The sequence below is a fragment of the Microvirga mediterraneensis genome (genome assembly GCF_013520865.1).
GTDB lineage: Bacteria > Pseudomonadota > Alphaproteobacteria > Rhizobiales > Beijerinckiaceae > Microvirga > Microvirga mediterraneensis.
Genome location: NZ_JACDXJ010000001.1, coordinates 4,071,742 through 4,128,486 on the forward strand (window position 1 = coordinate 4,071,742; position 56,745 = coordinate 4,128,486).

The following is a 56,745-nucleotide window of genomic DNA, read 5'->3' on the forward strand; positions in this document are numbered from 1 at the left end:
CCTGGCCTACCTGCTGCCTGCCCTCCTGGCCGCCGGATTGGCCCTCATCGAACGACGCGGGCGGCCGCCCTCCTACAGCCTGTTCTCGGCGGCTTTGAGCCTGCTCCTGTTCTCGGCCTATGTGGGGCTGGCGATCAGGCGGATCGCCGTGGGACCTCAAGTGGCGCTGTGGCTCGGCTTCTCCCAGGGCGAGCAATGGAGCTATTCGCTGGCCCTGCTCCTCATCGGAATCCTCCTGCTCGGCCTCGGATTCGCCTTCAACAGCCGCCCCGCCCGCCTGGTCTCGGCGGCCTATCTGGTTCTGGCGGTGCTGAAAGTCTTCGTCGTCGACCTCGCCAATCTGGAGGGCGTGATGCGCGCCCTGTCATTTATCGGGCTCGGGCTTGTTCTCATCGGCATCGGTCTCGTCTATCAGAGACTTCTCGCGCGCCGACCAAGCGATGCCGCAATTCCATCGTGAGATAGGCAGGAACAAAGATTTGACGGATATCCGCATGACCGACACCGCCTCCATCAAGACCCTCCCCTTCGAGAAGGCCCTGGCCGAGCTGGAGGAGATCGTCCGTCGTCTCGAGCGCGGCGATGTGCCCCTGGAGGATTCGATCGCGATCTACGAGCGCGGCGAGGCCCTGAAGAAGCATTGCGAGCAGCTCCTCAAGAAAGCCGAGGCCCGCATCGAGAAGATCACCATCGGGCCCGACGGCGCTGCCTCCGGCACGGCTCCGCTGGACGTGGCGGAATGAGCGTTTCGGCAAGAAAGCCTCGTGTCGCGTTTGACCAAGGCCCCGCCTGACCTTATCTCCTGGAGATGGCCTCCGGCTTAAAGCTTGGCGAGTAAAACGTTGTCCACACCCCTCCTCGACTCCATCAAGACCCCGGACGATCTGCGTCAATTGCCCGAAAACCAGCTCCGGCAGGTCGCGGACGAGCTGCGGACGGAGACGATCAGCGCCGTGTCCGTCACCGGTGGGCACCTGGGCGCGGGCCTGGGCGTCGTCGAGCTGACGGTGGCGCTGCATTACGTGTTCGATACGCCCCGCGACCGGCTGATCTGGGACGTGGGCCACCAGGCCTACCCGCACAAGATCCTCACCGGGCGCCGGGACCGGATCCGGACCCTGCGCCAGGCCGATGGGCTGTCGGGCTTCACCAAGCGGTCCGAGAGCGAATACGATCCCTTCGGGGCGGCCCATTCCTCCACGTCGATTTCCGCCGGCCTCGGCATGGCCGTGGCGCGGGACCTGGAGGGCAAGAAGAACAACGTCATCGCCGTGATCGGCGACGGGGCCATGTCGGCCGGCATGGCCTATGAGGCCATGAACAACGCGGGCGCCATGCATTCGCGCCTCATCGTCATCCTCAACGACAACGACATGTCCATCGCGCCCCCCACTGGCGCCATGTCGTCCTATCTCGCCCGTCTCGTGTCCGGCGGCACCTATCGGGGCATCCGCGAGACGGCCAAGCAGCTGGCCAAGAAGCTGCCGAAATTCATCTACGACAAGGCCGCCAAGGCCGAGGAATTCGCCCGCGGCTTCTGGACCGGCGGCACCCTGTTCGAGGAGCTCGGCTTCTACTATGTGGGCCCCATCGACGGCCACAACCTCGACCACCTGCTGCCGATCCTCAAGAACGTCCGCGACACCGGGACGGGGCCGATCCTCGTCCATGTGGTGACCAAGAAGGGCAAGGGCTACGCCCCCGCCGAGGCCGCCGCCGACAAGTATCACGGGGTCGTCACCTTCGACGTGGTGACGGGCGCGCAGACCAAGGCCAAGGCCAACGCGCCCTCCTACACCAAGGTGTTCGGCGAGAGCCTGATCAAGGAAGCGCAGGCCGACGACAAGATCGTGGCCGTCACGGCCGCCATGCCCTCGGGAACGGGGATCGACCTCTTCGGCAAGGAATTCCCCGCCCGCACCTTCGACGTGGGAATCGCCGAGCAGCACGCGGTGACCTTCGCGGCCGGCATGGCCACGGAGGGCTACAAGCCGTTCTGCGCCATCTATTCCACCTTCATGCAGCGCGCCTACGACCAGGTGGTGCACGACGTGGCGATCCAGAACCTGCCCGTGCGCTTCGCCCTCGACCGGGCGGGCCTCGTGGGCGCCGACGGGGCGACCCATGCGGGTTCCTTCGACGTCGCCTATCTCGGCTGCCTGCCCAACATGGTGGTGATGGCGGCCGCCGACGAGGCCGAGCTGGTCCACATGGTGGCGACCGCCGCGGCCCATGATTCCGGCCCCATCGCCTTCCGCTACCCGCGCGGCGAGGGCGTGGGCGTCGACATGCCCGAGAAAGGCATTCCGCTCACCATCGGCAAGGGCCGGATCGTCAAGGAAGGCAGCCGCATCGCTCTCCTGTCCCTCGGCACCCGCCTGTCGGAGGCCCTGAAGGCCGCCGAGGAGCTGGAGGCGCGCGGCCTGTCCACCACCGTGGCGGATGCCCGCTTCGCCAAGCCCCTGGACGAGGAGCTGATCCTAGCGCTCGCCCGCGACCACGAGGTCCTCGTGACCGTCGAGGAGGGCTCTATCGGCGGCTTCGGTTCCTATGTGCTGCAGCTTCTCGCCGACAAGGGCGCCCTCGACCGGGGCACCCTGAAGGTCCGCTCCATGGTCCTGCCGGACATCTACCAGGACCAGGACAAGCCCGAGCGCATGTACGCCAAGGCCGGCCTCGACGCCGCCGGCATCGTCACCCGCGTGTTCGAGGCCCTGGGCCAGGAAGAGGCGCGGAAGGTTCGGGCGTAACGGACGAGTTCTCACCCTCTCACGTCATCGCCGGCCTTGTGCCGGTGATCTCGCTTCCGTGAGGCGCCCTCCGTGTCATTCCCGGCCGGAGCAAAGCGGAGGGGAAGGGAATCCATCGCTCCACGCATGATCGTGGATCCCCTTCCCGGCCGACGGCCGCCGGGGATGACAGCAGGTGCTTAAACCGTCAGCGTCCCCGCCCTGGCGGCCGCATAGCGCTCGCCGATCCGGTTCCAGTCGAGCACGTTCCACCATGCCTTGAGATAGTCGGGCCGGCGGTTCTGGTATTTCAGGTAATAGGCGTGCTCCCACACGTCATTGCCCATCAGGACCCGCTGCCCATCCATCAGGGGCGTGTCCTGGTTGGGCCGCGTCGTCAGGGCGAGCTTGCCGTCGCGGGACACGGTGACGAAGACCCAACCGGAGCCGAACTGCTTCTCGCCGGCGGTGTTGAAATCCGTCTGGAACTTCTGGAAGCCGCCGAGATCCCGGTCGATGGCGGCTTTCAGGTCGCCCGAAGGCTCGCCGCCCTGGCCGCCCATGATCTGCCAGAACATGGTGTGGTTGGCATGTCCGCCGCCGTTGTTGCGCACGGCCGTGCGGATCGACTCGGGCACCTTGGTCAAATTCGCCAGCATGTCCTGCAGGGGCATCCTGGCCGCCTCGGCGTTCTGGGCGAGGGCCGCGTTGAGGTTGTTGACATAGGCCGCATGATGCTTGTCATGGTGGATCTCCATGGTCTGCGCATCGATATGCGGCTCGTTCTTGGAGGGCGCATAGGGCAGCGGATCGAGCTTGAACGGTCCCGTCGGGGCTTGCGCCCAGGCGCGGGGAATGGCAGCGCTGGCGGCCAGCAGGGTTGCACCGGTCAGAAGATGGCGACGGCTCAGCATGGGACCTCCGTTGGCCTGTTGGGATTGTGCACGGAAGATGTTGTAGGGCGGAACTTGGTTCCGGCACCTGAAGGGATCGTGATCCAGATGAGTTCGAGGCTTCCATGACCCGCAAGCGCGCCGACGTGGTTCTCGTCGAGCGCGGCTTCTTCGCGAGCCGCGCCCGGGCGCAGGAGGCCATCGCAGCCGGTCTCGTGACCGTGAACGGGCTGGTCATCCGCAAGGCGTCCGACGGGGTGCCCGAGGAGGCCGTCATCACGGCCGAGCAGCCGCACCCCTACGTGTCCCGCGGCGGCGTGAAGCTGGCGGCGGCGCTCGATGCCTTCCACATCGACCCGAGGGAAAAGATCTGCCTCGACATCGGGGCCTCCACGGGCGGCTTCACGGAAGTGCTGCTGAAGCGCGGCGCCGCCCATGTCTACGCGGTGGATGTGGGGCACGCCCAGCTCCATCCCACCATCGTGGGCAATGCGCGTGTGACCAATCTCGAAGGCACGGATGCCCGTTCGTTGAACGCGGACCTCGTCCCTCAGCCGGCCGATCTTCTCGTGTCCGACGTGAGCTTCATCTCGTTGAAGCTCGTCCTGCCTCCGGCGATCGCCTTCCTGAAGCCCCGGGCGGAACTCGCCGTTCTCGTGAAGCCGCAATTCGAGGCCGGGCGCGATCACGTGAAGAAGGGCATCGTGCGCGACGAGGCGGTGCATCGCACCGTCTGCGAGGACCTGTCATCCTTCGTGACATCCCTCGGCTTTGACGTTATCGGGCTCATCCCGTCCCCCATCGAGGGTGGCGACGGCAACCGTGAATTTTTGTTGGGAGCCCGCCGTGGCTGAACAGGTCATCATCAGGCGCCTCGGCGCGAAAGCCGACGGCATTGCCGAGACGTCGTCCGGTCCCGTCTTCGTGCCGAAGGTGCTGCCGGGCGAGACCGTCACCATCGAGCGCGATGGGTCGCATGCGCGCCTCGTCAGCGTCGACGTGGCGTCGCCCGAGCGCGAGACACCCTTCTGCCCCTATTTCGATGCATGCGGCGGCTGTGCCACGCAGCACATGAAGCACGGCTTCTATCAAGCCTGGAAGCAGGAGACGCTCGTCCATACCCTGCGCCAAGCGCGCATCGAAACCGCCGTCGCGCCGCTCATCGACGCCCATGGCGAGGGGCGGCGCCGCGTGACGCTGCATGTGCGCTTTCCCGACCGCGCCATGCATGTGGGCTTCATGGCCCCGCGCAGCCACCAGATCGTGGAGATCGACTTCTGCCCCGTCACGGAGCCCGCGCTGCGAGAGAAGGCACCCGCCATCGCGCGCGCCATCGGCGAGCACCTGAAAGGCCCGCGCAAGCCCCTCGACATCCAGATCACCGCGACGCAGACCGGCTTCGACGTGGACGTGCGCGGCTACGGCCCGCTGAAGGATCAGGACCGGATCCGCCTCATCGACCTTGCGGCAAGCCTCGACCTCTCGCGCCTGTCGATCCACGGTGACGTGATCGTGGAGCGGCGCCCGCCCGCGATCGCGATGGGCCGCGCTGCTGTCGTGCCGCCCGCGGGCTCGTTCCTGCAGGCGACGAAACTCGGCGAGGAGACGCTGGCCGGCCTCGTCGCCGAGGCTTGCTCCCGCGCCAAGCGCGTGGCCGATCTCTTCGCCGGAGCAGGCCCGTTCGCGTTGCGGCTCGCCGAGAACGCCGACGTTCACGCGGTGGAGTTCGACAAGGGCGCGATGGTGGCCCTCGACAAGGCCGCCCGTGCGACGCCCGGCCTGCGCCGCGTCACGACGGAAGCGCGCGACCTCTTCCGCCGTCCGCTGCTGACTCCGGAGCTCAACGCCTTCGACGCCGTGGTGCTCGACCCGCCGCGCGCGGGCGCGGAGGCACAGGCGAAGCAGCTCGCGGCATCGAAAGTCCCGCTCGTGATCAGCGTCTCCTGTGACGCGGCCACCTTCGCCCGCGACGCCGCGATCCTCATGAGCAGCGGCTACCGCCTGGAACGCGTCGTTCCGGTCGACCAGTTCAAGCACTCGCCGCATCTCGAGGTCGTGGGAGTTCTGCGGCGGGACGCGGCAAGGAAACCGCCTCGACGCGGGTGAGGCGTGGACCGGCTTCGGCTTCAGTGCAACATCGGATAATAGGTGAGCCGTTCGCTTGCCAGCGTGAGTCCCAGGCCCGGCAGAACCCTCTCGTAAAGGATGTGCGCGCCTACCTTACGGCCCGCCTCGAACTCGTCGTAGAGCGTCAGGCAAACACCGTGGGACAGCATCACGGTCGCGCGCGGCAGCTTGCCGATGGCAGCGGCAGCTTTGGTGGCGCGAACCAGCTTGTCCGACGGCACCTTGAACTTGTTGTCGCCGATCTCGGCCCGAACGGCTTCGTGAATCGCGGTGACGCTCTCGGGCTCGTCGTTCTGATAAAGGCGGGTCGCTTTGGCGGCCGCCCCTATGATGGCACGCGCGGCGTTCGGATCGGTCCTCGCGAATTCCTTATGCACTTCGAGCGCAAAGGAGTTGAGAGCCCAACTGATCGAGCCGAGAGTGAAGTTTTCCTGGAAATTCAGACTTGGAGAAGCGGTCGTGTCCGTGATGCTCGCGCTCATGTTCTTGCGGCCGAGGCTGACGAGCGTCACCGAGACCGATTGTCCCGACCAGAGCCCCTCCCACTCTTCGGGCTTCTTCGAAGTGTTGATCCGTGATGTACGAGGACCCGTTCCCTGAGGTCCGAAAAGTGGGCTGCTCACGTGCTGCGGCTTACGCCTGATCGCAAAGACCGCATTGGCATCGTTGGCGATCGGCGCATTGGCGATGATGTAGGGCGGGAACAGGATGGCATCGATCCAAGCCTCCACATCGCCATCCGTCATCTTCACCCAATTCGGCGGCGGCGCGCCATCGATCTGATTGGCTCCTTCGAAGACTTCGCTCGGATCCCCGCTGAAGTCCTCGACGATCTTGATCGACGACTCGTTGCCGCCAATGAAGGGATTGTCCCACCAGAGGTCGATGAACTCCGTCCCTGCTCCGGAGGAAATTCGATACCGGGCGCGTCCTTCCGTTCCGGTCATGAAGCCATCGGATTCGGTCCGCCACTCACCGACGGCCTTGGGCGCGACGGTTTGCGGCGGAAACCACGGATCCGTGTAGATGCCATGATCGAGATGCTCGCTCTCACGAACAAGCGTCTCGTCGGTCAAATTCTTGAAGAAGCAATGCACGGATCGGGCGGCCATGTTTCCCTCCTTTGACATCATGTCCACACAGGGCCGACGGACATCGGCCTGAGCATCAGAGACTCAACTGGACCAGGGATCGCTGTACCGTTTTAGCGCTCGCACGAAATTGCAATGCGGCCACGCCCGGAAAGAGGTACTACAGAGGAGATATGATTGTTCCGGGCAATACGTATGTTATGCGGCGCGATCTTTACTGCAACATACCATGCTTATTTTGCTACTTAACTTATATTTAGTCAATCTTCTGAAGACATGGTTCGTTTCTGAGATAAAGAATCCCGCCCGGCCTCGCATAAACTTTCACCTCAGGCGGCCGCACCGATCAGAACAAGCTCCCCTGCTCGTCCTCGTCGCTCGAAAGCGGCTTCTTCACCTTGGGCTTCTTCTCCTTCACCGGCGCGGGCTCCGGCCGGGCGAGCGGTTCCATGAGGCCCGGATCGTCGTTCTCGACCTTGTTCACGCGGCTGGAGACCGGCACGAGGTCGAGCCAGTCGTCGGGACAGGGACGCACGAGGCGCATTACGTCGGCGCGCTCGTCGCGCACATCGAGCCATGCGGCGATGTCGTCCTCGGAGAGGATCACGGGCATGCGGTCGTGCACGGCGGAGAGCGTTCCGTTGGCATCCGTGGTCACGATGGCGGCGGTATCGATCTCGGCCCCGTCCGGGCTCATATAGGTTTCCCACAGGCCCGCCATCGGCATGGGCTTGCGGCTGCGCGGGCGGATCAGGAACGGGGTCTTCTCCTTTCCCTCCCGCCGCCATTCATAGAAGCCGTCTGCGAGGAAGATGCAGCGCCGGCGCTTCAGGGCCGCCTTGAAGGTCGGCTTGGTCTCCAGCGTCTCGCCGCGCGCGTTGATGACGAGGGGAAAGTCCTTCGGGTCCTTTACCCAGGACGGCAGGAAGCCCCAGCGCACCAGCATGAAATGGCGCTCGCCGCGATCCTCCAGCACGATCGGGACCGGCTGCGTGGGAGCCACGTTGTAGCGCGGAGGAAAATTCGGCTGTTCGGGATAACCGAAGAAATCCCGATAGGTCTCGGGAGGAAGCGTGATCGCATAGCGTCCGCACATGGTCTTGTCCTCTCGTTCCGGCCCGTCATGGCCGGCCCTGTGCCGGTGATGACGACTGTGGGGCCTCTCTATCCCTCATCCTGAGGAGCCGCGCAGCGGCGTCTCGAAGGATCGTCCAGCGATCTCCGGATCCGCCCTCGTCCTTCGAGACGCTTCGCTCCTCAGGATGAGGGCTCAGGTCGAATGCATGTCAGTCTACAGCCACCGCTTCCAACGGAAGTAGAGATAAGGCAGCACGGCCGCCAAAACCATCAGCATGATGGCCCAGGGATAGCCGAACTCCCAGTCGAGTTCGGGCATGATCTTGAAGTTCATGCCGTAGAGCGACGAGACCAGGGTCGGCGGCAGGAAGATCACCGACATAACCGAGAAGATCTTGATGATGTCGTTCTGCTCGATGGTGACGAGCCCGAGGGTGGCGTCGAGCAGGAACTGAATCTTGTTGGACAGGAAGGTCGCATGCTCCTCGATGGATTGCACGTCGCGCAGGGCCGTGCGCCATTCCGTCTTGTAGCCTGCCGTCTTCTGCGGGCGCGGCATGCTGGCCGACAGGAACAGCAGCATGCGCTCCACGGACACCATGCTCTCGCGCACGTTGGAGATGACGTCGCCCTTGCGGCCGATGGACTTCAGCGCCACGCGGTAGGAGGCGGCGCGGCGGGCACCCTGCTTCTCGTTCTCGAAGATCGATTGCGACAGGCGGTCGATGCGCGTTCCCACCGTGCCCAGGATCTCGGCGGCGCGGTCGATGATGGTCTCGAGCAATCCGTCGAGCACCGCCTCGGGCTGGTGCCGGCAGCCGCCCGGCTTGACGGCGCGCGCCATGAACATGCTGAAGGAGCGCGGCTCGCCATAACGCACCGTCACGAGAGCCCGTTCGGTCAGGATGAAGGACACGTCGATCAGCTTCGGATTGTCCGTGTCGGAACTGCACAGGACCCGCGCCGTCATGTAGCGCGCGTTGTTCTCGTGGTAGAGGATCTCGGAGGGCTCGATATCAGCCATCTCCTCCTTGGTCGGGATCTCGATGCTGAGGTGGACCTCGACGAGCCTGTCCTCGTCCTTGGTCGGATCGATCAGATCGATCCACAGGGCGTCCTGGGGGATCGGATCACCCGGCGGGAGGACCTGTCGGTCGAGGGACTCGCCCATCGGGCCCTTCACCTGCGCCGGTCTATGGATCACAATCATACGCGTACTTGCCTTTTGGAAGCCATGTCATGTCCGATCGACGAGGGCTTTGTACTCCCGTGAGAACTTCCTGTCATTCCCAGGCGGAGCCTAGCCGGGGAGGACACCCTCTCACGTCATGGCCGACCTTGTGCCGGCCATCCCGATAAGGTGAAGCGTTGCGCTTTTCCGATCGAGATCACCGGGACAAGCCCGGTGATGACGTGGGAGGGTATAGTTCACGACCAGAGCGACGTGGACAGACCTAACCCAACGACGACAGCGGCGGCGTGTCGTCCGGCACGAAGAAATCGGGCGCGAGGGGCTGGCTTGGATCGACCCGGTACTTCTCGAAATCGGTCACGCCCTCCCCGTGGAGGAAGACATCGTCGATCAGGAAATGTCCCGAGAAGCTCCGCGCGGGTTTTTGGAAGATCGCATGGGCCGCATCGGCCAGGATCTCCGGGGTGCGGCTCGCCTGCGCGAGGGCCTCGCCGCCGAGCAGGTTACGGATGGCGCTCGTGGCGATGGTCGTGCGCGGCCAGAGCGCGTTGACGGCGATCCCCTTGGCCCGCAACTCTCCCGACAGCCCGAGCACGCACAGGCCCATGCCGTACTTGGCGAGCGAATAGGCTAGGTGCGGCGCGAACCATTTCTCGCTCATGTCGAGGGGCGGCGAGAGCATGAGGATGTGCGGGTTCTCGGCCTTTTCCAGATGCGGGATCGCGTATTTCGACACCATGTAGGTGCCGCGCGTGTTGATCTGGTGCATCAGATCGAAGCGCTTCATGTCGGTCTGGGGCGTCGGCGTGAGGCTGATGGCGCTCGCGTTGTTGACCACGATGTCGAGGCCGCCGAAGGTCTCGACCGTTTTGCCGATGGCGCCCTTCACGGCCTCTTCGTCGCGCACGTCGACCACGAGCGGCAGGGCCTTGCCGCCCGCCGCCTCGATTTCTTCCGCGGCCGTGTAGATGGTGCCGGGCAGCTTCGGATGCGGCTCGGCGGTCTTGGCCGCGATGACCACGTTCGCGCCGTCCCGGGCGGCGCGCAGGCCGATGGCAAGACCGATGCCGCGGGAAGCGCCGGTGATGAACAGGGTTTTTCCGTTGAGCTTCATGGGATCAGCCCGCCAGCGCGAGGTTAGCGTCCTGCAGGAAGCCCGCGCCGCCCATCACCGTCTCCTCCAGGCCCCTGGCCCCGACGGCGATGTTCTCGGCGAAGAACCGGCACAGCGCGATGCGGCCCGCATGGGCGGGATCCGTGTCGCCGGCCTTCGCCAGCGCCTGCGCGGCGAGAGCCATCTCGGCCAAAGCCGTGCCGCCCTGCGCCAGGGCGAAGAGGCGCAGGTACGGCGTCGCACCGGCCAATGCCTCGCCCTGCGCGTTGGAGGAAACCGCCTGCAGCAGATAGCCCGTGGCCCGGTCCAGGCTCTCGACCGCATCGCGCAGGCGCGGCGCGGTCGCACCGAAAGCGGGCGTTCCCTCCTTCAGGAGCCGTGCGACCGTGGCGCGCATGGACGCGATCTGCCCCCTGACCGTCTCGCCGCCGGCAAGCGGCAGCTTGCGGGTGACGAGATCGATGGCCTGGATGCCGTTGGTGCCCTCGTAGATCGGCGCGATGCGCGCATCGCGGAAATGCTGCGCGGCGCCCGTCTCCTCGATGAAGCCCATGCCGCCATGCACCTGCACGCCGAGAGAGGCGACCTCCATGCCGATATCGGTCGAGAATGCCTTCGCTACCGGCGTCAGCAGGGAGGCGCGCTCGTGCGCCTTCTTCCGGCGCGCGGGATCCTGTTCGAGATGCGCCCGGTCGATGGCCTCCGCCGTCATGTAGCAGATCGCCCGCGCGGCGGCCGTGAGCGCCTTCATGGTGAGCAGGTTGCGCTGCACGTCCGGATGCACGGCGATCGGGCTCATGCCCTCGGCGGCCCCGATGGCACGGCCCTGCCGGCGCTCGCGGGCGTAGGCCAGCGCCTGCTGATAGGCGCGCTCGGCGATGGCGACCCCCTGCAGGCCCACGGCGAGGCGCGCGTTGTTCATCATCGTGAACATGCAGGCGAGCCCCCGGTTCTCCTCGCCGACGAGCCAGCCGACCGCGCCGCCCTCGTCGCCGAAGATCATCGTGCAGGTGGGCGAGGCATGGATGCCGAGCTTGTGCTCGATCGAATGGCAGCGCACATCGTTGCGCGTGCCGTCGGGCAGGAACTTCGGCACCAGGAAGAGCGAGATGCCGCGCGTGCCGGCGGGTGCATCGGGCAGGCGCGCGAGCACGAGGTGGACGATGTTGTCGGTGAGATCGTGCTCGCCATAGGTGATGAAAATCTTCTGGCCGGTGATGCGATAGGTGCCGTCGCCCGCTGGCTCGGCGCGGGACCGCAAGGCCGCGAGATCGGAGCCCGCCTGCGGCTCGGTCAGGTTCATGGTCGCGGTCCATTCGCCGGAGACGAGCTTGTCGAGGTATCGGCTCTTCAGGTCATCCGAAGCATGGGTGGTGAGCGCCTCGATGGCCCCCATGGTCAGGACGGGGCCGATGCCGAACGCCATGGAGGCGGCGTTCCACATCTCCACGCAGGCGGAATTAAGGAGCGTCGGCAGGCCCTGCCCGCCATATTCCACCGGACCTGGCAGCGCGTTCCAACCGGCTTCCGCCCAGGCCCTGTAAGCCTGCTTCCAACCGGGCGCGGTGGTCACCTGGCCGTCCTTGAAGACGGCGCCGTGCCGGTCGCCCTCCCGATTGAGGGGCGCGATCACGTCGTTGGCGAAGCGACCAGCCTCGTCCAGGATGGTCTCGGCCAGATCGACGGACAGGTCGCCGTAGACGCCGTCGGCCACGGCCCGGTCGAGGCCCGCCACATGTCGCATAGTAAAGACGATGTCCGGAACAGGCGCGCGGTAGGTCATCAAGGTTTCCTCTCAAACACGGGGCTTTTCATATTGACGCGTGTTCTCGCGCCGTTAAACCCGCCCGGCAAGGGCAAAGGCCCCGTCGGAAAAGGATAGTTTAGACGTGAACGATCACGGGTCAATGCGCCAAACGGAGCGTCTGGCGGCCGATGCGGCGGGGCTGGCCCGGGCGGCGGACATTCTGCGGGGCGGCGGCCTCGTGGCCTTCCCGACGGAAACGGTCTACGGCTTGGGCGCCGACGCGACCGACGCGGAGGCGGTGGCCGGGATCTATGCCGCCAAGGAGCGCCCGAGCTTCAACCCGCTGATCTCGCATCTGGACAGCTTCGAATCCGCCAGGGTCCAAGGCCTATTCGATGAGACGGCCACACGGCTGGCGCAAGCCTTCTGGCCCGGTCCCCTGACCCTTGTGGTGCCGGTTGCCCCCACCTGCACCGTCTCGGATCTCGCCCGCGCCGGCCTCGACAGCGTAGGCTTAAGGGTGCCGGCCCATCCCCTCGCCCATGCGCTTCTGGAACGGACGGGCCGGCCCGTGGCCGCGCCTTCGGCCAACCGCTCGGGCCGCATCAGCCCGACCGATGCGGACCATGTACTGGGGGATCTCGACGGGCGGATCGACGCGGTGCTCGACGGCGGGGCCGCGCAGGTCGGCGTCGAATCGACCATCGTCTCGTGCCTCGACGGCACACCGCGCCTGCTCCGTCCGGGCGGCATTCCCCGCGAGGCCATCGAGGCGCTGATCGGTAAAAAGCTCGAAATGGGTGCGGAGACGTTAGGCGCGAGTCCGCTCGCCCCGGGCATGCTGGCCTCCCATTATGCCCCACGGGCGCAGGTGCGCCTGAACGCGACGGGCATCCGGCCGGGGGAAGCCGCCCTGCTCTTCGGTCCGGGGGGGGCTCAAGGCGCGGAGACGGCCCGGGCTACCCTGAACCTCAGCGAAAACGGCGACCTCGTGGAGGCCGCCGCTCATCTGTTTTCCTATCTCAGACAACTCGACGCATCGGGCGCCGCGACCATTGCGGTCGGCCCCATCCCGGAGACGGGTTTGGGCGAGGCCATCAACGACCGCCTGAGGCGCGCCGCTGCGGAGCGGTAGCGCACTATGTGGAAAAGCGGATTCGATTTTTCCACATCCAACGATGCGTAAGGCAAGAGAAAGAATCAGCAGTTGCACATTATAGGTTTATGCTACAGATGAATTGTTATAAATTAACATAAATCCGGTCTAATCTATAGGCTTGTTATGCAATCTTTCCGCTATTTAAAATTCGCTTATCTGCTGATGTTTGCGGGACTTGCTGTACCCTTCATTCAGCTTTTTGGCGGCATCGTCGCGAGCTTGACGGATCCTAAGGATAAGTCCCGCATCTCGCACCATTGCGCTTATATTCTGGATACTATTTGGATTACGACACTTCTCGCAATCATATCCTCGGTCGCATACCTCGTTGCCGCAAAGCTCGCGAAATCCAGTCTTGTAGGCTTGCTGATCGCCATTATTGCGGTCAACGTGCTCCTCTACCTCTATCGCGTGATCTCTGGATTTCTCGCTTTGCAAAAGGACGTCGCGGCAACCACTCAAATCTAAAAGGAGAGCGGCACACCGTTATGGCATACCGCTCACACTTGATGCTTTAAATAAAAGCCTTACTTCGCCGCGAGCTTCGCGGCGATCTGGGCGACGTGGCGGCCCTGGAAGCGGGCGCCGTCGAGATCGATCTCGGTCGGCTGGCGCGAGCCGTCGCCGCCGGTCGCCGTGGAGGCGCCGTAAGGCGAGCCGCCGCGGATCTGATCGACACCCATCTGGCCCTGGAAGGAATACGGCAAGCCGGCGACCACCATGCCATGGTGCAGGAACACCGGCAGCGTCGTGAGGATCGTCGCTTCGAGGCCGCCGTGCTGGTTGGCCGCGGAGGTGAAGACCGAGCCCACCTTGCCGATGAGGGCTCCCTTGGCCCACAGGCCGCCGGTCTGGTCGAGGAAGTTCTTCATCTGGGCCGCCATGGTGCCGTAGCGGGTCGGCGTGCCGAGAATGATGGCGTCGTATTCGGGCAACTCTTCGACGGTGGCGATGGGAGCCTTCTGGTCCGTCTTGTAGTAAGCCGCCTTAGCCACCTCCGCAGGAACGAGTTCCGGCACGCGCTTCACCGCGACTTCGGCGCCGGCCTCGCGAGCGCCTTCGGCGGCGGCATAAGCCATCTGCTCGATATGTCCCCAGGACGAATAATACAGAACCAGAACCTTGGTCATTTGAACTCCGATCGATTGAGATTGGAACGCGGATGACCCGGCTTCCGGCACACATGTCCTGGGCTGGGAGAGGGCCTCCGGCTATTGTTGACTTAAGGGAGGATAATCTTTCCACCTTGCAAAACCAGTGCTAGATTTGCAGGATCTCTCTTGCAGGAATGCAAATCGATGACCAAGCAGCAGCACCTCGACTGGGACGATTTCAAGCTCGTGAAGATCATCGCCGAGGCCGGCGGCCTTGCGGGTGCGGCGGAGCGGCTCGGCGTCAACCACTCGACGGTTTTCCGCAGGCTTGGTCAGATGGAGGACAATCTTGGGGTCAAGCTCTTCGAGCGCCACCGCACCGGATACATCCTCACTCCGGCCGGCGAAGAGATGTCGGCGCTGGCCGAACAGATGGACGAGAACGTCACCGCCTTCACGCGCAAGCTCGCCGGTCAGGCCTTGGCTCCGACCGGCGAACTGCGGGTCACGACCAACGACACGCTTCTCGTCCACCTACTGACGCCGATCTTCGCCCGCTTCATCACCGCCTGCCCGGAGATGCGGCTCGACGTGGTGCTCGCCAACCAGGCTCTCAACCTTTCCAAGCGCGATGCGGACGTGGCGATCCGCGCCACCGACGATCCTCCGGAGACGCTGGTGGGACGCCGTGTGGCGACGATTGCCTGGGCGATCTATGGGCGGACGGCGGATTTCCCTGACGTCCAGAGCCCCGACGATGCGAACCTTGCCGATCTGTTCGACCGTCACTGGGTTGCGCTCGGCGATAACCTGGCGGCCATGAAGGCCGCCCGTTTCGTGCGCGAGCATGTGGCGCCGGAAAACATCGTCTACAAGGTCAACACGGTGCTCGGTCTCGCGGAAGCGGTTCAGGCCGGGACCGGCATCGGCCCCCTGCCCTGCTTCATCGCGGATATGAAACCCGAACTCGTCCGACTGTCGGAGATCAAGCCGGACTTCTCCGCAGGCCTGTGGCTCCTGACCCATCCAGACCTGCGCCAATCGGCCCGCGTGCGCGCCTTCATGGATTTCATGGCGACCGAGATCACCAAGCAGAAAAAGTGGATCGAAGGAGTCGGGAGGAAGACGCCGCGCCCCGTCCCGGCGGTTTAAGCGTCGATGTTTTCCATCTCGCTCATGTCATCCCCGGCCTCGTGCCGGTGATCCCGATTTGGGTGGCGCGGCGCTTCACAGAAACGGGATGGCCGGCACAAGGCCGGCCATGACGTGGCTGGTTGTCAGCGCGCAATGTCCACCACCACGCGCCCCTTGACCTTGCCATCCACGATTTGCCTGCCCGCCTCCAGCACCCGATCGAGCGGGATCGTCGAGGTCATGACGGCGAGCTTGTCGTGGTCGAGTTCGCGGGCGATCCGGTTCCAGGCCTCGATCCGCAGCGCCTTCGGAGCCATCACCGAATCGACTCCCAGCAGCGCAACGTTTCGCAGGATGAACGGCGCGACGGTCGTGGGAAGATCCATGCCGCCCGCGAGGCCGCAGGCGGCAATCGCACCGCCGTACTTCGTCATGGACAGGACATTGGCGAGCGTCGTGGAACCGACCGTATCGATGCCCGCCGCCCAGCGCTCCTTGGCGAGCGGCCGCGCCGGACCGGCGAACTCGCTGCGGTCGAGAATCTCGGCGGCTCCGAGACCTCTCAGGTAGTCGGCCTCCTCGGGCCGCCCTGTGGAGGCGATGACATGCCATCCGGCTTTCGCAAGCAACGCCACGGCCACCGAGCCGACGCCGCCGACCGCGCCCGTCACGATAGCCGGCCCGCGGTCCGGGCTCAGGCCATGGCGCTCCAGGGCCATCAGGCAGAGCATCGCCGTGTAGCCCGCCGTTCCGACCGCCATGGCCTGAAGGGGCGATAATCCCTGCGGAAGCGGGATCAGCCACTCGCCCCTGACGCGCACCTTCTCCGCATAGGCGCCGAGATGGGTTTCGCCCAGGCCCCAGCCGTTGAGCACCACCGCGTCGCCGGGCTTGAATTCGGGATTCGAGGAAGCCTCCACCGTGCCGACGAGATCGACGCCGGGAATCATGGGAAAGCGGCGCACCACCGGGGCCTTGCCGGTGATCGCGAGGCCGTCCTTGTAGTTCAAGGTCGAGTGCGACACGCGCACGGTGACGTCGCCGTCCATGAGATCCGCCTCATCGAAGGCCCGGATCTCGACCCTTTGACCGGCTTCGTTCTTGTCGATGACGATGGCTTTGAACGTGCTCATGGCATTTCCTCCCCGGTCCATTTGGGGCGCGTCGGAGGGCCGGGGCAAGCGGAACCGCCTTGGAACGGCTTCCACTTTCGTGGAATCCCTCCCTTCTTTTCCTTGCTCGGCCGCACGTTTTGACGGTGAGCCGGACCCACTTCACCGAAAAATTGTTTCAGCCTTCGGAGCAGTTGAAAGCCTACTCCGCCGGCTGCAGGGCGGGCCCGCGCTGCACGGGCTGCTCCTTGATCGGCAGGTTGATCAGGGCGGAGGCGAGGCCAAGCAGAACCGAGAGCCACCAGACCGCGCTGTAATTGCCGTTGATCTCGTAGAGCAGGCCGCCGAGCCAGACCCCGAGGAAACCGCCGACCTGGTGAGAGAAGAACGCGAAGCCGTAGAGCATGGCCATGTAGCGTGTGCCGAACATCAGCATCACGAGGGAGGATGTGGGCGGCACGGTGGAGAGCCACAGCACACCGATGGACATACCGAACAGGATCGACGTCACCGGCGTGGCTGGGACCAGAATGAAAGCGGCAATCGCCACCGAGCGGCCGAGATAGATCCAGGCGAGGAGCCAGCGCTTGGACATGCGGGTGGAGAGCCAGCCCGAGGCGAGAGAGCCGACTGCGTTGGCGAGCCCGATGGTGGCAAGCGTCCATCCGCCGACAGCGGCGGAAAGACCCGCGTCCTTGAGATAGGCCGGCAGGTGGACGGTGATGAAGGCGAGTTGGAAGCCGCAGGTGAAGAAGCCGAGCACCAGCAGCACATAGGAGCGGTGCCGGAAGGCCTCCGTCAGGGCCTGCTTGATCGACTGGTTCGGCAGCGCGGCCGCTCCGGCCTGGGCCGCATCGGCGGTCGGCCGCGTGGCGAGCGCGAGCGCCAGGGGCATGACGAGCAGCACGCTCGCGGCGAAGACCAGCAGCGCCTGATGCCAGCCGAAGGAATCGATCAGCACATTGCCGATGGGCGGGAACAGGAATTGACCGAAGGAGCCGGCCGCCGTGCCGGCGCCGAAGGCCATGGGCCGCCATTGCTCCGGCAGGAGCTTGCCGAAGGCGCCGAGCACCAGATTGAACGAACAGCCCGACAGGCCGAATCCGATGAGCACGCCGGCGCCGAGATGAAGCATGCCGGGCGTGGTCGCATAGGCCATCACGACGAGGCCGAGGGCATAGAGCAATGCGCCCACGCAGAGCACCCGGAGCGCCCCGAACCGATCCGCCACCGCTCCGGCGAAGGGCTGCCCCACGCCCCAGAGCAGGTTCTGAATCGCGATGGCGAAGCCGAACGTGTCGCGGCCCCAGCCATATTCGGTGATCATGGGGAGCTGGAACAGCCCGGAGGACGCCCGCGGCCCGAAGGTGATCAGGGCGATCAGGCAGCCGCAGACAACGATGAGTTCCGGAGAAACACGGGATCGAGCGGGAGAGGCGGACATGCTCACGGCCCTCAGAAGAGGCAACAAGGGTGCGCAGACTATCCCAAGTCGTTCATCAGCAACATTGAAAGTTTGTAGGCTTTGGCATGAGAAAAGGTGATGGATGCCCTAGGGGCGAACGGGAGCCTGGTTTCTCCCGCAGGCCGTCTGCCTCGTCAAACCACGAAGAAGTCCTGATGCCCGAGCTTCAGGTTCTTGCCAAGAACGGCGACCTTCACCTGAGCAGCTGCGCCGGTCCCGTCCGCATCGTAGAAGAGCGTGCCGGTTTTCCTGTCGTAGATGATCCGGTCCTCACGGTCCTGCGCCTTCGAGGCCCGGACGAACATGTCGGCGTCGAACGCCTTCGGACTGGACGCGCTGCCGGCGCCCAGTCGGGTGAAAATCTTGTTGTCGAGCAGGATCGAATCGTAAGTCGTGTTGAAGTCGTAGATCCGGTCGATGTTCGTACCTTTGCCGACCTTGCTGTCGAAGATGAAGCTGTCCCAGCCTGCCCCGCCGTAGAGCTTGTCGTCTCCGGTCCCTCCCTGAAGGGTGTCGCTGCCGGAGCCGCCGAAGAGCGTGTCACTCCCCCCATTGCCCTTCAGCAAGTTCGCGGCGGCATTGCCCTGGAGCGTGTCCGCGAAGCCTCCGCCGGTGGCGTTTTCGATCATCACTCCGTTGGCGATCGTAAAGCCGCCGGCAAACTCACTCTCGCGGGAGACGAATCCTCCCGCATTGGGATCGCCGTCCCGTAGCGTCGCGGCGCGAAGATCGATGACGACGCCCGCATGGGCCTGCGCCGCGCTGATCGTATCCTTTCCCCCGGAATCCCAGAGGCAGGACCATCCCCGATTCGCGACCTCCGGACTCGAAGTCGGCAATGTATAGACATCGTTCCCTTGGCCGGTCTTGGTGTTCTTTCCATAGAGAGCCTGCAGGGCGGCGATATCGAAAGCCCCCAGCCCCGCCTGGTTCCCATAGGTCTTGTCATAGCCGGCATCACCCCATCCGGGGTTGTAGGACATGACCGTCCAGATGCCCTGGTTCAAACCGTATTGCCCCGTCGAGAAGGCGTCAGTGACGCCCGGAAAGGTCGTTGCGTCCTGATTTGTCCCGCCATCATGCGGATGGGCAAGACCCATGCCGTGGCCCAATTCGTGCAGCACGGTGTTAAGGACGTCGCTGCCGAAAGAGAAGCCGCTCCCTGTCAGCGCCGCAGAATTGAAATATCCCCAGCTCTGCTCATTGTTCGGCAATTCGTGCAGTCCGAGCGTATCGCTGCCCAAGTCTGTCTTCCACCAGACGATGTTGGCCTCCGCAACGTAATTGGCACGCACGAATGTCAGCCCGCAGACGCTTTCGTAGACCCCCATCGCGTAGTCGAAGGCGGCTTTCTCGATATCGGTCCAATTCCGGGCTGACGCGGCGCTCGCCAGAACTTCGCTCGGGCCATGAACGGTATCGGCGGCCGTGAAATCCCTGCCTTGCCCGAACCAGACTTTGATCGGCCCGCTCGCGGTATTCCAGGCGGAGCCACCCCAGACAAGGGAATCCACATAGGGATTGCCATAGCCCGAACCCGGAACGGAACTTCGGATGCTTGCCACGATGTCCTCGCCTTGGATGTCACATTGGGAAGCTATACCAATACATTATAACTTCTGAAGTGTCGAAGCGCACCCGAGAGGAGTTCTTGCGGGTCGAATGCGAAGAAGCGGCTCGCATGCTGCTCTTGTTCTTCGATTTCCCACGTCCTCTCACGCAAAATCGATGCCCGCTTTTGCGTGAGAGGCGCTAAGTCTGCCCGGGTTTGAGCTTGTAGAAGATGTGACGGCCGATCACGTCCATCTTCTTCAGGCGACGTGCCCAGTAAGGCTTTACGTAATCCGCGTGATAATGGGTCGCGCCGCCCACATCGGCCAAGTACGTCTTGCCTTCGAGCACGGCACTCGCGACGCTCTTGGCGCGCTCCCAGGACTCCGTATCGCGGATGCGCAGAGCCTTGCCCTCGCAGGCGAAGGTGAACTGACAGGCGAGATGGCGATGGCGGTTCTGATAGACGACGCCACAGATGCTGGACGGATAAAGGCCGCTCTTCACCCGGTTGAGCACCACTTGAGCCACCGCCGCCTGCCCTTCGAGAGGCTCGCTGCGGGCCTCGAAATAGACGGCCTCGGCAAGGCAGCGCTGCTCCTTGCTCATATTGTCCGGATCGATCAGGTCGGCATAGCGCGGGCGATCCGCGTCGTCGCCTTTCGGCAGGATGGTCAGGGCGCCATAGCCTCCACGGTCGAGGCGCGGCGATTGCAGGGACACGGGAGCCGCCGCGATCTCGATGGGCGTTGCCTCCATGGGAGCCGGTGTCGCCGAAGACAAGGCGGTGGCGCGCTTCACCATGGGGGTCGTCGGGCTCGCGGCCGCTCCGGTGGAGCCCGCGGCGGCGGCCGCCGGCGACTGCACGGAGGTGGTCTGCCGCGTCGTGGTGTATTCGGGCGTCTCCCAGGGCTGGAAGACCTGTTCGGTTTCCGGCGCTTCGAGCTGGCCCTCCATGAGGACGGTGGGCGGCAGGAGCCGCTCGTCGTGGCTGTAGAGCAGCCGCGCGCCGGTCGCGTGCTCGAGCGTGGGACGCAGTTGCTTGGCCCGGCGGGACAAGGTGGCATGCGGCGCTACCAGGGGATGACCCTTCAGGGCGCGATCGACGACCGGATCTGGGCCCGCATCAGCCTTCCTGTCAGCCTTGAGAGGCGCGGAATCGGCCGTTTCATCCGGCAAGTCATAGCGCGGCATGGAGCGGAGGATGTCGCGATCGATTCCGAGCTTGCCATCGGCGATGGAGGCTCCGGTCGGAGGAATGAGCGCCGTCTCGACGAGACGGGCGGTCGCGCTGCGCGGCGTGAAGCTGACGCCGGAATGCAGGTCGTTGCTGGCCGAGGCGGTGAACGAGATCAGCAGCCCTGTCGCCAGCGCCCAGGGTGCCGTCGTGGCGCAGATCCATTTCACTCGAGAACGACGATACGGAAGACGCACGCGCAACACCCTGCAAAAACTCATGAACATCACGGAGCATCCAGCAGGAGGGCTCCGATGACTCAAAGTTATCGCGGGTTAAGGTTGATGGGTGGTTAAAGCCGGCCTTCCCTCACCCGGCCCTTGCTGCGGCAGCCTGACGCTTCTCGGCGAGACGGCGCAGGGCAGAGCCCGTTTCAGGATCGGCCGGGAAGAAGGCCTCGATGGCGAGTTCCGAGAGAGTGACGTCCACGGGCGTTCCGAAGATCGTCGTGGTGCTGAAGAGCGTCAATACGCCCTCCTCCGTCTGGACCTGGAGCGGCACGACGATGCCGGCATAATCGTGGCTCGTCTTCGGCGCTCGCGCGGCCGCATCGGGCGTCGGATAGGAGCGCAACTCCTCGATCAGGGCGGCCAGGACAGCATCGCCCGTCGCATCCACCTGACGATGCAGGCGGTGGACCAGATGGTTGCGCCATTCGGTGAAGTTCACGATGCGCCGCGCAAGGCCCGCCGGATGGATGCTCAGGCGCAGCACGTTGACGGGCGGCTTCATCAGGGCCGGATCCACGTCGCCGATCAGCGCCACGAGGGCATCGTTCGCCGACACGAGCGACCAGTGCCGGTCGACCGCGAGCGCTGGATAAGGATCATGGCCCTTCAGCACGAGATCCACCGCCTGACGCATGCCGGCAAGGGCCGGGTCGTCGAGGGAACGCTGCGAATAGACGGGCGCGAAGCCCGCCGAGACCAGCATGATGTTGCGCTCTCGCAGCGGCATGTCGAGTTTCTCCGCAAGCAGCAGCACCATCTCCCGGCTCGGCTGCGAGCGACCGGTCTCGAGAAAGCTCAGATGGCGCGTGGAGATCTCGGCTTCGAGCGCGAGATCCATCTGGCTGAGGCGACGGCGCTGACGCCATTCGCGCAGGTAATCGCCTACATGTCGGTCGGTGGTCACGGGTCGGGTGCTCGCTGTTGTCATGGGTGGACCATAACGTGAGGCGCGTTCATCTTCCATGACCTCTGAGGTAATCGACTGCGCTCGGTCCTTACGAAATCCTGCATTCACGGTTGAGGCCCTCAGCCGACCGATGACAGGAGACCACCATGATGACGATCCAATCTTCCCCGCTTCTGCGCCAAGCCCTCGTGGCCGATGCCACCACCAGCGCGGCCTTCGGCCTCATGCTGCTGATCGGCGCCGGAGCCCTGAGCGGCATCTTCGGCCTGCCGGAAACGCTCCTGCGTGTTGCGGGCCTGGTTCTCTTGCCCTACGCGGCCTTCATCGGCTGGCTCGGCCTGCGGGAGCGGATCCAGAAGCCGGTCGCCTGGGCGGTGGTGCTCGGCAATGCCCTCTGGGTTCTCGACAGCGCCCTGCTGCTGATGAGCGGCTGGGTCTCGCCGACGAGCGCCGGCTATGCCTTCGTGATCGCACAGGCGCTCGTGGTGCTGATGTATGCGGAGTTCCAGTATGTCGGGCTGCGGCGCTCGACCGAGGCGATGGCGTGATCGTCCGTGCAGGGCGCATCATCTCTCCCCCTGCGGGAGAGATGATAACGCTGGAGCGGACTTCAACACGCAAATCGCATCCATACGTCATCACCGGCCTCGTGCCGGTGATCGCGATTGGCAGAGCGCATTGCTTCTCAGATGGGGATGGCCGGCACAAGGCCGTCCATGACGGAAAGAACTATCCCCTTGCGTCCCGCCCGTTGAACGGGATCGGCTTGATCTCGGACAGGTCTACCGTCTCCAGACAGCGCACGTTGATGGCCGCCATCGCCTCGCCCGTCGGCTGCTTGCCTTCGCCGAAGGTCGCCGAGCCGCAGGTGGAGCAGAAGCGGTGCTGGATGGTGTGCGTGTTGAATGTGTAGGTGGCGAGATCCTCCTCGCCACGAACGATGTTCAAGGCGCCGCGCGGCACGAAGTTGAGCAGATAGCCCTTCCGGCTGCAGATGGAGCAGTTGCACTCGATGACCTGATCGAGATCAGTCTCGACCTCGTACGCCACCTTACCGCAATGACATGAGCCCTTGTGCAGCGCCATCGCCCGTCCCCTTCTTCCGTGTTGTCAGCCCAACGCTATCATCGCGGTGACGATCAAACCAGCACCGATCACCGCCACGAAGCGATCGCCCATGGTGAGCGGCTCCGCCTTGCCCTGCGTCGCGAGCTGGCCGATGGCGAGATCCAGGATCAACGACACGGCGAAGGGCCACGCGGCCGGCGGCACGGCCGTCTGCTGCCATTCCGGATTGAGACGCGCGACATACCCGAGGACGATGCCGGAAACCAGCACCGTCCCGATATACAAAAGGCGCGAACGAGACAGGACCATTTAAGCTTGGCTCGCGGCCTTGTTGCCGAGCGCCGCCTGCGCAGCAGCAAGACGCGCGATCGGCACGCGGTAAGGCGAGCAGGACACGTAGTCGAGCCCGACCGACTGGCAGAAATGGATCGACGCCGGATCACCGCCATGCTCGCCGCAGATCCCGAGCTTGATGTTGCCGCGGGTCTGCCTGCCACGCTCGACCGCGAGCTTCACCAGCTCGCCTACGCCTTCCTGATCGATGGTCACGAACGGATCCGCCGGCAGCAGGCCTTTCTGCGTGTAGGGACCGAGGAACGAGGCGGCGTCGTCGCGCGAAATGCCGAGCGTGGTCTGCGTGAGATCGTTGGTGCCGAACGAGAAGAACTCCGCCGATTCCGCGATCTCGCCGGCGCGCAAAGCCGCGCGCGGCAGCTCGATCATGGTGCCGACCTGATACTCGACCGCCACGCCGCTTTCCTTCGCCACCGCTTCCGCCATGGCGACGATGCGCGCCTTCACGAGGTCCAGCTCCGCCTTCGTCATGACGAGCGGCACCATGACCTCCGGCACGACCGGCTGGCCGGTCTGCTTGCCGGCTTCCACGGCCGCCTCGAAGATGGCGCGTGCCTGCATCTCGGCGATTTCCGGATAGGCGACCGCCAGGCGGCAGCCTCGGAAGCCGAGCATCGGGTTGAACTCGTGCAGCTCGCGGGCGCGGTGCTTCAGTTTGTCGACGGAGGCGTTCATGGCCTTCGCCACCTCCTCCATCTCTTCCTCCGAGTGCGGAAGGAACTCGTGCAGCGGCGGATCGAGCAGGCGGATCGTCACCGGCAGGCCGCTCATGATCGTGAACAGCTCGACGAAATCCTTCCGCTGCATCGGCAGCAGCTTGGCGAGTGCCGCCCGGCGTCCCGCCTCGTCGTCGGACAGGATCATCTCGCGCACGGCCACGATACGGTCGCCCTCGAAGAACATGTGCTCGGTGCGGCACAGGCCGATGCCCTCCGCCCCGAAGGTGCGGGCGGTCTTGGCGTCGAGGGGCGTCTCGGCATTGGCGCGCACCTTCATGCGGCGCACCTTGTCGGCCCAGCCCATCAGCGTGGCGAACTCACCGGAGAGTTCCGGCTCCAGCATCTTCACCTGGCCCAACAGCACCTGGCCGTTGGAGCCGTCGATGGTCAATACCTCGCCCTTCTTCAGCGTCTGGCCCGCGACGGTAAGCGTCTGCGCGGCGTAGTCCACGCGGATCGAGCCCGCGCCCGACACGCAGGGCTTGCCCATGCCGCGCGCGACCACCGCCGCATGCGAGGTCATGCCGCCCCGGGTGGTGAGAATGCCTTCCGCCGCATGCATGCCGTGGATGTCTTCCGGCGAGGTTTCGACTCGCACGAGGATGACCTTGTGGCCGGCCTTCTTGGCGGCTTCCGCGTCGTCGGAGTTGAACACGATCGCGCCCGAGGCCGCGCCGGGCGAGGCCGGCAGGCCGGAGGCCAGGATCTTGCGCTCGGCCTTGGGGTCGATGGTGGGATGCAGCAGCTGGTCGAGGGCCGCCGGCTCGACGCGGGTGATCGCCTCTTCCTGGGTGATCAGCCCCTCGGAGGCCAGTTCCACGGCGATGCGCAGCGCCGCCTTGGCCGTGCGCTTGCCGTTGCGGGTCTGGAGCATCCAGAGCTTGCCCGTTTCGACCGTGAACTCCATGTCCTGCATGTCGCGGTAGTGCTTCTCGAGGATGCCGTAGATGCGCACCAGCTCGTTGTAGGCCTCGGGCATCGCCTGCTCCATCGAGGGCTTGTCGGAGCCGGAGGCAATGCGGGCCCTCTCGGTGATGTCCTGCGGGGTGCGGATGCCCGCCACCACGTCCTCGCCCTGGGCGTTGATGAGGAACTCGCCGTAGAGCTCCTTCTCGCCGGTCGATGGATTGCGGGTGAAGGCCACGCCGGTGGCGGAGGTCTCGCCCATATTGCCGAACACCATGGCCTGCACGTTGACTGCCGTGCCCCAGCTCGCCGGGATGGCGTGCAGCTCGCGGTACTTGATGGCGCGGTTGTTCATCCAGGAGCCGAACACGGCCCCGATGGCGCCCCAGAGCTGCTCCTCGGGCTCCTGCGGGAAGGGCTTGCCGAGCTCCTTCTCGACCAGGGCCTTGTAGCGCGGGAGGATCGCCTGCCAGTCGGCGGCGGTCATGTCCGTGTCGAGGGTGTAGCCCTTGCGGTCCTTGTACTCGTCGAGGATCTCTTCGAAATGATGGTGCTCGAGGCCCAGCACCACGTTGGAATACATGGTGATGAAGCGGCGATAACTGTCATAGGCGAAGCGCTCGTCGCCTGCGCCCTTGGCGAGAGCCGCGACGGTGACGTCGTTGAGGCCGAGATTGAGCACCGTGTCCATCATGCCGGGCATGGACGCCCGGGCGCCGGAGCGGACGGAAACGAGAAGCGGGTTCTCGGCATCGCCGAAGGTGCGGCCCGTGAGCTTGCCGACATAAGCCAGCGCGTTCTCGACTTGGCTTTTAAGCTCCTGCGGATAGGCGCGGCCATGGTCGTAGTAATAGGTGCAGACTTCGGTCGTGATGGTGAAGCCCGGAGGCACCGGCAGGCCCAGATTGGACATCTCGGCCAGATTGGCCCCCTTGCCGCCCAGCAGGTTCTTCATCCCCGCCTGGCCCTCGGCCTTGCCATCCCCGAAGGTATAGACCCACTGCGTCATCGCTCGATTCCCTGGCTCTGAATACGCCCTGCTGCCGCGCAGGTGTTGGCTTGAAACATATGGAGCCCAAACGCAAGCTGAACAGCCAAGGTTCTGCCGAACACTCGCAATGGATAAAGTGTCATTGCGAACCGTTCCGAAAAAGCCCAATGGCCATGCCAGGCTACTTTACCATGGGATGGAGCCGGATTGCTCCTCATCCAGGGCGGATCGACGACACTGCCCCGATCCCCTGCCCGACAGTAATCACGAAAAGTACAACACCATTCCCAAAGTAGTCATCGACACCGCTCGTCCTTTTCGGCGCTCTGCCGCACAATCGCTCCTTTCGTCGCAGCCCTTATCTCTGTCGTGATCTGGAGGCGAGCATGGCCGTATTCACAGTGACGATCACCAATCCGGCAGGTGTCGACCTGTCTCTTTTCTTTCCCGGCACGATTGCGACCCAATGGACAGGTTCAGGATCCAACCCGACAAGCGGGAACGTAAACTTCTATGCCGCTCCCAACGGGATCACCGACAGTTCGAATTATTATACCATTGACACTGTCGGAAAGGGTTACTCTTTCCCCTCGGGCGACGGTGGTCTTGCCGGTACCATCACCTCGGCAACTCTCTCCATGACCCCGACGGGTGGCACGAAGGCTCAGCTCGCCACGATGTCGATTGCCCTCGGCACAGGCACCGCTGGCACCGGGGGCATCCCGATTCCTTCAATGATGGACATGACGCCGGACTCGCTTCTGCGCTTTGCGTCCCGAATTGATCCCGAGGGAGGCAAGCTGCTCCTGTATGGTGCCGACGGGAACGACCGGCTGATCGGCAGTCACCATGCGGACACTCTCGACGGCGGGCGAGGCATCGACCGGCTTGAGGGTTCGGGAGGCGACGACCTCTACTACGTGGATAACGCCCTCGATATCGTCACGGAGAATGATGGAGAGGGATCCGACACGGTGATCGCGACCGTCACTTACCGGCTCGCGGCTGGGACTTCGGTGGAAGGCCTAAAAGCCTTCACCAGCGCCGGCAATATCGGCCTGACGGGCAACGCCTTCTCCAATCAATTGTTCGGGAACGATGGTGCCAACCGGCTCGATGGCGGGGCCGGGAACGATCAGCTCACGGGCGGGGCGGGCAAGGATGCCTTCCTGTTTACGACGACGCTCAGCAAGACAGGGAATGTCGATAAGATCCTCGATTTCCAGGTGGTGGACGATAGCATCTGGCTCGATAACGCCATCTTCAAGGGCCTGGGCAAGAGCGGAACGATCTCTCATCCGGCAAAGCTCAAGGCCGACGCCTTCTTCATCGGGTCCCGCGCCCACGACGCGTCGGATCGCATCATCTACAACAAGACAACGGGCGATCTCTTCTACGATCCCGATGGGACCGGTCGGGCGCCTCAGATCAAGTTCGCCGAGCTTACCAAGGGCCTGAAGATGACGACGGCGGACTTCTTCACGATCTGAGGTCGCCGGAAAGGAAATGGCCGGGCTCCACGCCCGGCCATCGTGTCTCTTTCTTGTAATCGCCGCTCAGACCCGGTAGCGCCCGTTGCGCTTCACATAGACCGTTGCGCCGACGGGAACGCGCTCGTAAAGGTCGGCCACGTCCTCGTTGAGCATGCGCACGCAGCCCGAAGACACTTGCTCGCCGATGCTCCAGGGCTCGTTGGTGCCGTGGATGCGGAAGAGGATGTCGCGTCCATCCTGGTAGAGATAGAGCGCGCGGGCGCCGAGCGGGTTGTCGAGCCCGGCCTCCACGTAGCGCGGCAGCTCCGGCTTGATGCCGACCATGGTCTTGGTGGGAGACCAGTTAGGCCAGACGCCCTTGCGGCCGACGGACGCGATCCCCTTCCAGGAGAAGCCCTGTTTGCCGACGCCGACGCCGTAGCGGATCGCCCTGCCCTCGGGCTGGACGAGGTAGAGCATGCGCTCGTCGATATCGACCACGATGGAGCCCGGCTTTTCGGGTCCCTTATACTCCACAGTCTGGCGCGCATATTTCGCGTCCATCCTGCGGCGGTCGACCAGCGGAATATCGTGCGGCTTGTCCGGCATGGTGCCGATGTACCAAGCGGAATCGTCCGTTGCGGCAACCTCGTTCGGTTGTTGCTGGGCGGTCTGGCAGGCAGCGAGGGGCGCGCTCAGGAGAGCGGCGATCAGCAGGCGTCGAATCATGGTCACTCAACCAAGTGAATCAGTTGCCGCTTACCTAGGGCGTAGGTGCCGGCTTGGCTGTGCCCCCCGCGCAACACCTTAACATGAATTAACCGGCCCCGCCTGTCGAAGGGCTGTCTCCAAAGGAGTGAAAACGGCCCTCTTCCGAGGCAGGCAAAGGGTTTGGATGCTATCCTTCAATCCGGGAGAAATCCGCCACCGTGCGGGTGGCCTCGCGGATGTCGTTGAGGAGACGCAGGCGGTTCGCCCGGAGGCTTGCATCCTCCGCATTCACGGTGACCTTGTCGAAGAACGCATCCACGGGCTGGCGCAGGCGGGACAGGGCCCGCATCGCTCCCTCGAAATCCTCCGCCTCGATGGCGGCCTTCGCCTCTTCCTTCGCCCCATGGAGAACGACCGCGAGCGCCTTCTCCTCGATCTGGCCCTGGTCGTTCACGATCTGGAGGTCGGGCGCCTCGCTATAGGAGCGTCCGTCCTTCTTCTCCTCGATGCGCAGGATGTTGGCGGCGCGGCGATAGCCCGCGAGCAGGTTCCTGCCGTCCTCCGTTTCCAGGAAGCGGCCGAGCGCCTCCACCCGACGGACGACCATGAGGAGATCGTCCTGCCCTTCGAGGGAGAACACTGCATCGATGAGATCGTGCCGCGCGCCCTGGTCGCGGAGATAGACCTTCAGGCGGTCGGCGAAGAACGAGAGGAGGTCGAGCGCGCGCACATACATGATCCGCGCGAGGCTCTCGGCATTCCCAAGCTGCCGCTGCCGGAAGATGGATTCGAGATCCGGAAGCGTCGGATGCGCGACGAGCCCGGCAATGGCGCTGTCGTCGATGGCCTCGACGAGCTTCTTGGCCTGCATGAACTCCTCGAAGAGAACATCCTTCGCATCGCGGGCGAAAGGCTTCGCGAGCAGGGAGATCAGCGGCAGATTGAGATTGTTCTCCAGCACCAGCCGGATCACGCCGAGCGCCGCACGGCGCAGGGCATAGGGATCCTTCGATCCCGTCGGCTTCTCGTCGATGGCCCAGAAGCCCACGAGGGTATCGATCTTGTCGGCGAGCGCCACGGCCACGGAGACCGGATCGGTCGGCACGCGGTCGGACGGGCCGAGCGGCTTGTAGTGCTCCTCGACGGCCGCCGCGACGGAGGGGTGCTCGCCCTGCAGCGTCGCGTAGTAACGGCCCATCAGGCCCTGCAGCTCGGGAAATTCGCCCACCATCTCGGTGACGAGATCGGCCTTGGCGAGACGCGCGGCCCGCTCCGCCAGCGCAGGCTCGGCGCCGACGATGGGCGCCAGTTCCTTGGCAAGCGCCGCGATGCGCTCCACGCGCTCGTATTGCGTGCCGAGCTTCTCGTGGAACACGATGCTTTTCAGCTTCTCCAGCCGGTCTTCCAGCTTCACGCGCTGGTCCGTCTCCCAGAAGAATTTCGCGTCGGACAGGCGTGCACGTACCACGCGCTCGTTGCCGCCCACGATGGTCTTGCCGCCGTCGGCGGCAACGAGGTTCGAGGTGAGCAGGAACTTGTTCGCGAGCTTGCCGGTGTTGGGATTGCGCAGCACGAAACATTTCTGGTTCGCGCGAATGGTGGTGCGGATCACCTCCGGCGGAATGTCGAGAAACGCTCCGTCGAACGATCCCATCAGCACCACGGGCCATTCCACGAGGCCCGCGACCTCTTCGAGCAGGCCTTCGTCCTCGATGAGTTCGAGGCCCTGCGCGAAGGCGAGGTCCTTCGCGTCGTGCAGGATCATGTCCTTGCGGCGATCCGTGTCGATCACGACCTTGGCGCGCTCCAGCGCCGGCGCGTAATCGTCGAAGCGCTTCACCCGGATCTCGCCGGGAGCGAGGAAACGGTGGCCCTTCGTGACATCGCCCGATGCGATGCCGTCGATTTCGAAGCGCACCACTTCCGGATCCTCGGTCTCGGGCCCGAAGGTGCAGACGACCGAATGGAGCGGACGCACCCAGCGCAGGCTTCCGGGCTCGCGCGAGGCGGCGCCCCAGCGCATGGATTTCGGCCAGGGGAAGTTCTTGACGATGCCGGGCAGGATTTCCGCCAGGACGTCCGGCGTGGAGCGGCCGGGCTTCTCGATGACGGCGACGTAGAACTCGCCCTTCTTCGGATCGCTCTCGATCTTCGCCTGGTCGATGGAGGACAGGCCCGCTCCCTTCAGGAAGCCCTGGATCGCTGCATCGGGCGAGCCGACGCGCGGACCTTTGCGTTCCTCGCGTACGTCCTGCCCCTTCACCGGCAGTCCCGCCACATGGAGCGCCAGCCGCCGCGGCGTGGCGAAGGCCTTCGCGCCTTCATAGAGGAAGCCGCGCTCCACGAGGGCATCGGTCACAAGCTTCTTCAGATCCTCCGCCGCACGGCGCTGCATGCGGGCGGGAATTTCTTCGGAAAAGAGTTCGAGGAGAAGATCGGGCATCGGAGAACTTTATGTCTGAGGGAGGTCAATGGACGGGGACGGCACTCACGCCGCCACGCCTCCGCCCTCGGTCTTCAGCCAGGCCGCGCCGCAGGCCTTGGCCAGTTCGCGGACGCGCAGGATGTAGCTCTGGCGCTCGGTGACGGAGATCACGCCGCGGGCGTCGAGCAGGTTGAACATGTGGCTGGCCTTGATGCACTGATCGTAGGCCGGCAGCGCCATGAGATGGCGGTTGTCGTTGGAGCCGGGCTTCGGCTCGCCGTCTTCGAGATACTTGCGGCAGGCGGCCTCCGCATCTCGGAAATGCCGGAACAGCATCTCGGTATCGGCATATTCGAAGTTGTGGCGCGAATATTCCTGCTCGGCCTGCAGGAAGACGTCGCCGTAGGAGACCTTCCGGTCGCCTTCGAGCCCGTTGAAGTTGAGGTCGTAGATCGACTCAACGCCCTGGAGATACATGGCGAGGCGCTCAAGGCCGTAGGTCAGTTCGCCCGCAACCGGCGAGCATTCGAAGCCGGCCACCTGCTGGAAATAGGTGAACTGCGACACTTCCATGCCGTCGCACCAGCATTCCCAGCCGAGGCCCCAGGCGCCGAGGGTCGGGCTCTCCCAATCGTCCTCGACGAAGCGGATGTCGTGGACGCTCGTGTCGATGCCGATGGCCTTGAGCGAGCCGAGATAGAGCTCCTGCAGGTTCGGCGGGTTCGGCTTCAGGATCACCTGGAACTGGTAATAGTGCTGCAGCCGGTTCGGGTTCTCGCCGTAGCGCCCGTCCTTGGGTCGGCGGGAGGGCTGCACATAGGCGGCCCGCCAGGGCCTGGGGCCCAGAGCCCTCAGGGTGGTGGCCGGATGGAAGGTGCCCGCACCGACCTCCATGTCGTAGGGTTGGAGGATGACGCAGCCCTGTTCGGCCCAGTAGCGCTGGAGGGTGAGGATCAGGCCCTGGAAAGAGCGCGCAGGGTTCATATGCGCGGGTTCGCTCGTCATGTCGGCGTCCGGTTCATCTCGAAAATGTCAGGCGAACCCTTGGGATGATGGGCGGCCCAAGTCAAGCGTCGGCGGCCCTTCCCGCCATCGCCGCGCTCACAAGCCGAGCCGCGCCCAGGCGGCGCGCTCTTCCAGGGCGCCGACGATTTCGCCCGGGTCAATCAGGCTGCTCTGCCCGAGGGACCGGCGGCCGAGGAGCCGGCCGAGGAGCGGCGGGCGGGCGGGCTCGATCATGCGGAACTGCACCTTCTCGCCGAAGCGCTGGCGCAGGATGGTGCGGATGTCGCCGAGCCCGTCGATGAGGCCGAGATCGAGCGCCTCCGACCCGACCCAGAAGGCGCCGGAGAAGAGGTCGTCATAGGAATCGTTGAGCTTTTCCCCCCGGCGGTCCCGCACGAGGTTCTCGAAGACCTGATGGATCTGGCGCTGGAGCCCCTTCAGGCGCACCACATCGTCCGGGTTCTCGGGCCGGAACGGGTCCAGCATCGCCTTGCTCTTGCCGGCGGTATGCACCCGCCGCTCGATGCCGATGCGCTCGATCAGCTCATGGAAGCCGAAACTCGCGGAGACGACCCCGATGGATCCGACGATGGAGGCCGGGTCGGCATAGATCTCGTCCGCCGCGCAGGCGATCATGTAGCCGCCGGAGGCCGCCGCATCCTCCACGAAGGCGATGACCGGGAGTTTCTTCTCCTCGGCGAAGGCGCGGATCCGCTTGAAGATCAGGTGAGACTGCGCGGCCGACCCGCCCGGCGAGTTGATGACCAGAGCCACCGCCTTCGCGCCCGGAACCGAGAAGGCGCGCTCCAGGAGCGGCGCCACGCTCGCCATGGCGAGCCCTGCCCGCAGGGGCATCACGGCCCCGATGGGCCCCGACAGGCGCACCACGGGCACGATTGGATCAGGGTAGATGCGATATTTGCTCGGGAGGAGGAACTGAAGGCGTGCCGGGAGCATGGAGGAGAACGATGTTTGAGCCATGGCAGTTATGTAGGGTGCACGGCACGGCTTCCCAAGATGAACATACCGTTAGGGAAAATGTCGGGTTGCGTTCAGTTAAAATCGTTTATTTCTTGATCATGGACAACGGCCCGATCGTGACACCGTTTCAATCCGGTGTGCGGGCGAGGAGAAGATGAAATGCGTAAGCTGATGTTCGGCCTTCTTGGTTTTGCAGCGCTGGGCTTTGGAGCCCTGTCGGTCCAGCCGGCGGAGGCACAGCCTTATTATCCAGGCTACGGCTATCGGGAGCCGACCGTGACGGTCCAGTATGGGGGCCCCCGTTATGACCGCCCCTATTACGGTCGTCCCTATTATGGCCGCCCCTATTACGGACGCCCCTACGGAGCCTATCGCCCGGTTCCCGCCGCCCGCCGCTGCTGGGTCGAGCCGCGCCGGGTCTGGAACGGCTACCGTTGGGTGCGCCGTCCCATCGAGGTCTGCCGAACGGTGGGCCGGCCGGGCTACCGCTACTGAGCTTGGGAAGGGCGCCGAAAGGCGCCCTTTTTCATAGGAGATCCGCCTCTCCCCGATGCAGAGCCTCGGCCTGCGGGGTGAACCGCCCGTCGAGACCGTTCAGGATCAGTGGCGGCAGGATGCCGAGCGGCGCCCTGCTGCCCTTGATCCCCGATAAAAGAACGCGAATCGCCGCCCGGTCGGCGCTCGGATGAACGAAGCGCAGTTCCAGGCCGCCGAGCCATTTTTCCACGATCCGAAGGCATTCGGCCGTGCGGTCGGCCCGGTGGATGACGACGAGCCGCCCCTTGGGCTTGAGCAGCCCTGCACAGGCTTTCAGCCAAGCCTCCAGCCCGCCGGCCGGCAGGGCATGGGCGGCGGCGCGAATCCGGTCGGGCGAGATCCGGGCCAGCCCTTCCTCCAGGAATGGTGGATTGGTGAGGACGAGGTCGGCGCCCTCTGGGACCAGGCCGGCCGCGAGACGCGATTCCCTGTCCAGCACATCGGCGACGGCAACCTGCCCTTCCACCCCATTGTCGCGGCAGTTGCGGCGGCACATTTCCGCTAGACCTGGATCCCGCTCCACGAAGACGAAGCGCGCGCCCTTCTCCCGGGCCGCCGCCATGAGCCCGACCGCTCCGGTCGCGGCCCCCACATCCACCACCACGTCGCCCGGCCCCACCGGCGCAGAGGCCGCCAGCAGCACCGCGTCGGTGCCGGCCCGATGCCCCCTCTCCGGCTGGACGAGGTGGACGCGCCCGCCGAGCAATAAATCTTCCGTTATCTCAATCATGGCGCAGTTCGCCTTCGAGACCAGCCTCGGAGATCAGCCGGCGCGCTTGGCGCCAATGATCTTCGGGCACCAGGATCCGGCGCGGAAAGGCGCCCGTCATGCCCTCCAGGGCGCTCATATGCGCGTCTGCGACGAGAACGGGGATATTGGCGTTTTGCAGCAGGGATTGTAGGAAGCCGACCAGAACGAGATCGTTGGTGCGGACGATTTCGACCATCGGCGTGAGATCCTTCCCGTGTGCTAAGCGTTTGCATTGCAGCATGGAAAGTGCCATGCCAGTCCATATTCCTACCGGCCATCCCGGCCGGCAACCCGGGTCATGACAGTGGGCGTCGTCGTTCCGTTCGAAGACAAGCATCCCGAGAAGAATGCGAGCATCGAAAAGCTTGTGTCCCTTGTGGCCTCCGACATGGAACGGGTCAATGCGATGATCCTGTCGCGCACGGGTTCCGAGGTCACGATGATCCCGGAAGTGGCCAACCACCTCATTTCCTCCGGCGGCAAGCGCCTGCGGCCCATGCTGACGCTGGCGACCGCCGGGCTCTCCGGCTACCAGGGCGACGGGCACGTGAAGCTCGCGGCCTCGGTGGAGTTCATGCACACGGCCACCCTCCTCCACGACGACGTGGTGGACGAGAGCGACATGCGCCGGGGCAAGATCGCCGCCCGAATCAAGTGGGGCAACGAGGCGAGCGTGCTCGTCGGCGACTTCCTGCTCGGCCAGGCCTTCCGCATGATGGTGGAAGTGGGGTCGCTCCGCGCCCTCGACATCCTCTCCGCCGCCGCGACCGTGATCGCCGAAGGCGAGGTGATGCAGCTCGCGGCCGCCAAGAACACCGAGACCACCGAGGACGAGTACCTCGCCGTGATCCGCGGCAAGACGGCGGAGCTCTTCGCCGCCGCCTGCGAGGTCGGGCCCGTGATCGCCGAGCGCCCCAAGGCCGAGCAGGCAGCCTGCCGCTCCTACGGCATGAACCTCGGCATCGCGTTCCAGCTCGTGGACGACGCCCTCGATTACGGCGGCAAGGCCGCGACGCTCGGCAAGAACGTGGGCGATGACTTCCGCGAGGGAAAGATCACCCTGCCCGTCGTCCTGTCGTTCCGCCGCGGCACGGACGAGGAGCGAGCCTTCTGGAAGCGCGTGCTCGAGCAGGGCGAGATCGAGGATGCGGACCTCGAACAGGCCATCGCCATCATGCGTCGCCACCGGGCTCTGGAAGACACGGTCGAGCGGGCCCGCCACTACGGCGCCATGGCCCGCGACGCGCTCGCCCTCTTCCCGTCGGGCCCCATGAAGCAGGCCCTTCTCGACACGGTCGATTTCTGCATCGCCCGCGCCTATTGAGCTGCTGCTCAATCGTTTTATCACACAGTCCGGCTCATAAACCGGCACCTTCCTAAGCCGTCATGGCCGTCCCCGGCTTGATCCGGGGATCAGTTCCTGTCCATCGCGATACGGCGATGCTTGGTGCTTCAATCCATCGGGATCACCAACACAAGGCCCGTGATGATGGAGGCGGATTGGCAGAGCCGGTTGCTCTGCCCCGTGAGCATAGCTTCGCGCCTCCCTGTCAGATGACGAAGAAATCCTTGTTGGTCATCTTCAGCTTAGGAGAGAGCGTGGCGATCTTGATCTGCGCCGCGCTGCCGGTGCCGTCGGGATCGTAATACAGAACACCCTTCTTGCTGTCGTAGATGACCCGGTCGTCCGCGTCGTGCGCCTTCACGCCCTTGTAGAAGGACTTGCTCGCCATCTGCTTAGGCTTGGACGATGTACCGGAGCCGACCTTGAAGTACTTGTTCTCAAGATAGATAGAATCGTCCGCGACATTGAAATCGACGATCTTGTCGACATTCGTTTTTACGTTCGGCTTGGTGTCGAAGACGAAGACGTCCTGACCTGAACCGCCTGCCAGAACATCCTTTCCAAGCTTGCCGTAGAGCATGTCGTTCTTGGCGCCGCCGACAAGCTTGTCGGCTTTCTTGGTGCCGATCAAAATCAGGCCGTTCGTTCCTGTGCCACCGTCTGTTCCTGTACCGCCATCTGTGGATGGGTTGAGATTTCCCGACAGCACAATTCCGTCAGAGAACTGGAACGCTTCGACTCCCGAGACGATGTCGCGCCCATCGCCACCGGCTCGCACATCCAGAAAGGTGAAGGAACCGTCCTGGTTCTTGGTCACGCTATAATCCGCACGGCGGCCGCTGAAGACAGCCTTGTCCTGATCACCCGCACCGCCATCGAGCACGTCGTCGCCGATCCCGCCGGTCAGAATGTCGTTCCCGTCGCCCCCATTGAGCCGGTCGTGCCCGGCGCCACCCCACAGCGCATCGTTACCGCCGGCTCCATTGAGCGTATCGTTGTGATAGCCGCCATCGAGCTTGTCGGCACTGGCTGTGCCGTTCCAGACGAGCCCCATCTCATAGGCCGGGCTCGAGTAATTCGCCGTCACTATGGCGTTGGCGGGCTTGTGCTGCGTGGTGTAGTCCGTCCATGGGACGTTTGCCCCTCCTGCGCTTTGAGGGTCCATGGGATTTGCGAAGGAGTAGTAGCTCCAGAGCAATGACCCGGCGAGCCATTGGCCGCCGTAATTCTCCATGACCTTGAAGAGTGCCGTATAGGCGTCGACCTGCTCCTGAAAATCCGGTGGATCGTTTTCCCTGCCGCCAAATACGCCTGGATCAACGGTCGACCCATCGAGACTCCTGTAGCCGACCTCGGTGAAGATCACCTTTTTGCCGTACTGCTCAGACAGAGCCTTGTACCACTCGACGATCGACTTGCCTCCATGCAGGTTATCCCGGACCCAAGGGTTGAAGTGCGGCTTCGTCAGTGCGTCCACCATCTGGTCGACATTGGTCGTGTACGGCGTCGAGTCATTCTCCGCATGCTTGGGAGTCATCGCCCAGTAAGCATCGACGCCGATGTAATCGACCTTGTCCCAGAACCCGACATCCTTCACCGTCCAGTAGGTCGCCGCATAGGTGATCTTGCCCGAGTAAACGGCACGCACAGCCGCTATGATCTCTTCCCACTTCTGAGTATATGTCTTGCCATCGCTGCAGACGCCCAGCGGGTTGATCATGCTGTCCATTTCGGTGCCGATGCAGAGCATCTCCGCGCCGCCAGCCTGCGCCGCCCTGGCATATTCGACCATCATGGTTTTGTAGCTGGCGAACCATTCGTTCGCTTTGAGAAATTGGCCACTTCCAGGCGTAGCTTCTCCTCCAGGCTTGATCTCTGCGCGCCAAACCCGATCCACGGTTTCGAGGTGTGGCTTAAGCACAACCTTCAGCCCCTTTTCCTTGGCCGATAGGATGGAAAGCTTAACCCGCTCGAATGTGTCGCTCTCGTCGTCCCAAATATTGGTCGGATCACCGAGCCTCAAACCGATCTCGTAGCTGAGTCGATCCGTCTGAAAGAAGTTGGGAATGATCGTGACGGTGTTGGCGCCGGTCGCCACGATCTGGGACATGGCGGCTTGGCCATTGGGCGCGAGGATCTGGTTTCCCCAGTAAGACGGTTGGGTGATACCTTCCCATTCGAATATCTCGGGCATGAAATGTCCTTTTCTCAACAGCCGTTCACGGGCGACAAGTACGTTGGCCGAATCTCATATCCTTTATAATGTTTCAAATTAGCTTCGCCATTAGACCGAACGGTCGAGGGATTTTGGGAACAATCGGCCCCCCCGAACTCACCGCATCCCCGCTGCATGACAGACCTGTTCTTTTTACAGAACAAAACGATTGACATAAAACTCAGCCCGGATAGAAAAGTCGGGTCCCAAGGCGGTCGCCACCACCTTGAGACCGCGGTGATTTGAGACGAGCAGCTTGCCCCGCGTGATCAAAGGCTAAAGCGCCACGAGCGGCTTCCGCCTCGTGGTTCACGAGGATCGAACGGCTATGACGCGCCTGACTTCCATGACGGTATTCATGTCCCGGCCCTCGCCGGCTGAGAATTGTCGACGCCTCACGGCCTGATCCTCCCCTCCTTCCGAACCACCTGTCCGGCTTCGCGCTGAAGCCCGATCCTCTTTGTCTGAAAGGTCATCCCATGTCCGTTTTCACCCGCCGCAGCTTCCTGACCGCGACCTTCGCATTCGGCGCCTTCGTGGCCGCCGCCCTACCGGCTGCCGCCCAGCAGAAGAGCATCAAGGTCGGCGTCATGTCCGGTGCCGAGGAAGAGGTCGCGCAGGTCGTCAAGAAGGTAGCGGCCGGCAAGGGTCTGAACGTCGAGCTCGTCCCCTTCTCCGATTACGCCCTCGTCAACGAGGCGCTGGAGCGTAAGGACCTCGACGCCAACGCCTTCCAGCACAAGCCCTATCTCGACGCGCAGATCGCCGCCCGCGGCTACAAGATCGTCCCCGTGGGCTTCACCTTCGTCCAGCCCATCGGCCTGTATTCCACCAAGGTGAAGGCCGTATCCGACCTCCCGAAAGGCGCCAAGATCGGCATCCCGAACGATCCGAGCAACGGCGGCCGCGCCCTCAATCTTCTCGCCGCCGAGGGCGTGATCAAGATCAAGGAGGGCCGGGGCCTGTCTCCGAGCCTGCTCGACATCGCCGAGAACCCGAAGGGCATCCAGTTCTCCGAACTCGACGCCGCGCAGCTGCCCCGTGCCTTGCCCGATCTGGACGCGGCCGTGATCAACACCGACCATGCGATCAATGCGGGTCTCGATATCCGCAAGGACACGATCGCGGTCGAGAAGCGCGAGGGCAATCCTTACGCCAACTTCGTCGCGGCCCGTCAGGGCGACGAGAACCGCCCGGAGATCAAGACCTTCGTGGCATCCTATCAGTCGCCGGAAGTCGCCAAGTTCCTGGAAGAGCGCTTCAAGGGAGCCATTATCCCGGCGTGGTGAGCTGCGGGATCAACGCCTTGTTGATTAATCCAGAGGCGGCTGCCGATTGCGGCCGCCTCTGTGCTCTACAACGTTAGATCACGAAGAAGTCCGCTGCCATCATCTTCAGATTCTTCGGCAGAGAGGCGATCTTGACGGGCGCTGCAGCGCCTTTTCCATCCGCATCGTAATAGAGCACACCCTTCTTATGGTCGTAAATGATGCGGTCATCCGCATCGTGCGCCTTCGCGCCCTTGTAGAAGGCGTTTTTGCTGAGCTTTCCGGGCTTCGAAAGCGTACCTTTGCCGATCTTGAACACTTTGTTCTCGAGCCAGATCGCATCGTCCTTCACGTTGAAGTCGGCAACCTTGTCGAAGTTGGAAGTCTTGTGCGGCTTCAGATCGAACACGAACACATCCTGGCCCTCCCCTCCTGCCAGCGTATCGTTACCCGCGCCACCCCAAAGGACGTCGCGACCCGCATCACCGGAGAGCCTATCGTTGCCGCCATTGCCCTTGATGATGCTATCGAAGGCATCGCCGACGAGGGTGTCCGCCGCCGCGCCGCCGGTCAGGCTATCGGCCATCCCGGCCGCGCTCATCTGTCCCGTGACGATATCCACCGTGTAAGGCCGCACCCAGGTGAGGGAACCTTCGCTCACGGTGACGACGGCATTCTTCGATCCGGCCGAGGCATAGGCGTGCCCGAACGACGCCTCGCCTCCCGCAGGTGTCAGAATATCGGCCGTGCCGTCGCCCCAGGCGATGCTGACATTTGAAGCCGTGCCGACCTGGAACTTGCCCTCCACATAGCGCCCTTCGAGAACCGCTTGGCGATGCGGAATGAGCGCGGTGTCGACGACGAAAATGTCGAAGACTCCATTGGTGTCGCCGGCAACGAGATTCGTCGCTGCACTGGTGAATGTGAGGTAGCGGCCATCGGCGCTAGGGCTGCCATAGCTGCTATCGCCTCCTATCGCCTCCTGACCTTGCGGCGTGATGGAGAGTCGAACGATCTCACCCGTGACAAGGTCCTTGCGGAAGAAGTCGGCTTTGCCGTTCGTGTCGCCGGCAACGAGATCGGAGGCAGTGCTTGCAAACGTGACATAGCGCCCATCCGGACTGATGGCTGCAATAGTGCTTACTCCATGAGCCTCGGTCCCGTCCGCCTTCGTCGAGACTCGGATGATCGCGCCGGTCAGCAGGTCCTTCCGGAAAATGTCCCTTGTGCCGTTGTCGTCACGGGACACCAAGTTGGCTCCGGTACTTTCAAACACGATGTAGCATCCATTGGCGCTGAAACGTGCGTTGATGCTCTGCCCGCCATTGCTTCCGTCCAGCCGAGCGTCGATCCGCGTCGTTGCACCCGTCTGGAGATCCTTCAGAAAGAGATAGCGACCGCCATCCGTGCCTCCGGCGACAAGATCTGTGGAATTGCTTTCGAAAGCCACGTGGCGTCCATCGGCGCTAATGGTCGCGTTTTCGCCACCTGAGTCCGCTTGCGCTCCGGCGGAGTTGGTCGACACGCGGCGGATGGCGCCCGTCTGAAGATCCTTCAAGAACACATCTTGGGAAGAGTTCGTGTCAGACCCGACCAGGTTTGCTTCTCTGCTAGAGAAGACCAAGAAACGGCCATCCGCGGTCAGAGATCGTCCCAGGCCCACACTCCCGCCTTGCGCGATTTGCGAGCCGTCAGCGGCGACCGAGACCCTTGTGACGGCACCCGTTACAAGATCCTTTATAAAGACGTCCACTTGGCCATTGGTATCGCCCGGGACCAGATTGGTTGCGGTGCTGAGAAGAACAAGAAAACGCCCGTTGTCACTGAATTGGGTGACGTATGTAGCACCGTCTCCCGATCCTCCTGCTGCATTCGTTGAGACCAATCGCGTGAGGCCAGTCTGCAGGTCCTTGATGAAAACTTGATAATTACTTGCGGCATCAACGTTCAGGAATGCGATGGAATGCCCATCCGGACTAAACAACGAGATGAGACTGTTACTTGTCAGCTGTCCCCCGTCCGATCCGGTCGAGACGCGGGACATCAGATTGGTGTCCGTCAAGCGCGCGAAGGATTGGAGATTGAAGGACAATGTCATGGTGTGCTCAGCCTCTTCGGATTATAATGTTATATAGATTCATATAATAAGGGAGAAGTCTGCGCAACTTCGTCTCGTCATTCTGTGAAACGGAACCTTGTTCAGCGCAAGTTAGTGTCCTTCACCCACCATTCGGGCCGTGCGCGCCTGATGTCCTTCGCCGCCTCGGCGGCGGTCTTGCAGTCCTCATAGAGCCCGAAAACCGTCGCGCCTGAACCGGACATGCGCGCCAGACGGCAACCTGCGGTCTGCCGGAGCAGATCGAGCGCTTCGCCGATCAGGGGCTGAACGCGCAGCGCGGGCGGTTCGAGATCGTTGCGCGCGGTCTTCAGCGTGTCGAGGAGCGAACCCCACTCGACGAGCGGGTGTCCAGCTCCCGAAAGACGCTCTCCGGGCTGGAGCCCGAGAGCCTTGAACACCGCTGGCGTCTCCACCGGCACACGTGGATTGACCAGTACGGCGAACAGGTGCGGCAGGTTCAGCGGTTCTCCGAGATCCTCACCTACCCCACGCATCATGCGCGCCCTCGGCTCCAGGCAGACCGGCACGTCGGCACCGGTCAGGCGGGCAGCCTCGCGCACGGCTGGATGAGACAGCGGCAGGCCGTTCAGCCGGGCCAGGAGCCGCAGGGCGGCGGCCGCATCCGAGGAGCCGCCCCCGATCCCGGCGGCCACCGGCAGGCGCTTCGTCAGGTGGAAGGTGCCGAGTTGCAGGCCCTCCACACGATCCGCCAGAAGGCGTGCGGCCTTCAGGACGAGGTTGTCGGCATCATTTCCTGCCAGAGGGGCCGTCGGACCACCGACTTCGAGCGCCAGCCCCTCCCCCGGCTCCAACCGCAGATCGTCCCCCGTGCCCGCGAAAGCCACGAGGCTTTCCAGGTCATGATAACCGTCGGCCCGGCGCCCGAGCACATGGAGCGTCAGATTGATCTTGGCGGGAGCGCGGGTGGCGAGCGGCTGGGGCATGGCGTTTCCATGCCCGAGAGCGGGGCGGTTGGGAAGGGCCGTCGTCATGGCCGCACTTGCTGCGACCATCCACGCCTTGGAACGATGGTGCTTAAGACGTGGATGCCCGGCACAAGGCCGGGCATGACGTGAGAGGGTTTTGCTAGCCGCCGTTCTGCTTCGGCGCTTCCGGCTGCGGCGGAGGCGCGTTCTCGGCGGCGGCGGGCTTAGGGTCCTCTTCGAGACCGTTGTCGATCTTCTTGAGGATCTTCACCAGCTCCTCGTGCTCGGGATCCGAGTTCTTGGCGTGGTCCCACTGGAACTTCGCCTCGAGCTTGCGGCCGACCTTCCAATAAGCATCGCCCAGGTGGTCGTTGATGGTCGGATCGCCGGGCTTCAGCTCGACGGCCTTTTCCAGCTCGCGCACGGCGTCGTCGTAACGGCCCATGCGGTAATAGGCCCAGCCGAGCGAGTCGATGATCATGCCGTCGCGGGGCGCGAGCTCGACGGCCTTCGTGAGCATCTTGAAGGCTTCGTCGATGTTCATGTTCTGGTCGACCCAGGAATAGGCGAGATAGTTCATCACCTGCGCCTTGCCGGCCGGAAGTCCGTCGGGAACGAGTTCCAGGGACTTCTTCAGGTCGGCTTCGGCCTTGTCCCACTGCTTCGCGCGCTCATAGGACGTGCCGCGATAGAAGTAGAGGATCCAGTGGCCGCGCTCCGGCTGGCCGATCAGCTTGATGGCCTTGTCGTAGGTCTCGGCGGCTTCCGCAAACTTCTTGCGCGAGCGCTGCACGTTGCCCAGCGCCATGACGACTTCCACGTCGTCCGGGCGCTCCTTCATGAGCTTTTCGAGGTGGGCGATGGCGTCATCGCCGCGCCCCATGAGCTCGAAATTATGCCCGATGGAGATATCGGCGCTCGGCCGGACGGGCGATTCCTTGGGAATGCGCTCGAAGATCACATTGGCCTTGTCGTATTGCTTCAGGCGCTCGTAGACGTCGCCGAGGGTGACGAGGGCCAGCGGATGATCGGGCTTCAGATCGAGGCCGAGCCGCAGGTAGATGATGGCGGTCAGCTCGTCCCCTTGCGTGTTGCCGACGACACCGAGGCCGTAGAGCAGCTCCGCCGCGCCGTCCTGGGCATTGGTGACGAGCGGCAGGAGAGGCTTGTCTTCCTCGAGCGACTTCATGGCGGCGCGGACGATCGGATGGCGCGGCGCCACCTCGTCGAAGGCCTTGTAGATCTTCAGCGCCTCGTCCTTGCGGCCGCGCTTGGCCAGGAAGCGGCCATAGGCGTCGACCACCTGCAGGGTGTTGCGCTCGCTCTCATAGGCCGCCTTGAAGCGCTTCTCGGCCTCGGCGGGATTGCCCACCACATCGGCGATGAGCGCCGCGTGATACTCCCTGAACTGGTCGAAAGCGCGCTCGTTCTTGAGCTTGTCGACGGTGGCGAGGGCCTGTTTGCCGTCCTTGGAGCCGGCATAGGTCCAGGCCGTGAGCAGCGTCGCCGTCAGGTCGGCCTGACGCCCGCGCGTCCCCTTCGACAGGCGGCTGCGCGCATCGGCGTATTTCTGGCTCTTCATGGAGCGGACAGCGAGAGCGAACTGCGCCAGGTTGTTGGAGGCATCCTGCGCCGAGAGCCGCTCGGCCGCGCGCACGGCCTCGCTCATGGAGCCGTTGGCCAGGAAGGCCACGAAGGCCCGCTCCAGAAGCTCCTGGTTGCGGGGATCCTCCTGGATCGCCTCGCGGAAGAAGATGGTCGCCGCCTCGGTATCCCGCGCGGACCCCGCCACGTAGGCGGACAGGAAGTTGCCCTCCAGGCTCTGGGCCGGCGTCAGGGGCTCGTCCTGGGCCGTGTTGGCCGCGACGGCCGGGGCCGTCAGAAGGCCGGCCGCCAAAAGCATCAATGCAGGCAGACCCTTACGGGCCAAAGGCAGTTTCAAAATGGGCACGAAGCGCGGCTCCAATCATCGCAGCATCTCTGGACAGCGGAGATGTGCGCCAAATCAGGCCGGAGAATGGCGTTTCCCTCCTGTGGCCGCAAGGGGAAGATTGCCGCTGGCCCCGTAAAAGCGTCGTGAAGGGGATTGGCGAATGCTATGGCGTCATCCCGGGGCTGCGCAGCATAACCCGGGATCGTCCTCAGAATATAGCGCCATAGTCGCCTTGCGATCCCGGATCTCCGCTGCGCTTCGTCCGGGATGACAGTTCAAAAGCTAAGGTCACATATTGACGTAGTTCGGCCCGCCGCCGCCTTCGGGGGTAACCCAGGTGATGTTCTGGTTCGGGTCCTTGATATCGCAGGTCTTGCAGTGGACGCAGTTCTGGGCGTTGATCTGGTAGCGCGCACCGCCCTCGCCCTCGACCCATTCGTAGACGCCCGCCGGGCAGTAGCGCTGCGACGGCCCGCCATAGACGTCGTGCTCGGAGGCCTTCTGCAGTCCCATGTCCTTGACCTTGAGATGGACCGGCTGATCCTCCTCATGGTTGGTGTTGGACAAAAACACCGAGGACAGCTTGTCGAAGGTCAGTACCCCGTCGGGCTTGTCGTACTTGATCGGCTTGACCTGATCGAGCGGCAGCAGGCACTCGTGGTCGGGCTTGCCGTGCTTCATCGTGCCGAAGGGCGACCAGCCGAAGATCTCCGTCAGCCACATGTCGAGCCCGCCCAGCGCCACGCCGGCCGCCGTGCCGTATTTGGACCAGAGCGGCTTGACGTTGCGTACGCGCTTGAGGTCGTAGCCGATCGGCGAGGCGCGCCAGGATTCCTCATAGGCCGCGACCTCGTCATGGGCGCGGCCCGCCTGCAGGGCAGCGAAGACGTGGTCGGCGCAGAGCATGCCCGACAGGACGGCGTTGTGGCTGCCCTTGATGCGCGGCACGTTCACGAAGCCGGCGGAATCGCCCACCAGACAGCCGCCAGGGAACGAGAGGCGCGGCACCGATTGCCAGCCGCCCTCCATGATGGCGCGTGCCCCGTAGCCGATGCGCTTGGCGCCCTCGAACACGTCGCGCACCATCGGGTGCGTCTTGAAGCGCTGGAACTCCTCGAAGGGCGACAGGGTCGGGTTCTTGTAGTTGAGGTGGACCACGAAGCCGACCGACACGAGGTTGTCGTCGAAATGGTAGAGCCAGGAGCCGCCGCCGGCATTGTTCGGCAAAGGCCAGCCCATGGAATGGCGCACGAGGCCCGCTTGGAACTTGTCGGGCTGGACCTGCCAGAGCTCCTTGATGCCGATGCCGTATTTCTGGTGGTCGCGGCCCTGGTTCAGGCCGAAGCGCTCGACCATCTGCTTGGTCAGCGAGCCCCGCGCCCCCTCGCCGAAGATCGTGTACTTGGCGCGCAGCTCCATGCCGCGGGTGAAGTTGGCGTTGGGCTCGCCGTTGCGGCTGATGCCCATGTCGCCGGTGGCGACGCCCACCACCTTGCCGTCCTCGACCAGCACCTCTGAGGCGGGGAAGCCGGGATAGATCTCGACGCCGAGTTCCTCCGCCTTGCGGCCGAGATAGCGGGCGACGTTACCGAGCGAACCGACGAAGTTGCCGTGGTTGTTCATGAGCTTGGGCATGAACAGGTTGGGCAGCGTCACGCCGCCGGCGTGTCCCAGATACATGAACTCGTCGGCGGTCACTTCCGTCTTGAGCGGGCGGTCGGGATCCTGGCGCCATTCCGGCAGGAGGGCATCGAGGCCGATGGGGTCGATCACCGCGCCCGAGAGGATGTGGGCTCCGACCTCGGAGCCCTTCTCGACCACGACCACCGAGATGTCCGCGCCCTGCTCCAGCGCCTGCTGCTTGAGCCGGATGGCGGTCGCCAGGCCGGCAGGACCCGCGCCCACGACGACGACGTCGAACTCCATCGATTCACGGGCGGGCAGATCGGACATGGCTTCCTCCTGATACGCAGCGGCAACGTGCGAAACGACGAAAGGTTTACATATGAACCATCCGTTCGATTTCTCAAGTCATTCTCATCGGTGTCTCTCCTAGCTTCAATGCCGCGAAGCTGAAAGTTCTCATTCCGCATAAGGTTATGCCAAAACCCGATGAAATCCGTCGCCCTCCCTGGGAGCGGGGCAGGCTGCCCGGGTTGTCCGGCCAGGATCGGAGGTTTACGATCGAGCATGCGGGATCACTCCTCAGGCCCTACGATGTTCTATACGCTCTTCGAGACCTCCATCGGGCTCTGCGGCCTCGCCTGGAACGCGCGTGGCGTGATCGGCTTCCAGCTTCCCGAGGACGATGCCTCCACAACCCGCAGACGGCTCACGAAGAGGTTTCCCGGGATCGTCGAAGTCCCGCCGCCACCGGATATCCAAGGCATCATCACGGACGTGGCCGCCCTGCTGCGGGGGGAAGCGCGCGATCTGACGGCCGTTCCTCTGGACATGGACGACGTGCCGGAGTTCGACCGCCGCGTCTATGAGGTCGCCCGTGGCATCCCGCCTGGACGTGTCCTGACTTACGGAGAGATCGCGTCCCAGCTCGGCATCAACAACGCCCGGGCGATCGGCCAGGCGCTCGGGCGCAACCCGTTCGCGGTCATCGTGCCGTGCCATCGGGTCGTCGCTGCGAACGGCGGGCTTGGCGGCTTCTCGGCCAATGGCGGCGCCACGACCAAGCGCCGCCTCCTCGCCATCGAGGGCGCCAGACGCGACGAGAGCCCGACGCTGTTCGACCTGATCTCGTAGGGTAAACCCTTGGGTTCTTTGCAGGCCCGAGTTGTTCCCCTGGCCCGGAATGCTTACATAGAGCCCATGCAGGATCTCCCTTCCGACCGCGACGCTCTCCAGGCGCTCCTCGACTTCCATGTCGAGGCGGGCGCGGACCTCGCGCTCGACGAGACCCCGCACAACCGCTTTGTCGAACCCAAGACCGAGCGCGCTCCGGCCAAGGCTACAGCTCAGGCTTCCGCTTCCAAGGCGTCTCCCGCTTCCTCCGCCCCCTCCCCCCGCGCCCTGCCGAAAGCAGCCGCGAGCGCTCCGGAAGAGGTGGCGATCATGGCCCGGGAGCAGGCGCGGCATGCGCAATCCCTGGAGGAGCTGGAGGCCATTCTCGCGGGCTTCGACGGCTGCGCCCTGAAGTTCTCGGCCAAGAACCTTGCCTTCGCGGACGGCAACCCGGAAGGGCGCGTCATGCTGGTCGGAGAGGCGCCCGGCGCGGACGAGGACCGGATCGGCAAGCCGTTCATGGGCCGCTCCGGCCAGCTGCTCGACCGCATGCTCGCGACCATCGGGCTCGACCGCACCCAGGTCTATGTCGCCAACATCGTGCCCTGGCGCCCGCCGGGCAACCGCACCCCGACCCCGCAGGAAATCGCCATCTGCAAGCCGTTCATCGCGCGGCAGATCGAGCTGGCTTCCCCCGAGATCGTGCTCTGTCTCGGCGGACCCGCCGCCCAGAACCTGCTCGGCCTCAAGGATGGGATTCTGCGCACGCGCGGCCGCTGGTATACTTACAAGACTGAGGATGGGCGGGAGATGAAGGCCTTGCCGACCCTGCATCCGGCCTATCTGCTGCGCCAGCCCCTGCAGAAGCGGCTCGGCTGGCGGGATTTCCAGGCTCTGCGCCGAGCTCTCGACGGACGGGAGTAAGAGGCTCTCGCGGCCCGGTTCGGAACCGGTCTATACGCTCAAGCCTTAAGCATCTGCGGCGAGGTACGCCGCTGCCTTGAAGGTGGATCATGCGCTGGGAAGACTTTCGAACCTCGTCCAATGTGGAAGACCGTCGCGGCATGGGCATGGGCGGTGCGGGCGGCCTCGGCATCGGGACCATCGTGATTCTCGGCCTCGTGGGCTGGGCGCTCGGAATCGACCCGCGCATCCTGATCGGCGGCGCCGAGATGATGACGGGCGGCGGCTCCGGCTATCAGCAACAGCAGCAGGGCCGCCAGGGCACGCCGCAGGACCAGGCCGGGCGCTTCGCCGCCGCCATCCTCGGCAATACGGAGGACGTGTGGAAGGAGGTTCTGCCCCAGCAGGCCAACCGGCAGTACCAGCCGCCCAAGCTCGTGCTCTTCTCGGACGCGACCCGTTCCGGCTGCGGCGGCGCGCAATCGGCCATGGGGCCGTTCTACTGCCCGCTCGACCAGACCGTTTACATCGACCTTTCCTTCTTCCAGGAGATGCAGCAGCGCTTCCGCGCGGGCGGCGACTTCGCCTATGCCTACGTGCTGGCCCACGAGGTCGGCCATCACGTGGAAAACCAGCTCGGCATCCTGCCGCGCGTCCAGGAGCGTCAGCAACAGGTCGGGCGAGCCGAGGGCAACCAGCTCTCCGTGCGCGTCGAGCTGATGGCGGATTGCCTCGCCGGCGTCTGGGCGCACCATTCCAACCAGCGCTGGCAGTCGCTCGAGCAGGGCGACATCGAGGAGGCGATCCGTGCCGCCGAGGCCATCGGCGACGACCGGCTGCAGAAGCAGAGCCAAGGCCGCGTGGTCCCCGACAGCTTCACCCACGGCTCCTCCGAGCAGCGCATGCGCTGGCTCACGACCGGCCTGAAGACCGGCTCGGTCCAGGCCTGCGACACGTTCCGGGCGGCGAAGCTCTAATTTAGTCCCAAGACGTCATCCCGGACGGCGAAAGCCGTTCCGGGATCGTTACCAGGACAAGGCGCTATTCTCATCCAGCGATCCCGGATCTCGCTTCACTCGTCCGGGATGACGCCGATGGCAGTGGATGATCCGCTGCGCTAGAAGAATGTCGATCACGCGAGAGCTTTCCATGCCCGGCATCGACGACACGCTCCCTTTCATTCCCTTGAGCATCGCCGTGCTCACCGTGTCCGACACGCGCTCCCTCGACGAGGACAAATCGGGCACGACGCTCGCCGATCGCCTGACAGCAGCGGGACACCGGCTGGCCGACCGGGCCGTCGTGACCGACGACGTGGAGGCGATCCGCGATAAGGTGCGGGGCTGGATCGCTGAGCCTTCCATCGACGTGGTCATCACCACGGGCGGCACGGGCTTCACCGGCCGCGACGTGACGCCGGAGGCCATCGAGCCCCTGTTCGACAAGCGGATGGAGGGTTTCTCGGCCGTCTTCCACCGAATCTCTTACGACAAGATCGGCACCTCGACGATCCAGTCCCGGGCGACGGCGGGCGTGATCGGAACGACCTTCGTGTTCGTGCTGCCGGGTTCGCCCGGCGCCTGCAAGGATGCCTGGGACGGCATTCTGGCGAACCAGCTCGATTACCGGCACCGGCCCTGCAATTTCGTCGAGATCATGCCGCGCCTCGACGAGCACCTGAAGCGGGGAAAGCTGAAGGGCTGATCACCCGAACACCGGGTCACGCTCGATGGTAGCCTGGAGCCGTACGGGCATGCGGGTCCTTACCTCTTTCAACAGCACCCGGCGGTGAACCAGATCGCCGGCGCGCACCTTCGAATCCGCGAACAGATTGGTGAGAGCACTCGCCACGCCGCCGCGCCGACGCCGCATTCTGGCAAGCCCCTGCTCAGGCCTCGAGAGCGCCACGAACCGGTCGAGCACCCGGATCCAGCCCTCCTGCGGAATGTCGCCGTCATCGAGGCACAACAGCCAGTCGCGCCGGGCCACCTGTGCCCCCTCGATCCAGGAACCGCGTCGGGCCATCACCAGGGTCGCCCCGGCGGCATCGGCCACTTCCGCCAGAACCTCATCCTGCTGATCGGTCAGAATGACGGCATCGCCGATCAGCCCGGCGGCGACGGCCGGGACGAGGGCGCTCAGGGTGGCAGCTAGGGCTTCGGGCCCATGGGATACGCGGACGAGAACAGTAATCATATGAACACTATAGTGGCTCCGAACCCGGGCGTCGCTAGGACATTCTTGCCGATGCGGTCTTGATTTTGTTCCTGATTTGTTCTTAAGCTCCGGCTTCCGACACAGATTCGTTCGAGCCCGCCATGAGCGTTCGCGCCAAAGATCCCGTCCGCGATCCTTTCCGCACCCGGCCTGCCAAGCGCACCCCTTTGGAAGCAGCGGAAGCCGCCCGGCGGCGCATGGACGATCCGGCCTATCGGGTCGAGGTGGAGCGACGCCGGGGCCGTGGCGCCTCGGCCAACCCGTCCGGACGCTATGAGCCGGCCCAGCGCGAAGGCTTCGACGACGGATGGGATCTCGATGAGGAGCTTCCCGCCCTGCCGACCGAGGTCATCGTCGAGAAGCCGCGCACGATCATCACCAGGAACGACTCGCCCGACATCCTGTTCGAGAAGTCGATCAACCCCTATCGCGGCTGCGAGCACGGCTGCTCCTACTGCTTCGCGCGGCCCACGCACGCTTTCCAGGGACTGTCCTCCGGGCTCGATTTCGAGACCAAAATCTTCGCCAAGCCCAATGCGGCGGAACTGTTGGAGAAGGAGCTGCGGGCGCCGAACTACCAGCCGACGACGATCGCGCTCGGCTCCAACACCGACCCGTACCAGCCGGTGGAGCGGCGCTTCCGCATCACCCGGTCCATCCTCGAAGTGCTCAACCGGATGAACCATCCCGTCGGCATCGTGACGAAATCGGCTCTCGTGACCCGCGACATCGACATCCTGAGCCAGATGGCCGAGCGGCAGCTCGCCAAGGTGGCGATCTCGGTCACGACGCTCGACCCGAAGCTCGCCCGGCGGATGGAGCCCCGCGCCGCCGCGCCGGCCAAGCGCCTGGAGACGATCCGCAAGCTGTCCGAGGCCGGCATCCCGGTGTCGGTGCTGGTCGCGCCCATCATCCCGGCCATCAACGACCACGAGATCGAGGCGATCCTGAAGGCCTGCGCGGAAGCCGGCGCCGAGGAGGCGGGCTATGTGCTCCTGCGCCTGCCCCACGACCTCAAGGACCTGATGCGCGACTGGCTCGCCGAGCATTATCCGGACAAGCTCAAGCACGTCTTCACGCTCCTGCAGGAGGCGCGCGGCGGCAAGGATTATGACGCCGAGTGGGGCACCCGCCAATCCGGCATCGGCCCCTATGCCTGGATGCTCGGCCGCCGATTCGAGACGACGGCCGAACGGCTCGGGCTGAACAAGCGGAACCTGAGATTGCGCAAGGACCTGTTCCAGGTGCCGCCGAAGGAGACGGGACAATTGAGCCTTTTCTAGGTTTCCGGGTCACGTCAGGCCCCCACGTCATGGCCGGCCTAGCAATCACTATATTGCGAAGGTGTGGCCGGGAATGACACAGGTGTCCCTGCACGTCACCACCGGTTTTGTGCCGGTGATCTCGATTGTATGAAGCGCCGAGCCTGTCCAATCGGGATGGCCGGGACGAGCCCGGCCATGACGTGGTGGATGGCATCAAAGGCGAGCGCAGCGTGGTCAAATTCTCCCGTCCCGCCTCTGTTGGGAATGACACTTCAGCACAAGGCCGGTGACGACGTGTGAAGGTGCGACTCTCATATCCACGTATGAGGGATGACAGCGCCCGGCGTTCCCGCTTTCATCCCGCGCATGACAGACGCGATTCGCCTGAAGCAGAAACCCGGCCTCGGCCTCGACCGCGAGCTCTCCGCCCGCGCGCAAGGCTTCACCTGCATCGCGGGCCTCGACGAGGTCGGGCGCGGGCCGCTGGCCGGGCCGGTGGTGTCTGCGGCGGTCGTGCTCGATCTCGACAACGTGCCGCGGGGCCTTGCCGATTCGAAGGCCCTGACGGCGGCGAAGCGCGAGGCGTTGTTTACGGAAATCCTTGCGACGTCGCATGTCGGCATCGCGTCGGTGTCGCATCGGGAGATCGACACCATCAACATCCGGCAGGCCTCCCTGCTCGCCATGTGCCGGGCGCTCGCCGCCCTTCCCTGCAAGCCCGACATGGCTTTCGTGGACGGCAACGATCCGCCGAATCTCCCCTGCGCGACGGAGGCGGTCATCAAGGGTGATTCGTCCATCGCGTCGATCGCGGCGGCGTCCATCGTGGCGAAAGTGGTCCGGGACCGCATGATGGCACGGCTCGGGAACGCTTATCCCGCCTATGGTTTTGCCGGCAACGCGGGCTACAGCACCAAGGCGCATCTCACGGTGATCGCCAGCGAGGGTCCCTGCCCGTTTCACCGCCTGAGTTTCTCGCCTCTGCGCCAAGGGTTACTGGACCTGTAACCTCCCTTAACGTTGATTAACGAAAAAACACAATATTTTCAATGCGTAGGCAAGTTTTGCCGATCCAAAATATTTGGACTTTCTCGCATTTGGAAACCTCCTCTTTACCCTATCCGATCATGATCCTGAGTGTCAGTTGCGTAACCGGTGATCACCCATGGGTACCTCGCGTACCGGGGCTGCCGGCGCCGCCTCCCGGATCCATGTCTCGCGTACCGGGCGGTCTGCGCCGGCTCCTCGGACGGGGCGTAAACCGCCCCTCTCCGTTCTGCCGCCGTCTCTTCCTCTCAATGAGATTCTTCTCGGCGACTGCATCGCCAATCTCGAGAAGCTTCCTCCTGAGAGCGTGGACGTGGTCTTCGCGGATCCGCCTTACAATCTCCAGCTCGAACAGGCGTTGACGCGCCCGGACCAGAGCCTCGTCGACGCGGTCGACGACGACTGGGACAAGTTCGCGAGCTTTGCCGATTACGACGCGTTCACCCGCGCGTGGCTTCTCGCCGTGCGCCGCGTGATGAAGAAGAACGCGACGCTCTGGGTCATCGGCTCCTATCACAACATTTTCCGCGTGGGCGCAGCCCTGCAGGATCTCGATTTCTGGATCCTCAACGACATCGTATGGCGCAAGGCCAACCCGATGCCGAACTTCAAGGGCCGCCGCTTCACCAACGCGCACGAGACCATGATCTGGGCCTCGAAGAGCGCGGAGTCGAAGGGCTACACCTTCCATTACGATGCGCTCAAAGCCGGCAACGAAGACGTGCAGATGCGCTCGGACTGGTTCCTGCCGATCTGCACCGGCGACGAGCGCCTGAAGGATGCTCAAGGCCGCAAGGTGCACCCGACGCAGAAGCCCGAGGCCCTGCTCGCGCGCATCCTGCTCGCCTCGTCCAACCCGGGCGACGTGGTGCTCGATCCCTTCTTCGGCTCCGGCACGACGGGAGCGGTCGCCAAGATGCTCGGACGCAGCTTCATCGGTCTGGAACGGGATTCGACCTATGCGAAGGCGGCGCGGGCGCGGATCGACGCCGTCGAGCCTCTCTCCGACGTCTCCATCGCGGCAGCCCCCGAGAAGCGCACGGAAGTGCGCGTGCCGTTCCTGTCGCTCATCGAGGCGGGCCTCGTGAAGGCGGGCGAGACCCTGGTGGACGAGCGCCGCCGCCACAAGGCGGTGGTGCGCGCCGACGGCACAGTGGCGCTCGGCGCCATCGTGGGCTCGATCCACAAGATCGGTGCCCTGACGCAAGGGTTCCCCTCCTGCAACGGCTGGACCTTCTGGAATGTGGAGCGAGACGGCAAGCTCGTCTCCATCGACGAGTTCCGGGCGAAGGTGCGCGCCGAATTGGCCGCTTGACCTTTATCGCGTTTTGGATTTTCCGAGAGGGCCAGCCGAAAGCTGGCCCTTTTCCTTTAGCGCACTAACCTATCGTCACAGAGGCGTCATCCAAGACCGCTAGCGCGGGACAGCCTTACCGAAAGAGAGGATCTGCCCCGTGCCCTTCAAGCGTCTCCTGCCTCTGCTTGCCGTTCTTGTGCCCGCCGTCGCGCAGGCCCAGGGGCTTTCCGGCAATCTCGTCCTCTATACGAGCCAGCCCAACACCGATGCCCAGCAGACCATCGATGCCTTCAAGGCCAAGAATCCGGGCGTCAACGTCACCTTCGTGCGCGACGGAACGCCGAAGATCCTCGCCAAGCTGAGCGCGGAGTTCGAGGCCGGACAGCCCCGGGCCGACGTGCTGCTGATCGCCGACAGCGTCACCATGGAGGGCCTGAAGAAGGAAGGCCGGCTTCTGGCGCACGAGAAGGCCGACGTCTCCGCTTACCCGGCGGGCACGCACGACAGCCAAAAATTCTGGTTCGCCACCAAGCTGATCACCACGGGCATCGCCTACAACACGAAGGCGAGTTTCAAGCCGACCTCGTGGCAGGATCTCACGCGGCCCGAGGTCAAGGGCCAACTCGTGATGCCGAGCCCGCTCACCTCGGGCGCAGCCCTCATCCATGCCGCGACGCTCACCGGCACCATGGAAGGCGGCTGGAAATACTACGAGGCGCTCAAGGACAACGATGCCGTCGCGGGCGGCGGCAACGGCGACGTGCTCAAGCAGGTGGCCGGTGGCCAGAAGCTCTACGGCGTGATCGTCGACTACATGCCGATCCGCGAGAAGGCCAAGGGTGCGCCGGTCGAATTCGTGTTCCCGAAGGAAGGCGTCTCGGCGGTGTCCGAACCTGTCGCCATTCTGAAGAGCGCGAAGAACCCGGATGCCGCCCGCGCCTTCGTCGACTTCCTGCTCTCGAAAGAAGGCCAGGAGCTGGCGCTGAAGCAAGGCTACATCGCGGCTCATCCCGCCGTCGCCCTGCCCGAAGGCTATCCAGCGCGCGAGCAGATCAAGGTCATGAGCTTCGACGCCGCCAAGGCGCTCGCGGACGAGACCAGGAACAAGGCGGCCTTCGCCGATATCTTCGGCCAGTGAGAGATCGCCTTCAGACCAAGGCATTCCTGGAGCGGGGAGGTTTCGGCCTTCTCGCTCTTGTCGCTTTGCTCGTGTTCGCCTTCGACGTCCTGCCCGCCCTGCGATTGCTGATCGCCGCGCTCTTTCCGGGTGGCGCCTTCAATCCGGATGCCATGCTCTCCGCGCTCTCCAGCCGCTCGGCATCGAGCGCGGCCCGCGCGACGCTCGAGACGGCACTCTGGTCGACGCTCCTAGCCCTGCCTCTCGGCACGGCCATGGCGCTCCTCCTCGGCATCACCGATATCCGCAGGCGTCGCATCGCGTCGTTCCTTTTCGTCCTGTCGGTGATGATCTCGCCCCAGGTGATCGCGCTCGCCTTCCTGCACCTGACGGGCCCCGCCTCCCCGATCCTGAACGCGCTCGGCCTTGCGCCTGAAGCAGGCAGCGCCAATCCGATGCTCGGGCGCGGAGGCATCATCCTGGTGCTCGGACTGCATCACGCGCCGCTCGTCTATGTGGTGATGAACGCGGGTTTGAAGCGCATTCCGCTTGCAGTCGTCGAAGCGGCCCGCATCGATGGCGCGCGGCCCGCCCGAATCCTGATCGACCACCTGATGCCGTTGCTGCGTCCGCATCTCGTCGGCGCGGCCCTGCTCGCCTTCGTGGCCGGGATCGGCAATTTCGGCATTCCGGCGCTCCTCGGCGCGCCGGTGAACTACCTGACGCTCCCGGTTCTCATCTACCGGCGTCTGTCGAGTTTCGGCACCGACATGATCGGCGACGTATCGGCCTTCGGTCTACTCGTCGCGGCGATTGCCATCGTGTGCGTTGCGGCAAGCCAGTTTCTCACGCGCAGGGACGCCGTCCATCTGGAGGACGACACGCCTCTGAAGCCGTTCTGGTTTCTCAGCCGTGCGCGCGCCACGGCAGAAATTTTCGTCGGCATTGTCCTGACCGCGACACTTCTCCTGCCGATCCTGTCGCTCATGGCATCGGCCCTCGTTCCCTCCTACGGCATGCCTCTCTCACTCGCGACGATCACCCTCGACAATTTCGTCGAAGTGCTCGCGCGCCAGGACGTCACGATCCGCGCCTTCAGGAACTCGCTGTTTTATGCCGGCGGAGCGGCGTTGCTCCTGTCGTTGATCGTCGTGCCGGTCGCCTACGCGTTGATCCGCCTGATGGGCCGATGGAGGATCCTCGCGGCCTCTCTCATCGAGATCTCCTATGTGCTGCCCGGCATCGTGCTCGCCATCGCGTGCATCCTGCTCTTCCTGAAACCGCTGCCGCTCGTGCGCGTGTCGCTCTACGCGACGCCGTGGATCATCGTCTTCGCCTATCTGGCCCGGTTCCTGTCGGTGGCGCTGAAACCGGTGCTCGCGGGCATGGCGCAGGTCGACGTCGCCCAGGAGGAAGCCGCGGCCATCGACGGGGCACGTCTGGCGCAGAGACTCTTCGAAATCGTGATGCCGTCCCTGCTTCCCGCCGCCGTCGCGGGAGGGCTGATGGCGTTCCTGCTCGCCTTCGGCGAACTCACGGTCTCGGCCCTGCTCTGGTCCGCCGGGACGGAGACCATCGGGGTCGTGCTCTACAATCTCGAGGAGGCGGGCCTCGCGAGCCAGGCCTCCGCGGTCGCCATCGTCATCGTCGCCGTGGTGACCGTCGCCATGCTCATTCTTGATGCGCTGGGAGAGCATCTCCCCGAGGGTGCCCTGCCCTGGCAATGCGAGGAAGAGGCACCCGCGCGCTCAGGCCACGGCCTGGATCGGGCAATGCTTCAAGCCAGCGGCGCTTCGCAGCTCAAGCCAAGGCCCGCGTTGAGCGCGTGAACAATCCCAGCCGGAATGGTCCGGTCAGGACGTCCCCGACCTGCCATGAGCGCCGAGCCACTCCAGCAACTCAGCATCGAACAGATCGCTCTCCTCGAGCTGCGGTGTATGCCCGCTCTTCTCGAAGACGCGCACGGTCAAATCCTTGAAGCTTCCGCGATACGGGTCCCATGTCGCATAGGGGGCAACAAGATAATCGTAGCGTCCAAGAGCCAGAAAGACCGGGATATCGACGGTCTCGAGTCCCTGGCTGATATCGAGGTCACGGAAGGTCTCGCCCCAGAGGTGATCGAAGACGGGCATGTTCACGTGGACGCCTTCCCAGAGCGGCCCCGCATCGTATTGGTAGTCGTACCAGCTCTTAGCGCCGAGGCGGATGCAGAAGGTGATGAAGCGTTTTTTCGGCTCGGCTTCGATCTCGGCGGGCAGAAGCGCGAGGTCGCTCGCGAGCTTCGCCTTCCTGTCGGGACAGACGGATTCCCGCCAGTACCGCTCCGATTCCTCCTGATGCGCAGCGCTGTGGCTCGGCCCCGTGCCGATCATCACGACGTCGGATACATGCTGGGGATAGCGCTTGGCGTATTCCAGCGCCATGTAGCCGTGACCAGAATGGCCAATGACAATGACCTTCTCGTGCCCGAAATGACGCCTCGCCAGCTCGATATCGTCAAGCACGACGTCAAGGCTGTATTCGGCGGGCTGCAAATCCTTCGCCCTCTTTGCGAAGCCGCGATGGTCGACGAAAATCA

At 64.3% G+C, this 56,745-nt stretch carries 50 protein-coding genes (2 of these 50 cut by a window edge); 22 read left to right on the top strand and 28 right to left on the bottom strand.

Annotated elements, in window-relative coordinates; genetic code table 11:
• From H0S73_RS19315 to dxs, 3 genes are all read left to right on the top strand, one after another.
• Positions 1 to 460 carry the final stretch of a DUF2339 domain-containing protein gene (locus H0S73_RS19315; protein ID WP_246389325.1) on the top strand. Its footprint begins 2,228 nt before the window's first position, so 460 of the gene's 2,688 nt are visible here — the last part of the coding sequence; its start codon lies beyond the left edge, outside the window; it ends in the stop codon at positions 458 to 460.
• 34 nt (positions 461 to 494) lie between these two features.
• Positions 495 to 743 (top strand): exodeoxyribonuclease VII small subunit, encoded by a 249-nt coding sequence (locus H0S73_RS19320; protein ID WP_181053670.1) that lies wholly within the window; start codon positions 495 to 497, stop codon positions 741 to 743.
• A gap of 99 nt (positions 744 to 842) precedes the next feature.
• On the top strand, positions 843 to 2,750 hold the full coding sequence (dxs, locus tag H0S73_RS19325; protein ID WP_181053671.1) for a 1-deoxy-D-xylulose-5-phosphate synthase: 1,908 nt from the start codon (positions 843 to 845) through the stop codon (positions 2,748 to 2,750).
• A 179-nt stretch (positions 2,751 to 2,929) separates the two neighbouring features.
• On the opposite strand, the gene H0S73_RS19330 is transcribed toward dxs, so the two are convergent.
• A complete protein-coding gene (locus H0S73_RS19330; RefSeq protein ID WP_246389095.1) occupies positions 2,930 to 3,643 on the bottom strand; it encodes a superoxide dismutase in 714 nt (237 codons plus the stop codon).
• Between the two features lie 104 nt (positions 3,644 to 3,747).
• Between H0S73_RS19330 and H0S73_RS19335 the strand changes: the two genes are divergently transcribed.
• Together H0S73_RS19335 and H0S73_RS19340 are read left to right on the top strand one after the other, a co-directional pair.
• Positions 3,748 to 4,476, top strand: a complete 729-nt coding sequence (locus H0S73_RS19335) for a TlyA family RNA methyltransferase (protein WP_181053672.1) — start codon at positions 3,748 to 3,750, stop codon at positions 4,474 to 4,476.
• Complete coding sequence (locus H0S73_RS19340) at positions 4,469 to 5,728, top strand: class I SAM-dependent RNA methyltransferase (RefSeq protein WP_181053673.1); 1,260 nt, start codon at positions 4,469 to 4,471, stop codon at positions 5,726 to 5,728. Before H0S73_RS19335 ends, H0S73_RS19340 begins: the two co-directional genes overlap by 8 nt.
• Positions 5,729 to 5,748: 20 nt before the next feature.
• Here H0S73_RS19340 and H0S73_RS19345 read toward each other — a convergent pair whose 3' ends face one another.
• The 5 genes from H0S73_RS19345 to H0S73_RS19365 form a co-directional block, all read right to left on the bottom strand.
• Positions 5,749 to 6,861: a hypothetical protein gene (locus tag H0S73_RS19345; protein ID WP_181053674.1), complete on the bottom strand. Its 1,113-nt coding sequence runs from the start codon at positions 6,859 to 6,861 to the stop codon at positions 5,749 to 5,751.
• Between the two features lie 325 nt (positions 6,862 to 7,186).
• A complete protein-coding gene (locus H0S73_RS19350) occupies positions 7,187 to 7,936 on the bottom strand; it encodes an SOS response-associated peptidase (protein ID WP_181053675.1) in 750 nt (249 codons plus the stop codon).
• 195 nt (positions 7,937 to 8,131) lie between these two features.
• The gene (locus tag H0S73_RS19355) at positions 8,132 to 9,127 is read right to left on the bottom strand and encodes a magnesium transporter CorA family protein (protein ID WP_181053676.1); all 996 of its coding nucleotides are present in this window, start codon (positions 9,125 to 9,127) and stop codon (positions 8,132 to 8,134) included.
• A 244-nt stretch (positions 9,128 to 9,371) separates the two neighbouring features.
• Positions 9,372 to 10,223: an SDR family oxidoreductase gene (locus H0S73_RS19360; protein ID WP_181053677.1), complete on the bottom strand. Its 852-nt coding sequence runs from the start codon at positions 10,221 to 10,223 to the stop codon at positions 9,372 to 9,374.
• A 4-nt stretch (positions 10,224 to 10,227) separates the two neighbouring features.
• A complete protein-coding gene (locus H0S73_RS19365) occupies positions 10,228 to 12,006 on the bottom strand; it encodes an acyl-CoA dehydrogenase family protein (RefSeq protein WP_181053678.1) in 1,779 nt (592 codons plus the stop codon).
• Positions 12,007 to 12,130: 124 nt separating this feature from the next.
• Between H0S73_RS19365 and H0S73_RS19370 the strand changes: the two genes are divergently transcribed.
• Entirely contained in the window at positions 12,131 to 13,105 is a 975-nt protein-coding gene (locus tag H0S73_RS19370; RefSeq protein WP_181053679.1) for an L-threonylcarbamoyladenylate synthase, read from the top strand.
• Between the two features lie 147 nt (positions 13,106 to 13,252).
• The gene (locus tag H0S73_RS19375) at positions 13,253 to 13,597 is read left to right on the top strand and encodes a hypothetical protein (protein WP_181053680.1); all 345 of its coding nucleotides are present in this window, start codon (positions 13,253 to 13,255) and stop codon (positions 13,595 to 13,597) included.
• 59 nt (positions 13,598 to 13,656) lie between these two features.
• Here H0S73_RS19375 and wrbA read toward each other — a convergent pair whose 3' ends face one another.
• A complete protein-coding gene (gene wrbA / locus H0S73_RS19380) occupies positions 13,657 to 14,259 on the bottom strand; it encodes an NAD(P)H:quinone oxidoreductase (protein WP_181053681.1) in 603 nt (200 codons plus the stop codon).
• 168 nt (positions 14,260 to 14,427) lie between these two features.
• Here wrbA and H0S73_RS19385 point away from each other — a divergent pair, with 168 nt between their 5' ends.
• Entirely contained in the window at positions 14,428 to 15,375 is a 948-nt protein-coding gene (locus tag H0S73_RS19385; RefSeq protein WP_181053682.1) for a LysR family transcriptional regulator, read from the top strand.
• A gap of 125 nt (positions 15,376 to 15,500) precedes the next feature.
• On the opposite strand, the gene acuI is transcribed toward H0S73_RS19385, so the two are convergent.
• The 5 genes from acuI to H0S73_RS19410 all read right to left on the bottom strand — a co-directional run bounded on the left by acuI (position 15,501) and on the right by H0S73_RS19410 (position 21,856).
• Positions 15,501 to 16,490 carry an acrylyl-CoA reductase (NADPH) gene (gene acuI / locus H0S73_RS19390; RefSeq protein ID WP_181053683.1) on the bottom strand — a complete coding sequence of 330 codons (990 nt, stop codon included), beginning with the start codon at positions 16,488 to 16,490 and terminating at the stop codon, positions 15,501 to 15,503.
• A gap of 181 nt (positions 16,491 to 16,671) precedes the next feature.
• Complete coding sequence (locus tag H0S73_RS19395; protein ID WP_181053684.1) at positions 16,672 to 17,913, bottom strand: MFS transporter; 1,242 nt, start codon at positions 17,911 to 17,913, stop codon at positions 16,672 to 16,674.
• Between the two features lie 155 nt (positions 17,914 to 18,068).
• Positions 18,069 to 19,499, bottom strand: a complete 1,431-nt coding sequence (locus tag H0S73_RS26285) for a M10 family metallopeptidase C-terminal domain-containing protein (RefSeq protein WP_181053685.1) — start codon at positions 19,497 to 19,499, stop codon at positions 18,069 to 18,071.
• A 187-nt stretch (positions 19,500 to 19,686) separates the two neighbouring features.
• Positions 19,687 to 20,919, bottom strand: coding sequence for a cell wall hydrolase (locus H0S73_RS19405; RefSeq protein WP_343058417.1), 1,233 nt, complete (start codon positions 20,917 to 20,919; stop codon positions 19,687 to 19,689).
• A gap of 112 nt (positions 20,920 to 21,031) precedes the next feature.
• Positions 21,032 to 21,856, bottom strand: a complete 825-nt coding sequence (locus tag H0S73_RS19410) for a helix-turn-helix domain-containing protein (RefSeq protein WP_484502643.1) — start codon at positions 21,854 to 21,856, stop codon at positions 21,032 to 21,034.
• A gap of 149 nt (positions 21,857 to 22,005) precedes the next feature.
• Between H0S73_RS19410 and H0S73_RS19415 the strand changes: the two genes are divergently transcribed.
• Positions 22,006 to 22,407, top strand: coding sequence for a hypothetical protein (locus H0S73_RS19415; RefSeq protein ID WP_181053688.1), 402 nt, complete (start codon positions 22,006 to 22,008; stop codon positions 22,405 to 22,407).
• A 181-nt stretch (positions 22,408 to 22,588) separates the two neighbouring features.
• Here the strand turns inward: H0S73_RS19415 and H0S73_RS19420 are convergent, their stop codons facing one another.
• Genes H0S73_RS19420 through ppdK form a run of 3 tightly spaced genes read right to left on the bottom strand, consistent with a single transcriptional unit; the run spans position 22,589 to position 25,915 of the window.
• Complete coding sequence (locus H0S73_RS19420) at positions 22,589 to 22,945, bottom strand: GFA family protein (RefSeq protein WP_181053689.1); 357 nt, start codon at positions 22,943 to 22,945, stop codon at positions 22,589 to 22,591.
• Positions 22,946 to 22,969: 24 nt separating this feature from the next.
• Positions 22,970 to 23,236, bottom strand: coding sequence for a hypothetical protein (locus H0S73_RS19425; RefSeq protein ID WP_181053690.1), 267 nt, complete (start codon positions 23,234 to 23,236; stop codon positions 22,970 to 22,972).
• Positions 23,237 to 25,915 (bottom strand): pyruvate, phosphate dikinase, encoded by a 2,679-nt coding sequence (gene ppdK, locus H0S73_RS19430; protein ID WP_181053691.1) that lies wholly within the window; start codon positions 25,913 to 25,915, stop codon positions 23,237 to 23,239.
• Positions 25,916 to 26,283: 368 nt separating this feature from the next.
• Between ppdK and H0S73_RS19435 the strand changes: the two genes are divergently transcribed.
• Positions 26,284 to 27,387, top strand: a complete 1,104-nt coding sequence (locus tag H0S73_RS19435) for a calcium-binding protein (protein ID WP_181053692.1) — start codon at positions 26,284 to 26,286, stop codon at positions 27,385 to 27,387.
• Between the two features lie 66 nt (positions 27,388 to 27,453).
• Here the strand turns inward: H0S73_RS19435 and H0S73_RS19440 are convergent, their stop codons facing one another.
• From H0S73_RS19440 to H0S73_RS19455, 4 genes are all read right to left on the bottom strand, one after another.
• The gene (locus tag H0S73_RS19440; protein ID WP_181053693.1) at positions 27,454 to 28,098 is read right to left on the bottom strand and encodes a L,D-transpeptidase; all 645 of its coding nucleotides are present in this window, start codon (positions 28,096 to 28,098) and stop codon (positions 27,454 to 27,456) included.
• A 169-nt stretch (positions 28,099 to 28,267) separates the two neighbouring features.
• Positions 28,268 to 30,523 (bottom strand): glycine--tRNA ligase subunit beta, encoded by a 2,256-nt coding sequence (gene glyS, locus H0S73_RS19445; RefSeq protein WP_181053694.1) that lies wholly within the window; start codon positions 30,521 to 30,523, stop codon positions 28,268 to 28,270.
• Positions 30,524 to 30,568: 45 nt separating this feature from the next.
• Entirely contained in the window at positions 30,569 to 31,510 is a 942-nt protein-coding gene (locus H0S73_RS19450; protein ID WP_181053695.1) for a glycine--tRNA ligase subunit alpha, read from the bottom strand.
• 96 nt (positions 31,511 to 31,606) lie between these two features.
• On the bottom strand, positions 31,607 to 32,491 hold the full coding sequence (locus H0S73_RS19455; RefSeq protein ID WP_246389097.1) for a S49 family peptidase: 885 nt from the start codon (positions 32,489 to 32,491) through the stop codon (positions 31,607 to 31,609).
• A gap of 159 nt (positions 32,492 to 32,650) precedes the next feature.
• Here H0S73_RS19455 and H0S73_RS19460 point away from each other — a divergent pair, with 159 nt between their 5' ends.
• Positions 32,651 to 32,986 carry a hypothetical protein gene (locus tag H0S73_RS19460; RefSeq protein WP_181053696.1) on the top strand — a complete coding sequence of 112 codons (336 nt, stop codon included), beginning with the start codon at positions 32,651 to 32,653 and terminating at the stop codon, positions 32,984 to 32,986.
• A 31-nt stretch (positions 32,987 to 33,017) separates the two neighbouring features.
• On the opposite strand, the gene H0S73_RS19465 is transcribed toward H0S73_RS19460, so the two are convergent.
• Both H0S73_RS19465 and H0S73_RS19470 read right to left on the bottom strand, forming a co-directional pair.
• Positions 33,018 to 33,758 carry a tRNA1(Val) (adenine(37)-N6)-methyltransferase gene (locus tag H0S73_RS19465; RefSeq protein WP_181053697.1) on the bottom strand — a complete coding sequence of 247 codons (741 nt, stop codon included), beginning with the start codon at positions 33,756 to 33,758 and terminating at the stop codon, positions 33,018 to 33,020.
• Positions 33,751 to 33,975: a putative signal transducing protein gene (locus H0S73_RS19470; RefSeq protein ID WP_181053698.1), complete on the bottom strand. Its 225-nt coding sequence runs from the start codon at positions 33,973 to 33,975 to the stop codon at positions 33,751 to 33,753. The genes H0S73_RS19465 and H0S73_RS19470 overlap by 8 nt, the downstream gene beginning before the upstream one ends.
• A gap of 108 nt (positions 33,976 to 34,083) precedes the next feature.
• Here H0S73_RS19470 and H0S73_RS19475 point away from each other — a divergent pair, with 108 nt between their 5' ends.
• Positions 34,084 to 35,103 carry a polyprenyl synthetase family protein gene (locus tag H0S73_RS19475; protein ID WP_425488232.1) on the top strand — a complete coding sequence of 340 codons (1,020 nt, stop codon included), beginning with the start codon at positions 34,084 to 34,086 and terminating at the stop codon, positions 35,101 to 35,103.
• A gap of 226 nt (positions 35,104 to 35,329) precedes the next feature.
• Here the strand turns inward: H0S73_RS19475 and H0S73_RS19480 are convergent, their stop codons facing one another.
• Positions 35,330 to 37,318, bottom strand: a complete 1,989-nt coding sequence (locus tag H0S73_RS19480; protein ID WP_181053700.1) for a glycoside hydrolase family 113 — start codon at positions 37,316 to 37,318, stop codon at positions 35,330 to 35,332.
• A 500-nt stretch (positions 37,319 to 37,818) separates the two neighbouring features.
• Here H0S73_RS19480 and H0S73_RS19485 point away from each other — a divergent pair, with 500 nt between their 5' ends.
• Positions 37,819 to 38,628, top strand: coding sequence for a MetQ/NlpA family ABC transporter substrate-binding protein (locus H0S73_RS19485; RefSeq protein ID WP_181053701.1), 810 nt, complete (start codon positions 37,819 to 37,821; stop codon positions 38,626 to 38,628).
• 73 nt (positions 38,629 to 38,701) lie between these two features.
• On the opposite strand, the gene H0S73_RS26165 is transcribed toward H0S73_RS19485, so the two are convergent.
• The 4 genes from H0S73_RS26165 to H0S73_RS19505 form a co-directional block, all read right to left on the bottom strand.
• Positions 38,702 to 40,705 (bottom strand): PD40 domain-containing protein, encoded by a 2,004-nt coding sequence (locus H0S73_RS26165; protein WP_181053702.1) that lies wholly within the window; start codon positions 40,703 to 40,705, stop codon positions 38,702 to 38,704.
• Positions 40,706 to 40,806: 101 nt separating this feature from the next.
• A complete protein-coding gene (locus tag H0S73_RS19495; RefSeq protein WP_181054394.1) occupies positions 40,807 to 41,670 on the bottom strand; it encodes a 4-(cytidine 5'-diphospho)-2-C-methyl-D-erythritol kinase in 864 nt (287 codons plus the stop codon).
• 142 nt (positions 41,671 to 41,812) lie between these two features.
• On the bottom strand, positions 41,813 to 43,603 hold the full coding sequence (locus H0S73_RS19500; RefSeq protein WP_181053703.1) for a tetratricopeptide repeat protein: 1,791 nt from the start codon (positions 43,601 to 43,603) through the stop codon (positions 41,813 to 41,815).
• Between the two features lie 270 nt (positions 43,604 to 43,873).
• On the bottom strand, positions 43,874 to 45,538 hold the full coding sequence (locus H0S73_RS19505) for an electron transfer flavoprotein-ubiquinone oxidoreductase (RefSeq protein WP_181053704.1): 1,665 nt from the start codon (positions 45,536 to 45,538) through the stop codon (positions 43,874 to 43,876).
• Positions 45,539 to 45,775: 237 nt separating this feature from the next.
• Here H0S73_RS19505 and H0S73_RS19510 point away from each other — a divergent pair, with 237 nt between their 5' ends.
• The 4 genes from H0S73_RS19510 (at position 45,776) to moaB (ending at position 48,928) form a co-directional block, all read left to right on the top strand.
• Complete coding sequence (locus tag H0S73_RS19510; protein WP_181053705.1) at positions 45,776 to 46,342, top strand: methylated-DNA--[protein]-cysteine S-methyltransferase; 567 nt, start codon at positions 45,776 to 45,778, stop codon at positions 46,340 to 46,342.
• A 66-nt stretch (positions 46,343 to 46,408) separates the two neighbouring features.
• Positions 46,409 to 47,245, top strand: coding sequence for a uracil-DNA glycosylase (locus tag H0S73_RS19515; protein ID WP_181053706.1), 837 nt, complete (start codon positions 46,409 to 46,411; stop codon positions 47,243 to 47,245).
• A gap of 89 nt (positions 47,246 to 47,334) precedes the next feature.
• Positions 47,335 to 48,201: a KPN_02809 family neutral zinc metallopeptidase gene (ypfJ, locus tag H0S73_RS19520; protein WP_181053707.1), complete on the top strand. Its 867-nt coding sequence runs from the start codon at positions 47,335 to 47,337 to the stop codon at positions 48,199 to 48,201.
• A 172-nt stretch (positions 48,202 to 48,373) separates the two neighbouring features.
• A complete protein-coding gene (gene moaB / locus H0S73_RS19525; protein ID WP_181053708.1) occupies positions 48,374 to 48,928 on the top strand; it encodes a molybdenum cofactor biosynthesis protein B in 555 nt (184 codons plus the stop codon).
• On the opposite strand, the gene H0S73_RS19530 is transcribed toward moaB, so the two are convergent.
• The gene (locus H0S73_RS19530) at positions 48,929 to 49,420 is read right to left on the bottom strand and encodes a hypothetical protein (protein WP_181053709.1); all 492 of its coding nucleotides are present in this window, start codon (positions 49,418 to 49,420) and stop codon (positions 48,929 to 48,931) included.
• Positions 49,421 to 49,638: 218 nt separating this feature from the next.
• Between H0S73_RS19530 and H0S73_RS19535 the strand changes: the two genes are divergently transcribed.
• The 5 genes from H0S73_RS19535 (at position 49,639) to H0S73_RS19555 (ending at position 55,996) form a co-directional block, all read left to right on the top strand.
• Entirely contained in the window at positions 49,639 to 50,724 is a 1,086-nt protein-coding gene (locus H0S73_RS19535) for a PA0069 family radical SAM protein (protein ID WP_246389327.1), read from the top strand.
• Positions 50,725 to 51,036: 312 nt separating this feature from the next.
• Positions 51,037 to 51,714 (top strand): ribonuclease HII, encoded by a 678-nt coding sequence (locus H0S73_RS19540; protein WP_181053711.1) that lies wholly within the window; start codon positions 51,037 to 51,039, stop codon positions 51,712 to 51,714.
• A 157-nt stretch (positions 51,715 to 51,871) separates the two neighbouring features.
• Entirely contained in the window at positions 51,872 to 53,068 is a 1,197-nt protein-coding gene (locus H0S73_RS19545; protein WP_246389102.1) for a site-specific DNA-methyltransferase, read from the top strand.
• A 139-nt stretch (positions 53,069 to 53,207) separates the two neighbouring features.
• Entirely contained in the window at positions 53,208 to 54,188 is a 981-nt protein-coding gene (locus H0S73_RS19550) for an ABC transporter substrate-binding protein (protein WP_181053712.1), read from the top strand.
• Positions 54,185 to 55,996 (top strand): ABC transporter permease, encoded by a 1,812-nt coding sequence (locus tag H0S73_RS19555; RefSeq protein ID WP_343058418.1) that lies wholly within the window; start codon positions 54,185 to 54,187, stop codon positions 55,994 to 55,996. Before H0S73_RS19550 ends, H0S73_RS19555 begins: the two co-directional genes overlap by 4 nt.
• Positions 55,997 to 56,020: 24 nt before the next feature.
• Here the strand turns inward: H0S73_RS19555 and H0S73_RS19560 are convergent, their stop codons facing one another.
• On the bottom strand, positions 56,021 to 56,745 hold the 3' portion of the coding sequence (locus H0S73_RS19560; protein ID WP_181053713.1) for an alpha/beta fold hydrolase. The gene runs 136 nt beyond the window's last position; only the last 725 of its 861 coding nucleotides appear in the window; its start codon lies off the right edge, out of view — the gene reads right to left on this strand; it ends in the stop codon at positions 56,021 to 56,023.

What these genes read in the sequence shown, in the direction of transcription:
- H0S73_RS19375 (WP_181053680.1), top strand. Translation starts at nt 13,253, where the DNA reads ATGCAATCTTTCCGCTATTTAAAATTCGCTTATCTGCTGATGTTTGCG.
- glyS (WP_181053694.1), bottom strand. Translation starts at nt 30,523, where the DNA reads ATGCCCGATCTTCTCCTCGAACTCTTTTCCGAAGAAATTCCCGCCCGC.
- H0S73_RS19450 (WP_181053695.1), bottom strand. Translation starts at nt 31,510, where the DNA reads ATGACGAGCGAACCCGCGCATATGAACCCTGCGCGCTCTTTCCAGGGC.
- H0S73_RS19440 (WP_181053693.1), bottom strand. Translation starts at nt 28,098, where the DNA reads ATGATTCGACGCCTGCTGATCGCCGCTCTCCTGAGCGCGCCCCTCGCT.
- H0S73_RS19415 (WP_181053688.1), top strand. Translation starts at nt 22,006, where the DNA reads ATGATGACGATCCAATCTTCCCCGCTTCTGCGCCAAGCCCTCGTGGCC.
- H0S73_RS19355 (WP_181053676.1), bottom strand. Translation starts at nt 9,127, where the DNA reads ATGATTGTGATCCATAGACCGGCGCAGGTGAAGGGCCCGATGGGCGAG.
- H0S73_RS19460 (WP_181053696.1), top strand. Translation starts at nt 32,651, where the DNA reads ATGCGTAAGCTGATGTTCGGCCTTCTTGGTTTTGCAGCGCTGGGCTTT.
- H0S73_RS19345 (WP_181053674.1), bottom strand. Translation starts at nt 6,861, where the DNA reads ATGGCCGCCCGATCCGTGCATTGCTTCTTCAAGAATTTGACCGACGAG.
- H0S73_RS19420 (WP_181053689.1), bottom strand. Translation starts at nt 22,945, where the DNA reads ATGGCGCTGCACAAGGGCTCATGTCATTGCGGTAAGGTGGCGTACGAG.
- H0S73_RS19455 (WP_246389097.1), bottom strand. Translation starts at nt 32,491, where the DNA reads ATGGCTCAAACATCGTTCTCCTCCATGCTCCCGGCACGCCTTCAGTTC.
- H0S73_RS19540 (WP_181053711.1), top strand. Translation starts at nt 51,037, where the DNA reads ATGACAGCGCCCGGCGTTCCCGCTTTCATCCCGCGCATGACAGACGCG.
- H0S73_RS19470 (WP_181053698.1), bottom strand. Translation starts at nt 33,975, where the DNA reads ATGGTCGAAATCGTCCGCACCAACGATCTCGTTCTGGTCGGCTTCCTA.
- H0S73_RS19515 (WP_181053706.1), top strand. Translation starts at nt 46,409, where the DNA reads ATGCAGGATCTCCCTTCCGACCGCGACGCTCTCCAGGCGCTCCTCGAC.
- H0S73_RS19360 (WP_181053677.1), bottom strand. Translation starts at nt 10,223, where the DNA reads ATGAAGCTCAACGGAAAAACCCTGTTCATCACCGGCGCTTCCCGCGGC.
- H0S73_RS19335 (WP_181053672.1), top strand. Translation starts at nt 3,748, where the DNA reads ATGACCCGCAAGCGCGCCGACGTGGTTCTCGTCGAGCGCGGCTTCTTC.
- H0S73_RS19510 (WP_181053705.1), top strand. Translation starts at nt 45,776, where the DNA reads ATGCGGGATCACTCCTCAGGCCCTACGATGTTCTATACGCTCTTCGAG.
- wrbA (WP_181053681.1), bottom strand. Translation starts at nt 14,259, where the DNA reads ATGACCAAGGTTCTGGTTCTGTATTATTCGTCCTGGGGACATATCGAG.
- H0S73_RS19320 (WP_181053670.1), top strand. Translation starts at nt 495, where the DNA reads ATGACCGACACCGCCTCCATCAAGACCCTCCCCTTCGAGAAGGCCCTG.
- H0S73_RS19505 (WP_181053704.1), bottom strand. Translation starts at nt 45,538, where the DNA reads ATGTCCGATCTGCCCGCCCGTGAATCGATGGAGTTCGACGTCGTCGTC.
- ypfJ (WP_181053707.1), top strand. Translation starts at nt 47,335, where the DNA reads ATGCGCTGGGAAGACTTTCGAACCTCGTCCAATGTGGAAGACCGTCGC.
- H0S73_RS19385 (WP_181053682.1), top strand. Translation starts at nt 14,428, where the DNA reads ATGACCAAGCAGCAGCACCTCGACTGGGACGATTTCAAGCTCGTGAAG.
- H0S73_RS19545 (WP_246389102.1), top strand. Translation starts at nt 51,872, where the DNA reads ATGGGTACCTCGCGTACCGGGGCTGCCGGCGCCGCCTCCCGGATCCAT.
- acuI (WP_181053683.1), bottom strand. Translation starts at nt 16,490, where the DNA reads ATGAGCACGTTCAAAGCCATCGTCATCGACAAGAACGAAGCCGGTCAA.
- H0S73_RS19425 (WP_181053690.1), bottom strand. Translation starts at nt 23,236, where the DNA reads ATGGTCCTGTCTCGTTCGCGCCTTTTGTATATCGGGACGGTGCTGGTT.
- H0S73_RS19365 (WP_181053678.1), bottom strand. Translation starts at nt 12,006, where the DNA reads ATGACCTACCGCGCGCCTGTTCCGGACATCGTCTTTACTATGCGACAT.
- H0S73_RS19480 (WP_181053700.1), bottom strand. Translation starts at nt 37,318, where the DNA reads ATGCCCGAGATATTCGAATGGGAAGGTATCACCCAACCGTCTTACTGG.
- H0S73_RS19530 (WP_181053709.1), bottom strand. Translation starts at nt 49,420, where the DNA reads ATGATTACTGTTCTCGTCCGCGTATCCCATGGGCCCGAAGCCCTAGCT.
- H0S73_RS19465 (WP_181053697.1), bottom strand. Translation starts at nt 33,758, where the DNA reads ATGATTGAGATAACGGAAGATTTATTGCTCGGCGGGCGCGTCCACCTC.
- H0S73_RS19485 (WP_181053701.1), top strand. Translation starts at nt 37,819, where the DNA reads ATGTCCGTTTTCACCCGCCGCAGCTTCCTGACCGCGACCTTCGCATTC.
- H0S73_RS26165 (WP_181053702.1), bottom strand. Translation starts at nt 40,705, where the DNA reads ATGACATTGTCCTTCAATCTCCAATCCTTCGCGCGCTTGACGGACACC.
- moaB (WP_181053708.1), top strand. Translation starts at nt 48,374, where the DNA reads ATGCCCGGCATCGACGACACGCTCCCTTTCATTCCCTTGAGCATCGCC.
- H0S73_RS19350 (WP_181053675.1), bottom strand. Translation starts at nt 7,936, where the DNA reads ATGTGCGGACGCTATGCGATCACGCTTCCTCCCGAGACCTATCGGGAT.
- H0S73_RS19535 (WP_246389327.1), top strand. Translation starts at nt 49,639, where the DNA reads ATGGACGATCCGGCCTATCGGGTCGAGGTGGAGCGACGCCGGGGCCGT.
- H0S73_RS19370 (WP_181053679.1), top strand. Translation starts at nt 12,131, where the DNA reads ATGCGCCAAACGGAGCGTCTGGCGGCCGATGCGGCGGGGCTGGCCCGG.
- H0S73_RS19495 (WP_181054394.1), bottom strand. Translation starts at nt 41,670, where the DNA reads ATGCCCCAGCCGCTCGCCACCCGCGCTCCCGCCAAGATCAATCTGACG.
- H0S73_RS19395 (WP_181053684.1), bottom strand. Translation starts at nt 17,913, where the DNA reads ATGTCCGCCTCTCCCGCTCGATCCCGTGTTTCTCCGGAACTCATCGTT.
- H0S73_RS19435 (WP_181053692.1), top strand. Translation starts at nt 26,284, where the DNA reads ATGGCCGTATTCACAGTGACGATCACCAATCCGGCAGGTGTCGACCTG.
- H0S73_RS19330 (WP_246389095.1), bottom strand. Translation starts at nt 3,643, where the DNA reads ATGCTGAGCCGTCGCCATCTTCTGACCGGTGCAACCCTGCTGGCCGCC.
- ppdK (WP_181053691.1), bottom strand. Translation starts at nt 25,915, where the DNA reads ATGACGCAGTGGGTCTATACCTTCGGGGATGGCAAGGCCGAGGGCCAG.